Genomic DNA, 55,439 nt, shown 5'->3' on the forward strand with positions numbered 1-55,439 from the left:
CCCTGCGTGCTGCTCGAATACGCCGGCGAACTGCGGGCGATGCAGGAGAACTGGCCGAAGATCAAGTTCCACGCGCTGCGCGAGCACGCGGGGCTGGTGTTCCAGAAGCAGCTCGAGGGTTGAGACGGGCGGCGCGGCAGCTTCCGCGCCGCCCTGGTGGCCTACCTGGATGCCGGCGACGGCGCCGCGCCGCCTTCGGCCTACGAACTGGGCGTCGAGATCTTCGGGCGCTACGAAGGTCCTGACGACATGGCGGGCCGGCACCGGCAGCACGCCGCCGAGGTCTGGGCCGGCAAGCGGCCGGGTCTCGATGCCGGCGTCAGAGCCGGCCGTCGCCGCCCCGGCGGCGATCGCCGTCGAAGAACCGCTGCCGGCGCCGCTGCGGCCGCATCCTGGCCCGGTGCTCGTCGACAGCGGGCCGCTGCTGGCGCTGATGAACCGTCACGACGCCTGGCATGTCCGGACGCGGGACGGGCTGGTCGCCAACCGGCAGGCCCGGCTGAAGATCCGCCATCTGTTGTCGGTGGACACCGACTTCGACGTCTACCGCGACCGCAGCGGGCGCGCGCTGATCAACCTCCTGGTGGTTTAGCGGCGCTCGCCATTGCGCCATGCCGCGCCGGTGGGCGGGCGCGCCAGCATCGCCTGGGGGCGTGCACCGGCCGGCATTGGCTGCACGGCCGTGGCCGGCGTCGGTCAGGCGCCTGCGGCCGATCCGGGCGGACCAGCCCGCCGTGCGCGGCGCGATCGGAAAGTCCGTTCGATCGTGTAGTACGACAGCGCCGCGCAGGTGATCGCGGCGCCGCCGGCCGCGAGGAACGTGATGCTCCAGTGCAGGCCCTCGTTGCGCATCCAGTAGACGAATGGGTAGTGCCACAGATAGATGCCGTAGGACATGCGTCCCAGCCAGGTCAGCGGCCCGGACGCAAAGACCTTCAGGTGTTGCGCTCCGAGGATGATCAGTGCGGCAGACAGCTCCGCGGCGAGCGCGATCTCCATCAGGCTGTCGCGCCCGTACCAGTGCGCGGAGTGCACGCACCAGGCGAAGATCGCCCAGCCGGCGAGCGCCGCCGTGCCGCCGAACTGCGGCTTCCAGAGGGCGCACACGGCCCCGAGTACCAGGCCCGACAGGCGGGTGTCGAAACGGTAGTAGGTCTGCAGCCAGTCGCCTTCTCCGAGCACGTTCCAGCGCCATGCCGTCGCCGCGACGAACAGCAGTGCCAGGCTGGCGATCCGAAGGCGCGGGGCGAGCTTCAGGATGCCGACGAGCAGCAGCGGCCACACGAGATAAAAGTGCTCCTCGGCCGCCAGGCTCCAGGTGTGCTGGAGGACCACCGGCACGCGCCAGAAGGCCCGTCCGTAGTCCGAAAGGTAGAGCGTCGTGACGATCGCGTCTCTGACGTGGTTGACCCGGTTCCCGAACACCGTTTCGGCCACGAGCAGGTAGGTGCCGACGAAGAGCAGCAGCGCCGGATACAGGCGGCGCAGGCGACGAAGGTAGAACGAGCCGATGGAGATCGAACCGCGATGCCGGTGCTCTTCGGCCAGGATCCGGGTGATCAGGTACCCGGACAGGACGAAGAAGAGATCGACGCCGAGGAAACCGCCGTTGAACCCCGGCACGCGGGCGTGGAAGGCCAGCACCACCAGCACCGCAATGGCACGTACTCCATCGAGCGCCGGAACGTATTGCATGCCCTTGCCTGTTGGTCGTGCCGGCATTCTGCAGGGATGCCACCGCAGTGCCTTCTGGTCCGGGGGCCCGGCCGCGAGGTTCTACCGCTTCGAGAGGGATGCGGTCCCGGCTGCTGGCGGCGGGGACGACCCCGGGTGACCCGTCGCCCGCGAGCCCGCCCTATCGCCGTCGCGGCCAGGCCCGCCGCTCGCCGGATAATCGCTGCCGTGATCGCCGCGCGCCGCTTCCATCTCTACCTGGACCTGATCCGCTGGGACCGCCCGGCCGGCTGGCTGCTGCTGCTGTGGCCGACGCTGGCCGCGCTGTGGATCGCCGCCGACGGCTTCCCCGGTCTGCACCTGATCGCCGTCTTCACGCTGGGCACGGTGCTGATGCGCAGCGCCGGCTGCTGCATCAACGACGTCGCCGACCGCGAGTTCGACCGCCACGTCAAGCGCACGGCGCAGCGTCCGATCACCAGCGGCGCGCTCGGTGTGCCCGACGCGCTGGGCGTCGGCGCGGCGCTGGCCTTCGTCTCGTTCCTGCTGGTGCTGACGACCAACCCGCCGACGATCCTGCTGTCGTTCTTCGGCCTGGCGGTGACGCTGGTCTACCCCTACGCCAAACGTTTCGTCTCCATGCCGCAGGCGGTGCTGGGCGTGGCCTTCAGCTTCGGCATCCCGATGGCCTTCGCCGCGGCGCAGGGCGGTCAGGAGTGGACCTTCGCCGCGGTGCCGCCGCAGGCCTGGTGGCTGCTGGTCGGCAACCTGTTCTGGGTGCTGGCCTACGACACCGAGTACGCGATGGTCGACCGCGACGACGACCTGAAGATCGGCATCAAGACCTCGGCGATCACGCTCGGCCGCTTCGACGTCGCCGGCATCATGGCCTTCTACGGCCTGTTCCTCGCGATCTGGGCCGTCGTCGGCGTGTCGCTCGGCCTGGGCGCGTGGTTCCTGCTCGGCATCGCCGCCGCCGCGGCGCAGGCGCTGTGGCACTGGTCGCTGATCCGCGACCGCGGCCGCGAAGGCTGCTTCCGCGCCTTCCGCGTCAACCACTGGGTGGGTTTGGCGGTCTTCGCCGGGGTCGTCGTCGACCTGGCGATGCGCTGAGCGGGCCGGCCCGCCGCGCACCGCCGGCGTCAGACCAGGCGCGCCGAGCGCACGATCGCTTCGACCTCGGGCAGCCCGCGCGGGAAGAAACCCAGGCGTGGCGCCGCGAAGGCCAGCGCGAACAGTTCGCCGTTCTTCACCGCGAACCAGGTGACCCCGCGCACGACCACCTCGTCGCCCTTGCGCACGCTGGTGTACTCGAAGCGCACGCCGGGTTGTCCGGCGAAGCTCGCGGGCTCCATCTTGTCGAGCGTGAAGCTCGAGCCGTCGCGCGAGACCATCGACTCGAACAGCCCGACGATGTCCTGGGGCGCCATACCGGCGGTGTAGGCCAGGGGCTTGGCGCCGTCCTTGTTGCGCGGCGTCGGTGCCAGCAGGTCGCCGCTCTTGAGGCCGACGTAGAAGCGAAGCGTGTCCAGCGCGAAGCCGTCGCGCGTCCAGACCGGGTGCTGATTGCCCTCGGCGGAGCTGTCGAAACGGTTCCAGGCTCTGCCCGCCGTCACGGCGAGGCGGTTCTTGATCACGGTCTCGCCGGGAGCCACCTCGACGAATGCCGGGCCCGCGCAGCCGGCCAGCAGCGCGCCGAGCGCGAGGATCGCGCCTCGGCGCGTGGCGATGGGAGTCATGACGGGAGTTCCTCCAGGGTCTGTCGGATGAAGGCGGCGTCGGGTGCCTCGGGTGCACGCTCCAGGTAACGCTGCAGCGCCTGGCGTGCGGCATCGTGGCGTTCCTGCGTACGGTGCAGCGTGCCGAGCGATCGATGCGCGACGGCCGGCTCGCGACCGCTGCGCACCGACTGCTCGAGATCCGCCAGCGCCAGGTCGAGGTCGCCGTCGCGGTTGCGCAGGCGGCGCGCTTCGCCGCGGAAGTACAGCAGTTCGGGGTCTCCCGGTTCGCTCGCCAAGCGGCGGTCGAGCAGCACGATCGACTCGTCGAAGCGCCGGCGCCGCAGCTCGTCCTCGAGCAACGAGAAGCGCCAGGGCGCGATCAGCGCGCGGAACTCGGCTTCGCGTGTTTCGCCGCGGGAGTCCTGCTGCGTCAGCGCTTGCAGCGCGGCACGGCGCTCGTCGTTGGCCGGGTGGGTGGCGAACAGCGCGTTCTGGGCCGGATCCTCGACGCCGGCGGCCTTCAGTTCGGCCAGCAGGTTGCCCCAGATCTTCGACGCCTCGCCGGTCTCGTAACCGGCGCGGCGCATCAGCTCGACGCCGATGCGGTCGGCCTCGCGTTCGTGCTCCCGCGAGAACGCATAGGCGCCGCCCACCGTCGCCAGTGCGCCGACGGCACCGACGAGGCCGAAGACCGCCAGAAAAGTGCCGAGCGCGCTGCGCGACTTGGCATCACGCAGCTGGGCCACGGAGTGACGTTCGAGGTAGTGGCCGATCTCGTGTCCCAGCACGGCGGCGAGCTGGGCCTCGTTGTCCACGCGCAGCAGCAGACCACTCCAGATCTGCATCATCCCGTTGGGCGCCATGCTGGCGTTGAACATCGGCACACGCAGCGCGTAGACGCGCATGTCCGCCGCGTGTTCACCCGCCAGCCGGCCGACGACACCCTCCAGATAGGCCTGCAGTCCGTCGTCACGCATGCGCAGCGGGCTGCGGCGCACGCGCGTCTCCTCGCGGTCCAGCAGCGCCCACAGCCCGCCTTCGTCTGACGCCGGGTCGGGGCGCCCCAGGCGGTTGGGCGGCATCCAGTCGGCCGCAAGCGCGGCGCCGGACAGCAGCATGCAGTGGGCGCAACCCCACTTCAGCCAGGCGCGGCGCTTCATGGCGCAACGGGCAGGTTCCCCAGCAGCTCCGCGACCGTCTCGGTGGCCGAATCGATCTCGCGCAGATCGCCGGTCATGCGCACCAAGGGGTTGAACCAGACCACCTGTCCGCTCTCCAGGTCGACCAGCGAGGCGTAGCCGACCTGCGCTCCAGGCATCAGCGCGAAGCCGAACAGCGCCAGACCGATCATCGCGGCCTTGCGCTCCGCACTGGCATAACTGTCGCGCACGAAGACGAAGAGTCCGTAGCGTTGGCCGCCCTGCTGGGCGATCGGCCGCACCGAGTCACCGAGCGACCAGTCGAGCTTGTCGTGTTTGGTCGGCAGCGGCAGGGTGCGCTGTCCGGCATGGTGCACCCAGATCGCCGACGCCACCGCGTTCTGGAGGCCGATCGGCTCGGCGAACTCGTCGGCCTGGCGCTCGTCGAAGAAGTCGGCGGCCAGGCCCAGCGTGCGGGTGCGCTGCGCCAGGGCCGCCTTCATGTGCTCCCGGGCCGCCATCGTCCAGTCGGCGCGCGGTTCGGACACACCGCCGGCGCTCAGCGAGAACAGCTCGATGTCGGGAGGCATGACGGCGACGCGGTCCTGGGCCTTCAGGCCGGCGAAGCCCGGCGCGACGTGGCGGGTGTCGAAGGCGCGGGCTGGCGGCGCCGCTTTCGTTGCCGTCTTCTTCGCTGTCGGCGCCGGCGGCGCCGAAGACGACGGCTCGGCAGCCGATGCCGCCGCGGCCAAGAGACATGCCATCACGCAGGCGATCGCTCTGCGTCCGCTGGCTGCTGGATTCATGATCCCCCCGTCGAGCCTGTCGAGCGGCCCGTAACCGCGAGTTATAGCCCGCTCGGGTGCCCGTGCCTTGCGGCAGAGCAGCCCCTTGTCCGGGGGGGCTCAGCCGCCGAACTCGTCCCCCAGCTCCCGCGCGCGCTCTCGCGCCCGGCCGATCGCGCGCACGACGGCCGCGCCGACGCCGTCGGCTTCCATCGACGTGATCGCCGCGTAGGTCGTGCCGCCCTTGGACGTGACCTGGGCGCGCAGCTCGGCCGGCGGCAGCGGCGAGGCCTCGGCCAGCGCCGTCGCGCCGTCGAAGGTGGCCAGCGCCAGCGCACGCGCCTGGGCCTCGGGCAGGCCCATCTCGACGCCGGCCTTCATCATCGCCTCGAGCACGTAGAAGACGTAGGCCGGGCCCGAGCCCGACAGCGCCGTCACCGCGTCGAGGTCGGCTTCGCGTTCGACCCAGACGGTGCGCCCGGTCGGCGCCAGCAGCGCCTCGACGGCGCCGCGTTCGTCCGGCGTCACCGCGTCGCGTGCGTAGAGCCCGGCGACGCCGCGGCCGATCAGCGCCGGGGTGTTGGGCATCGCGCGCACGACACGCTGGCTGCCGCTGGCGCGCGCGATCGCGTCGCTGCGCACCCCGGCCATCACGCTGAGCTGCAGCGCGCCGCCGACGTGCGCCGCGCAGGGCGCCGCCGCGTCGCGGAACAGCTGCGGCTTGACCGCCCAGACGACGATGCCGGCCGAAGCCAGCGCCGGCCCGGCCTCGGCCAGCGGCGCGAGGCCGAACTCGCGCTGCAGCCGCTCGCGTTGCGCCGCAAAAGGCTCGACGACGAGGATGGACGCCGGCGCACGGCCGCTCTTCAGCAGCCCGCCGATCAAGGCGCCGGCCATGTTGCCGCCGCCGATGAAGGCGATGTTCGAGGGGTTCATTCGGTCAGTTTAGCCATCGTCGCCTGCTAGCCGCAGAGCCGGGGGGCGGTCAGCGAGCCGGCTTCGATGCCCGGCGAACGCGAGCAAGCTTCCCGCCACGGATCCGGCTTCGCCGGTCCGTCGGCGGACGGCCTTGCAGGCCGCGCCGGGGCAGTGCCCCGGCCGCTCGGCGGGCGCAGCCGGTCCACTGGACCGTCCGCGTCCAGCCGAGCCCCCTCGGGGGTAGCGAGCGAACGCGAGCTTGGGGGCTCCAGCTCTTCAGGCCTTGAGGAACTCGGCCTTGCCGCCGAGCCAACGTTGGACGTGGGCCTTGGCTGCCGCAGGCTGCTCGCGCAGCAGCTTCGGCGCCAGCTCGCGCGCGCGTTCCAGCAGCGCGTCGTCTTCGGCCAGGTCGGCGAAACGCAGCAGCGCGTCGCCGCTCTGGCGCGAGCCCATGAACTCGCCGGGGCCGCGGATGTCGAGGTCGCGGCGCGCGATCTCGAAGCCGTCGGTGGTCTCGGCCATCGCGCGCAGCCGCGCCTTGCCGGTGGGCGACAGCGGCGCCGTGTAGAGCAGCACGCAGACGCTGGCCACCGCGCCGCGGCCGACACGCCCGCGCAGCTGGTGCAGCTGCGCCAGGCCGAAACGTTCGGCGTGCTCGATGACCATCAGGCTGGCGTTGGGCACGTCGACGCCGACCTCGATGACGGTGGTGGCCACCAGCAGCTGCATGCGCCCGGCCGAGAACTCGGCCATGGTCGCGGCCTTGTCGGCGGCGGCCATGCGGCCGTGCAGCAGGCCGACCGACACGCCGGGCAGCGCCTCGCTCAGCTGGGCATGCGTGGCCGTCGCGTTCTGCAGGTCGATGTGCTCGCTCTCCTCGACCAGCGGGCAGACCCAGTAGACCTGGCGCCCGCGTGCGACCTCGTCGCGGATCTTCTCGACGACCATCTCGCGCTTGTCGTCGGCGAAGACCTTGGTGACGACCGGCGTGCGTCCGGGCGGCAGCTCGTCGATGGTGCTGACCGCCAGGTCGGCGAAGTAGGTCATCGCCAGCGTGCGCGGGATCGGCGTCGCGCTCATCATCAAGAGGTGCGGCTCCAGCGCCTGCAGCTCCAGCTTGCGCCGCAGCGCCAGGCGCTGGGCGACGCCGAAACGGTGCTGCTCGTCGACGACGGCCAGCCCCAGGCGCGCGAAGACCACGTCCTCCTGGATCACCGCGTGCGTGCCGACGACCAGCGCCGCCTGGCCCGAGGCGATCTTCGCCAGCATCGCCTGGCGCTGCTTGCCCTTGCGGCTGCCGGTCAGCCAGGCGACCTCCAGCCCCAGCGGCAGCAGCCAGTCGACGAGCTTCTTGAAGTGCTGCTCGGCGAGGATCTCGGTCGGCGCCATCAGCGCGCACTGCCAGCCCGAGCCGATCGCGGTGGCCGCGGCCAGCGCCGCGACGACGGTCTTGCCCGAGCCGACGTCGCCTTGCAGCAGCCGGTGCATCGGCTGCGCCAGCGCCAGGTCGGCGGCTATCTCGGCGACGACACGCTCCTGCGCCGCGGTCAGCGTGAACGGCAGCACCGTGCGCAGCCGTGCCGCCAGCGTGCTGTCGCGCAGCGCCGGTGCGGCCAGGCGCGAACGCTCCAGCCGCGCCTGCAGCTGCGACAGCTGCTGCGCCAGCAGCTCGTCGAACTTCAGCCGCTGCCAGGCCGGGTGGCTGTGGTCCTCCAGCGCGCCCATCGCGATGCCCGGCGGCGGGTGGTGCAGCAGGCGCAGCGCCTCGCGCAGCGGCGGCAGCCCCGGTGGCACGACGCCGGGCGGCAGCACCTCGTCCAGCGGCGCGCGCGACAGGCCGGCGGCCACCGCCTTGCGCAGATAGGCCTGCGGCAGCTGCGCGCTGGCCGGGTAGACCGGCGTCAGCGAGGCCGCCAGCGGCGTGTGCTCGTCGACGCGCTTGACCGTCGGGTGCACCATCTCGCGGCCGAGGAACCCGACGCGCACCTCGCCACGCACGCGCACCCGGCTGCCGACGGCCAGCTGCTTCTGCGTCGACGGGTAGAAGTGCAGGAAACGCAGCGTCAGCTCGCCGCTGTCGTCGGCCAGGCGCACGACGAGCTGGCGGCGCGAGCGGATCTCGATCTGGCACTGGCGCACCACGCCCTCGACCTGCGCCGTGTCGCCGTCGTGCAGCGCGGCGACGGGCTCGATGCGCGTCTCGTCCTCGTAGCGCATCGGCAGGTGCAGCGCGAGGTCGATGTCGCGCAGCAGGCCCAGGCGTTCCATCGCGCGCTGCGGGGCCGATTTCGTGCTCTGGCGTGCGGTTTCCGGCATGGCGCGAGATTGTCGCCGCCGAGGGCATGGAACAATCGCCCCCGTCGCGACTCCAGGCCGGTACAGCCTGCACGATGACTTCCTACTCCCTCTCCGATTTCGACTTCCCGCTCCCGCCCGAGCTGATCGCCCAGCACCCGGCCCCCGAACGCAGCGCCTCGCGCCTGCTCGACGGCCGCGGCGCGCTGCCGGTGGACCGCGTGTTCCGCGAACTGCCGCAGCTGCTGGCCCCGGGCGACCTGCTGGTCTTCAACGACACCCGCGTCATCAAGGCCCGGCTGCACGGCGAAAAGCCCACCGGCGGCAGCGTCGAGGCGCTGGTCGAGCGTGTGCTCGGCGGCCACGAGGTTCTGGCGCATCTGCGCGCCAGCAAGTCGCCGCGCCCGGGCACGACGGTGCGTTTCGCCGACGCCTTCGACGCCGAGGTCCTGGGCCGCGACGGCGTCGACGGCTCGCTGTTCCACCTGCGCTTGCCCGACGACCCCTTCGTGCTGCTGGAGCGCCACGGCCACGTGCCGCTGCCGCCGTACATCACGCACGAGGACGCCGCCGAGGACGTCGAGCGCTACCAGACGGTGTTCGCCGCGCGCCCCGGCGCGGTGGCCGCGCCGACCGCGTCGCTGCACTTCGACGCCGGCGTGCTGGCGGCGCTGGACGCGCGCGGCGTCAAGCGCGCCGCGGTCACGCTGCACGTCGGCGCCGGCACCTTCCAGCCGGTGCGTGCCGAGAACCTCGACGAGCACCGCATGCACCGCGAGCGCTGGGAAGTCGACGCCGCCACCGTCGAGGCGATCCGCGAGACGCGTGCGCGCGGCGGGCGCATCGTCGCCGCCGGCACGACGACGCTGCGGGCGCTGGAGTCGGCGGCGATCGGTGGCGCGCTCGAAGCCGGCGCCGGCGATACCGACCTCTTCATCCGCCCGGGCTTCGAGTTCCGCGTCGTCGACCTGCTGGTCACCAACTTCCACCTGCCCAAGAGCACGCTGCTGATGCTGGTCAGCGCGTTCACGGGCTTCGAGCACATGCACGCGCTGTACCGCCACGCCGTCGAGGCGCGCTACCGCTTCTTCAGCTACGGCGACGCGATGCTGCTCGAGCGCCGCGCCTGAACTTTCCCCATCCCATGCTGCGATACGAACTGCTGAAGACCGAGGGCCATGCGCGCCGCGGTCGTTTGACGCTGAACCACGGCGTCGTCGAGACGCCGATCTTCATGCCGGTGGGCACCTACGGCACCGTCAAGGGCGTGCTGCCGCGCTCGCTGGAGGAAGCCGGCGCCCAGATCATCCTCGGCAACACCTTCCACCTGTGGATGCGCCCGGGGCTGGACGTGCTGCAGAGCTTCGGCGGCCTGCACCGCTTCGAAGGCTGGAACAAGCCCATCCTCACCGACAGCGGCGGCTTCCAGGTCTGGAGCCTGGGCGAGATGCGCAAGATCAGCGAGGAGGGCGTCAAGTTCGCCTCGCCGGTCAACGGCGACAAGCTGTTCCTGACGCCCGAAGTCAGCATGCAGATCCAGACGGTGCTCAATTCGGACATCGTCATGCAGTTCGACGAGTGCACGCCGTACGAGACCAAGGGCCAGCTGACGACCGAGGCCCAGGCGCGTGCGTCGATGGAGCTGAGCCGGCGCTGGGCCAAACGCTGCATCGCCGAGTTCACGCGGCTGGAGAACCCGCACGCGCTGTTCGGCATCGTCCAGGGCGGCATGTTCGAGCACCTGCGCCAGGAGTCGCTGGACGCGCTGGTCGAGATGGACCTGCCGGGCTATGCGATCGGCGGCGTCAGCGTCGGCGAGCCCAAGGACGAGATGCTGCGCATCATGGCGCACACGCCGCACCGGCTGCCGGCACACAAGCCGCGCTACCTGATGGGCGTCGGCACGCCCGAGGACCTGGTCGAGGGCGTCGCCTGCGGCGTCGACATGTTCGACTGCGTGATGCCGACGCGCAACGCGCGCAACGGCCACCTGTTCACGCGTTTCGGCGACCTGAAGATCCGCAACGCCAAACATCGTGCGTCCGAGCGGCCGGTCGACGAGACCTGCAGCTGCTACTGCTGCCGCAACTTCAGCCGTGCCTACCTGCACCACCTCGACCGCTGCGGCGAGATGCTGGGCCCGATGCTGGCCAGCATCCACAACATCCACTACTACCTGAACCTGATGCGCGAGGTGCGCGAGGCGCTGGATGAAGGCCGCTTCGAGGCCTTCCGCCTGCAGTTCAAGGCCGACCGGGCGCGCGGGATCGGCTGACGCAAGCCGCCCGCCGCGCAACGGGTCAGGGGTCACGGGCCAGGGGTCAGGTCTCGCAAGACCTGACCCCGTCTTTTGGCGCCAGTGGCCCGGGGTCAGGTCTCGTAAGACCTGACCCCGTCTTCTCGCAAGACCTGACCCCGTCTTCTGCGACCTGCCCCGTCTTGCGGCGCCAGGCCCGCGTCAGGGCCGGCCGAGCGCCACGCCCCAGCTCAGTTCGACCAGCGGCGCCGACAGTTCGCCGCGCAGCGAGCGGATGTAACCGGCGCCCAGCTGCAGCCGGCCGTGGCGGCCGAGGTCGGTGCCGACCCAGAGCTTGGGCTGCACGATGGCGCCGCCCTGGCTGTCGACACCGCCGCCGCCGGCCGCACCGGCCAGCGCCTCGGCGCCGACGCGCCAGCCGCCGCCCATCGGCCAGCGTGCACCCAGCCCGACCAGGCCGACCGAGTACGCGCCGGCCCCGCCGGTCACCGCGCCGTAGGCCTGGCCGCTGACGTACCAGCGTTCGTCGATCGCACGGCTGATCTTCAGGCCGATGGTCTCCAGCCGGCGGCGGCTGCCGTCGCGGCGCTGGGCGTCGTAGCTCTGCGCGGCGAGCGCGAACTCGGTCTCGACCGCCGGTGCGCCGGCGTCGGGCGCGCCGAAGCTGCGGCCCAGCGACAGCATCGCGTAGTGGCTGTCCAGATCGCCGCCGCTGAAGGCGTGCACACGCCCGCCTTCGAGTTCCAGGCTCCAGGGCCCGGCGACCTGCCAGCGCGCCAGCAGTGCGGCCTTGCCGATGATGCCTCCGCCGGTCGGCACGGCGCCGCCGCCGCCCAGGCCCAGCATCGTGCGGCCGCCGACACGCAGGCCGGGCAGCGGCGTCGGCCACAGCGCCGCGAGGCCGGCGCCGAACTCGGCATAACCGTCGCCGTCGCCCTGCACCGCGGCACCGGCTTCGGCCGTCGCGATCCAGACCGGGCCCAGGTCGTGTTCGGCGCGCAGGCTGACGACGCCCAGCGAATCGGCGCCCGGCGCCTGTTCGGCATAAGAGCCACCGCCGAACACCAGGCGGTCGACACGCAGCCAGGAAGCCTCGCCACCGCGCCAGGCGACGCCCGGCGTGCCGTGTCCGATACGGTCGTCCACGCTCAGCACCAGCCCCAGCTGGGAGCTGCGGATGTCGCCGTTCGGGAAACGCAGCTGCGAGGCCGAGACACCCAGCGCCCAGCCGTCGAAACCGTAGAGCAGGTCGGCATGCGGGCGCAGCATCAGGCCGCCGCCCACCGGCGCGCCGGCGCCGCCGCCACCGCCGACGTACAGGCCGCCGACGGCCTGCCAGCGCGCGCCGAAGCGCCAGAGCTTCTGCGCCTCGGCGCCCCAGGTGAACAGGCCGCCGCGCTGGCCGGTGGCCGCGCCGTACAGCGCCGGGCCGGCGCGCCAGCCGGGCGCGAACTCGACGAGGTAGGCAATCTGCGCCAGCCCCATGTGTTCGCCGCCGGGCAGCTCGGTGCGTTCGAAACCGGCGATCAGCGCCGCGGGCGTCGTCTGCGCGGTCTGCGCATTCGCCATCGACGCCGCGAGCGCCAGCGCGCCGGCGACGAGGTGCATCCTCCCGGTGCTCGTCATGTCGGCCTCAGGCGTGGGTCGACTTCTCGAGCGCGTGCTGGCCCTGGCCTTCGCCCAGCGTGCGCGCCAGCAGCGGCAGGCACGGCGCCAGCGCCTCGTGCAGCGTGTGCGGCGGGTTGGCGACGAAGACGCTGGAGCCCAGCATGCCGAAACCGCGCGCGTCGGCGCTGGCCACCGTCAGCCGGGCGTTCAGCCAGCCTTTCTTGGCGTGCTTGTCGGCCGTGGCCTTCAGCCGCTGCGGCAGCTGGCGCGACTCCAGCAGCTGCAGCTGCGGCAGCCAGATGATCACGACGGCGTCGGCAAAACGTTCCAGCGCCTCGCGCAAGGCGGCCAGCGTGCGCGTGTAGTCGGTCTTGATCTCGTACGGCGGGTCGATCAGCACGACGCCGCGGCGGGTGGTCGGCGGCAGCTGCGACTTCAGCGACTCGAAGCCGTCCTTCATCGCCACCTGCACGTTCGGCGCGTCGGCCATGAACGAGGCCAGGATGCGGTGGTCGGTCGGGTGCAGCTCGAACAGGCGCAGCTGGTCCTGCGGGCGCAGCAACTGCAGGGCGATGGCCGGCGAGCCCGGGTACTGCTTCAGGGCGCCGTCGCCGTTGAAGGCGCGCACCTGGGCGACGTAGTCGGCCAGTGCCGGCGGCAGGTCGGCGGCGTCGTAGAGGCGTTCGATGCCGGCGGCGTATTCGGCCTTCTGGCGCGCGTAGCGGCTCTCGAGCGAATAACCGCCGGCGCCAGCGTGCGTGTCGACGACGCGGAAGCCCTTCTCCTTCTGCGCCATGTGGCGCAGCACGGAGACGAGCACGAGGTGTTTGAGCACGTCGGCATGGTTGCCGGCGTGGAACGCGTGTCGGTAGGCGAGCATGGGGCCGGACTGTGCCATGCCCGGCCTGCAAGGAATGCTGCGCCGCAGTAATCTCGGCGGATGAGCACTCTCTTCGACCCCATCCGCTACGGCGACATCGACGCCGGCTCGCGCATCGTCATGGCCCCGCTGACCCGCAACCGCGCCAGCGCCGGCCAGGTTCCGAACGACCTGATGGTCGAGTACTACCGCCAGCGCGCCAACCCGGCCACCGGCGCCGGCCTGATCGTCACCGAGGCGGCGCAGATCTGCCCCGAAGGCCAGGGCTACCTGGACACGCCCGGGATCTACTCGCCCGAGCAGGTCGCCGGCTGGCGCCGCATCGCCGAGGCGATCCACGCCGAAGGCGGCCGCGCCGTGATCCAGCTCTGGCACGTCGGCCGCATCTCGCACGTCTCGCTGCAGCCCGGCGGTGTGGCGCCGGTGTCGTCCACCGCGCGCGTGGCCCAGTCCAAGACCTTCACCGCCGACGGCTTCGTCGACTGCTCGGCGCCGCGCGCGCTGCGCACCGACGAGATCCCGGGCGTCGTCGCGGCCTACGTGCACGCCGCGCGCTGCGCCATCGAGGCCGGCTTCGACGGTGTCGAGGTGCACGCCGCCAACGGCTACCTGATCGAGCAGTTCCTGCGCGACAGCATCAACGACCGCACCGACGCCTACGGCGGCTCGGCGGAGAACCGCGTGCGCCTGTTCGCCGAGGTGCTGACGGCGGTGGCCGGCGCGATCGGCGGCGGCCGCACCGGCGTGCGCATCTCGCCGGTGACGCCGGTCAACGACGCGGCGCAGGACAGCGACGCGCAGTCGCTGTACGCGCTGGCGCTGGACAAGGTCGCCCCCCTGGGCCTGGCCTTCGTGCACGTCGTCGAAGGCCAGACCGGCGGCGCGCGCGACGTCGCGCCCTTCGACTACGCCGCGCTGCGCCGCCATTTCAGCGGCCCGTGGATCGTCAACAACGGCTACGACCGGGCGATGGCGCTGCAAGCCGTGGCCTCGGGGGCGGCCGACGCGGTGGCCTTCGGCCGCCCGTTCATCGCCAACCCCGACCTCGGCCTGCGCCTGCAGCGCGGCGCGGCGCTGAACGCGCTGAACGTGCCCAAGCTCTACGGCGGCGGCGCCGAGGGCTACACCGACTACCCGACGCTGGACGCCGCCTGATCGCGGCCCCGCGACGCGGCGCTCCGGCGCCGCGTCGCGGTTCCCGCCGGGGACGGCGGGTTCAGGCCCGCACCCGGGCGCGGAAGAGTTCGCGGATGCTCACTTCGCGCGGCCCCGGCACCAGCTCGAAGTCTTGCCCGGCGGCGATCGTGCCCGGCTCGATGACCGCCAGGTAGCTGCCGCAGAAGCCCGACTGCGCCATCAGCTTGGACGCCTGCGGGAAACCCATCACCGCGTTGAACTTGAAGCAGGGGAACCGCGGCTCGCTGACGGCCAGCACGCAGCCCGGGAAGACGAGGCGGTCGCCGACGTGCAGGCCGTCCTCGAGCACGCCTTCGAGCGTCAGGTTCTCGCCGAGTGCGCCCGGCGGCAGCGTGTCGTCCCAGCCCGAGACCCGCGCCTGGGCGCGCACCGTGCGCCAGAAGGCGTAGTGCTCGCTCGGGTAGGCGTAGACCGCCTTGCTCAGGCCGCCGTGCACCGAGAGGTCGGCCTGTTCGTCGCCGGCCAGCCCCAGCGGCTGGACCGCCACCTCGCCGTTGACCGGGCGCTTGTCGATGGCCGTCAGCACCTTGCGCTGGCCGATCAGGCGTTCATGCGCCGCCGCGACGTTGACGCTGAGCAGCTTCATCGGGAATACACCGCTGCCGCCACCGCGGGCGGCATTGAACTATTCGGAATTTGCATGGGGCTGTCCGTCGAGCAAGGTACGACGCGATTACATTGCTTGCGCGAATTCTCATCTGCCCGGGAGGGCCCGGGATGGGCGGCATCCGGTGAACTTCTCCGCGAGGGGGAGCTGACCAGATTCCGCCTTTTTTGACTGTCCGAACCGAACTGGAGTGTCCATGAACCGTCCCGCGTTGGAAGGCCTGCAGCTGAACGTGCCCGAGTACGTCAAGCATGCCCGCCTGGTGGCCTGGGTGGCCGAGATCGCCGCGCTGACCGAAGCCGCCGACGTGCACTGGTGCGACGGCTCCGAAGCCGAGTACGACGCGCTGTGCGCACGCCTGGTCGACGCCGGCACGATGCAGCGCCTGAACCCGGCCAAGCGCCCGAACAGCTACCTCGCCAAGAGCGACCCGAGCGACGTCGCGCGCGTCGAGGACCGCACCTTCATCTGCAGCGAGAAGAAGGAAGACGCCGGCCCGACGAACAACTGGATGGCCCCGGCCGAGATGCGCGTGCTGCTGCAGACCGGCGAGAAGGCGCTGTTCAAGGGCGCGATGAAGGGCCGCACGCTCTACGTCATTCCGTTCTCGATGGGCCCGCTGGGCTCGCACATCGCCCACATCGGCGTCGAGTTGAGCGACAGCGCCTACGTCGCGACCAACATGCGCCTGATGACGCGCATGGGCAAGGCCGTCTACGACGTGCTCGGCAGCGACGGCGAGTTCGTGCCCTGCGTGCACACCGTCGGCGCGCCGCTGGAGCCGGGCCAGAAGGACGTCGCCTGGCCGTGCAACAAGGTCAAGTACATCGTGCACTACCCCGAGACGCACGAGATCTGGAGCTACGGCTCGGGCTACGGCGGCAACGCGCTGCTGGGCAAGAAGTGCTTCGCGCTGCGCATCGCCTCGACGATGGGCCGCGAACAAGGCTGGCTGGCCGAGCACATGACGGTGCTGGGCGTCACCAGCCCCGAAGGCCGCAAGTACCACATCGCCGCCGCCTTCCCGAGCGCCTGCGGCAAGACCAACTTCGCGATGCTCGTGCCGCCGGCCGGCTACGACGGCTGGAAGGTCACGACCATCGGTGACGACATCGCCTGGATCAAGCCGGGTGCCGACGGCCGCCTCTACGCGATCAACCCCGAGGCCGGCTACTTCGGCGTCGCCCCGGGCACGAACTACAAGACGAATCCGAACTGCATGGATTCGATCAAGGGCGACACCATCTTCACCAACGTCGCGCTGACCGACGACGGCGACGTCTGGTGGGAAGGCATGACCGACGAGCCGCCGGCGCACCTGATCGACTGGCAGGGCAAGAACTGGACGCCGGCCATCGCCAAGGAAACCGGCGCCAAGGCCGCGCACCCGAACGCGCGCTTCACGGTGTCGTCGATCCACAACCCGGTGCTCGACCCCGACTACGACAACGCCGCCGGCGTGCCGATCGACGCCTTCGTCTTCGGCGGCCGCCGCTCGACGACGGTGCCGCTGGTCACCGAGGCGCGCAACTGGACCGAAGGCGTCTACATGGCCGCCACGATGGGTTCGGAGACGACCGCCGCCGCCGCCGGTGCGCAAGGCGTCGTGCGCCGCGATCCGTTCGCGATGCTGCCGTTCTGCGGCTACAACATGGCCGAGTACTTCCAGCACTGGCTGGACACCGGCGCCAAGCTGCAGGCCCAGGGCGCCAAGCTGCCGCGCATCTACTGCGTCAACTGGTTCCGCAAGGGCGCCGACGGCAAGTTCGTCTGGCCGGGCTACGGCGACAACATGCGCGTGCTGGAGTGGATGCTCAAGCGTGCCGACGGCACGGCCGGCGACGGCGTCGAGAACGTCTTCGGCGTCAGCCCGCGCTACGAGGACCTGCGCTGGGACGGCCTGGCCTTCACGAAGGAGCAGTTCGCCAGCGTCATCGGCATCGACCCCGAAGCCTGGAAGCAGGAGCTCAAGCTGCACGCCGAGCTGTTCAACCAGCTCGCCGCCGGCCTGCCGGCCGAGCTGCCGGCGACGATGGCGCGCCTCGAGGAGCGCCTCTCGGCCTGATCCCCTGCCGCGGCCGTGCCCGTCACGGCCCGTGCGAGACTGCAACGCCCGGCTTCGGCCGGGCGTTTTGTTTTGCTGCACGCGCCACGATGAAGATCCAGCTGCTGTCGGACCTGCACCTCGAAAGCGAACACTTCGACCCCGAGCCCGCGCCCGGCGCCGAGCTGCTGGTGCTGGCCGGCGACGTCGACGCCACCTGGACGGCCTACGAACGTTTCGCCGGCTGGCCGGTGCCGGTGCTCGTCGTCGCCGGCAACCACGAGTTCGACGGCCGCGAGCTCGACGAGGCCTGGCCGGCGCTGGCCGAGACCTGTGCGCGCCACGGGCTGAAGCTGCTGGAGCGCGAGACCGTCGTCGTCGGGGCCGCCGACGGACGCCGCATCCGTTTCGCCGGGACGGTGCGCTGGAACGACTTCGACCTCTTCGGCGCCGCCGAGCGTGAGCGCGCCCAGCGCGCCGCGGCCTATTTCATGCGCCTGATGGACGCGCGCCGCGGCGGCCGGCCGTTCGACGTCGAGGCGGTGCGCGCCGAGGCGCTGGCCTGCCGCGCCTGGCTCGAGGCCACGCTGGCCGAGCCGCCGCGCGGCCGCTGGGACGCCACCGTCGTCGTCACCCACTTCGGCCCCAGCCTGAGGAGCACCGACCCGCGCTACGGCCGCCAGCCCGGCACGGCCAGCTTCTGCAACGCCGACGACGACCTGATCCCGCGCGCCGATCTCTGGCTGCACGGCCACCTGCACTGCCGCCACGACTACCGCGTCGAGCGCGCCGGGGCCCGTCCGACGCGTGTCGTCTGCCAGGCGCGCGGGCTGCAGAAGAAGGCCGAGCACGAGGGGCTCGACCCCTTCAAGCCGATCGAGGTCTGATCGAGTTCCGAGTGCCGCGCTGGGGGGAATCGCGCCGTGGCGGCGGTGCGGTGCCACACTCGATGCACCAGAACTAGGAGACCCCGCGCATGAAGATCCTCGCCGCAGTCGACGGCAGCCAGTTCACCAAGCGCATGCTGGCCTATCTCGCCGCCCACGACGACTGGTTCGGTGGCCAGCACCAGTACACGATCGTCAACGCCGTCGGCGCCGTGCCCCCGCGTGCCGCCGCGGTGCTCGACAAGGCGGTGCTGAAGTCGCACTACGAGGACGAGGCCGAGAAGGTCTTCAAGCCGATCCGCGCCTTCTTCGCCAAGCAGGGCATCAAGGCCGACTTCGTCTACAAGGTCGGCCCGGCGGCCGACGTCGTCGTCGCGCTGGCGGAGAAGGGCGACTACGACCTCGTCGTGCTCGGCTCGCACGGCCACGGCAGCCTGGCCAACCTCGTGCTCGGCTCGGTGGCGACCAAGGTGCTGGCGCGCTGCAAGACGCCGGCGCTGCTGATCCGCTGATTCAGCCGGCGGCGCGCGGGCGCAGCCCGTTCATGCAGACCGCGAGCACCCACTCGACGATCTGCTCGTCGCTGTAGCGGCCGCCGGCCTTCAGATAGGCCGGCACCGGGTCGCAGGCGCGCGCGAAGATCGTGTACAGCGCCACCTCGGGCGGCAGCGCCGGGTCGATGTCGCCGTCGGCCTGGGCCTGCACGATCCACTCGCCCAGGCGGTCGCTGACTTCCATCAGCAGGTCCACGTAGGCCTTGTTGGCCAGCAGCTCGGCGCGCAGCGTCGAGTTCTGCGACGGCAGCGACGGCATCTCGCCGGCGATCTGCAGGTGCAGCGCCCAGCGTGTCACCGAGGCCAGCCGGTCGATGGCGCGTTCGGCATCCTGGCTCTCGACGATGCTGTGCGTCTGCTCGAGCAGGCGCACCATCGCCGCGGCGGCCAGGGCCTCCTTGGACGGGAAGTGCTTGTACAGGCTCGCCTTGGCGATGCCGACGTCGGCCGCCACCTCGTCGACCGTCATCAGGTCGAAGCCTTTTTCGGCCAGCAGCCGGTTGACCGAGGCGACGATCGCGTCTTCGCGAACCCTCAGCACCTGTTCGCGAAACGACAGTCTTGCCATGCGGAAATTCTATCGGCGCCGTGCAGCCGGCGCGGACGGCCGGGTTTCAGGTGGCAGGACGAGGCGCCGGCGCCGCCGCCGGCGAGGGCCGGGCCCTCGCCTCGGCCTCGGCCTGCAGCACGGCCTCGAGGCCGAAGCAGGTGCCGAGGTCGGCCGCGTCCTGTTCGTCGGGAGACGCCGCGGCCGCACGGCGCGTCAGGCGGTGCCACCAACCGGTCGTGCGCTGCGTGTTCATGTCGGGTCTCCTCTTGTCGCTGTGTGTAACCAGCATCGGCCCTGCGCGCCCGGCGTGGAGCCCGGGTTGTCCCGTGTTCGTGACGCCGCGTGACGGAGTGCACGCACCGGCACGCGCCTCGTGCCGGCGTCACTACAATCCGCGCCCCTTCGGCGAACGGCATCCCCCCCATGAACCCAGCATCCGGCTTCGCCGCGATCGACTTCGGCACCTCCAACTCGGGCATCGCGTTGCCGGCGCACGACGGCGTGCGCCTGGTCGAGCTCGAACCCGGCCATCCGACGATGCCGACGGCGGTCTTCTACCGGCTCGACGAGGCGCACCCTGCCGCCGAGCCGACGCGGCTGTACGGCCGCGCCGCGATGGCGGCCTACGTCGAGGGCCACGACGGCCGCCTGATGCGCTCGATGAAGAGCCTGCTCGGCTCGTCGCTGCTGGAACAGGCCACCGATCTCGGCGGTGGCCACTCGGTGCGTTATGTCGACGTCGTCGTCGGCTACCTGCGGCACCTGAAGCGCGCGGCCGAAGCCGCCGCCGGCGCGCCGCTGTCGCGCGTGGTGCTGGGCCGGCCGGTGTTTTTCGTCGACGACGACGCCGAGCGCGACGCCCAGGCGGCGGCGGCGCTGGAGGCCGCCGCGCGTGCCGCCGGCTTCGGCGACGTCACCTTCCAGTACGAGCCGATCGCCGCCGCGCTGGACCACGAGCGCCACGTCGACGCCGAGGAGCTGGTGCTCGTCGCCGACATCGGCGGCGGCACCTCGGACTTCTCGATCGTGCGTGTCGGCCCCGAGCGCCGCGGCCGCGCCGACCGGCGCGACGACATCCTCGCCAACCACGGCGTGCACGTCGCCGGCACCGACTTCGACCGCCGCGTCGAGCTGGAGACGCTGATGCCGCTGCTGGGCTACCGCAGCCTGGGGCCGTCCGAAGGCGGCCGCGCGCCGCGCGAGGTGCCGAGCCGGGTCTACTTCGACCTCGCCACCTGGCACCTGATCAACACCGTCTACAACGCCGGCCGCGTCGCCGAGCTGCGCCGGCTGAAGAGCTGGTACGCCGACGCGGCGCACCACCGCCGTCTGATGTCGGTCGTCGAGCACCGCCTGGGCCACGCGCTGGCCGCCGAGGCCGAGCGCGCGAAGATCGAGGTCGCCGGGGCGGGCTCGGCCCAACTCGACCTGTCGCTCGTCGAGTCCGGCCTGGCGGCGACGGTGGAGTCGGCGGCCGTCGCCGCGGCCATCGAGGACGACCTGGAGCGCATCGTCGAAGGCTCGCGCGAGACGCTGCGCCGCGCCGGCGTTGCCGCCGAGGCCGTCGGCACGCTGTACTTCACCGGCGGCTCGACCGGGCTGGATGCGCTGGTCGAGCGCATCGCCGCCGGCTTCCCGGCGGCGCGCCGCGTGCGCGGCGACCGTTTCGCGAGCGTCGCGCAGGGCCTGGGCCTGCACGCGCGCACGGTGTTCGGCTAGGCGTCTGCGCGGCTTCTGCCGCGCAGACGCCTAGCCTGCGGCATTACGCACAGCTCCCCCGAGCCCCCTCCGCGAGGGTGCTCCAGCGCGTCCGAGGGCTCCCTCCAGCCTCCCTCCGCGAGGGAGGCTCCGGTCAGTTCGACGAGCGGTCCTGCGCCTCTCGGGCCGCGCCGTGCACCCGCATGCAACGCCAGTTCAGCGCCAACGCCGCTGCGGGATCGGTTCTGCCGCGCGGACGGCTAGGACGCGCGGCGCGGCTTGGCGCCCTGGCGCTGCGCGCCGGCGCGTTTGGCCGCGGGGCGCTTGGCGGCCGGCCGGGTGTTGGGCTTGGCATTGGCCTTGGGCTCGTCGCGCGGCAGCGGGCGCGAGACGTCGGCGATCAGCATCAGCGCGCGCACCAGGTCCTGCACCGCCTCGGCCAGGTCCTCGGCCGGCTCCAGCGTCTCGATGACGGCGACCAGCGCGTCGGCGTCCTCCAGGTCGGCGGGATCGAAGTGGCGGTACAGCAGCGCCAGCGGCTCGACCAGCTCCGGGTCCTCGATCGCCATCAGTGCCGGGAACAGGTCCATCGCCGCGGCGAAGCCGGCCACCCAGGGCAGCACGGCCTCGGACGGCGGCGCGTCCTCGTCGAGCTCGAAGATCCAGGGGTCGAACCAGTCGCGTTCGGCCACCGCGGTCTCGATCTCGGCGTGGCGACGGCGCACCAGCGCGTGCAGCTCGGCCGCGGGATAGGCCGCGGGCAGCGCCCGGCCCTCCAGGTCGGTCACCCAGCGCAGCCACTGCGTCGGCGGCACGGTCTGCGGCTGCAGCACGACGCCGGCGAGAAAACCGTCGAGCGCGACCGCGTCCAGCGGCTCCAGCGGCTCGGGCACGCGGTCGAGAAGGCTCTGCAGCCGGGTGATGTCGGCGTCGGTCAGCGGATTGGTGTTCATCGGCAGAGGGGACGTCCCCGTGCGTGGGGATGGTCGGTCAAGCGGCAGGCCGGTAGATTGCGCGGCCAGGGGAAGTGGCAATTGTGGTGCAAGCGCACCCGCCCCTCCCGCCGGTCCCAACGACGTCCTTTTCGAAGGACTTGCGGGGCCCGCCGTCACCGGCGGGCCTTTTTTTTGCTCGCCTGCCGGCGGCCTGCGGCCGCCGGCGTCGTCCGGCAGGCCGCCGCACTAGACTGGCGGGTCAGCTTCCGCCTCACCCGTCTTCCCGTTCAGGAGCCGTTTCCCATGGGCGCACCCGTTGCCTACACCGCCACCGCCGACATCGGTCACTGGATCGCCGGCCAGCCCACGCCCGGCACCGGGGCGCGCTCGCAGCCGGTCTACAACCCCGCCACCGGCGCCGTCGCGCGCCGCGTGCGTCTCGCCGAGCCGGCCGACGTCGACGCGGCGGTCGCCGCCGCCGTCGCCGCCCAGCCGGCCTGGGGCAACACGCCGCCGATCCGCCGTGCGCGCGTGATGAACAGGTTCCTCGCGCTGCTCAACGAGCACCGCGACACGCTGGCGGCGATGATCACCGCCGAACACGGCAAGGTCTTCACCGACGCCCAGGGCGAGGTCGCGCGCGGCATCGACATCGTCGAGTTCGCCTGCGGCATCCCGCAGCTGCTCAAGGGCGACTACACCGACCAGGTCTCCACCGGCATCGACAACTGGACGATGCGCCAGCCGCTGGGCGTGGTCGCCGGCATCACGCCGTTCAACTTCCCGGCGATGGTGCCGTGCTGGATGTTCCCGGTGGCGCTGGCCTGCGGCAACGCGTTCATCCTCAAGCCCAGCGAACGCGACCCCAGCGCCAGCCTGTTCATGGCCCGGCTGCTGAAGGACGCCGGCCTGCCCGACGGCGTGTTCTCGGTCGTGCAGGGCGACAAGGTCGCGGTCGACGCGCTGCTCGTGCACCCGGACGTCAAGGCCGTGTCCTTCGTCGGCTCGACGCCGATCGCGCAGTACATCTACGAGACCGGTGCCCACCACGGCAAGCGTGTGCAGGCGCTGGGCGGCGCCAAGAACCACATGGTCGTGATGCCCGACGCCGACCTGGAGCAGGCCGTCGACGCGCTGATCGGCGCCGGCTACGGCTCGGCCGGCGAGCGCTGCATGGCGATCTCGGTGGCGGTGCTGGTCGGCGACATCGCCGAGCGCATCGTGCCCAAGCTGGCCGAACGTGCGCGCACGCTGAAGATCAAGAACGGCATGGAGCTCGACGCCGAGATGGGCCCGATCGTCACGCGCGAGGCGCGCGACCGCATCGAGGGCTACGTCGCCACCGGCGTCGCCGAAGGCGCGACGCTGGTCGTCGACGGCCGCGGCTTCAAGGCGGCGGGTTTCGAGGACGGCTTCTGGACCGGCGGCACGCTGTTCGACCACGTCACGCCTTCGATGCGCATCTACCGCGAGGAGATCTTCGGCCCGGTGCTGGCCTGCGTGCGCGTGAAGGACTTCGCCGAGGCGCTGGCGCTGGTCAACGCGCACGAGTACGGCAACGGCGTCGCCTGCTTCACCAGCGACGGTGGCGTGGCGCGCGAGTTCGCGCGTGGTGTCGAGGCCGGCATGGTCGGCATCAACGTGCCGATCCCGGTGCCGATGGCCTGGCACGGCTTCGGCGGCTGGAAGCGCAGCCTGTTCGGCGACCTGCACGCCTACGGCGAGGAAGGCGTGCGCTTCTACACCCGCCAGAAGAGCGTCATGCAGCGCTGGCCGGCGAGCATCGGCAAGGGCGCCGAGTTCGTCATGCCGACGGCCAAGTGAACGACGACGACGGTCCCCAGGGCCTGGACGCGCGCCTGGCCGAGGTCGCGCGGCTGCGCGAGGCCGGCGATCTGGCCGCCGCGCGCGACGCCGCGCGGGCCGTCTTCGCCGCCGCCGCGGCCGCCGGCGCCGACGACATCGCGCTGGAGGCCGGCCTGGCCTGCTACGCGCTGGACCTGCGCCTGGGCGACCACGTCGGCATGCTCGACGACGGCGCGCTGCTGCGCCCGCGCCTGGCGGCCAGCGACCGCCGCCGCGAGCTCGGCGACCTGCTGCGCCGCATGGTGCTGTCGGCCTGCGAGCTGGCGCGTTTCGACCTCGCGCTGACGCTGGCGCACGACAGCTGCGAAGCCGCGCGCGACCAGGCCGACGACCGCGAACTGGCGCTGTCGCTGGCCGCGCTGGGCGCGTGTTTCGAGCGCATGGGCGACGCCTGGCAGGGCGAGCGGCTGATGTCCGAGGCGCTGGAGGTCGCGCTGCGCGTCGACGAGCCCTACGTGCGCATGGTCGTGCTGAACAACCTGTGCGCGGTCTGCATCGGCCGCTTCTACCGCATGCGCGGCGTCGACGACGCCGACGCGCAGGCCGCGGTCGAACGCGCCGTCGTGCACGCCCGCGCGGCGCAGGCGCTGCTGCCGCAGCTGCCCGACCCGCTGTTCGGCGTCTTCGTCGACGGCAACCTCGGCGAGGCGCTGCTGCATGCCGGCCGCCTCGACGAGGCCGAGCCGCTGCTGCACGACGCGCTGGCGCGCAGCCGGGCTCAGGGTTTTCACGCGCAGACCTGGCGCATCACCTGCTCGATCGCCGAGGCGGAGATCAAGCACGGGCTGCTGCACGAGGCGCTGGCACGGCTCGACGCGATCGGCCCGGCGGCCATCGCCGCCCGCCAGCACGCGACGCTGATCCGCCTGCACCAGACCATCTACCGCGCCGCACGCGAGCTGGGCGACACCTACCGCGCGCTGCGTGCGCTGGAGGCCCACGAGCGCCTGGAGCGCGAGCGTGCGACGCGCCAGCTGCGCGCCCAGTCCGAACTCTTCGTCACGCGCGCCGAGACCGACCGCGTGCGCCAGGAGGCGCTGGCCGCGCGTGAACACGCCCAGCGTTTCCGCGACGAGGCCCGGCGCGACGCGCTGACCGGCCTGGCCAACCGCCGCGACCTGCAGGAGCAGCTGCCGGCGCGGCTGGTGGCCGCGGCGGCACAGCAGCGGCCGGTGTCGCTGGCCGTCATCGACCTGGACCATTTCAAGCGCATCAACGACCGCCATGGCCATGCGCTCGGCGACCGCGTGCTGGTGTCGATCGCACGGCTGCTGCGCGAGGGGCTGCGCCACAGCGACGTGCTGGCGCGTGTCGGCGGCGAGGAGTTTGTCGTCGTGCTGTTCGACACCGCGCCGGACCTGGCCCTCGAGGTGCTGGAACGGCTGCGCCACCGCGTCGAGGGCCACGCCTGGAGCGCCTACGCCGAAGGCCTGGCGGTGACCTTGTCGATCGGCGTCGCGCACGCGCCCGGCTACGAGCTGGTGCCGCTGTTCGAGCGTGCCGACCGCGCGCTCTATCGCGCCAAGGCCGAAGGGCGCAACAAGCTGGTCCTCGCCGAACCGGGTGAACTGCGCTAAGGTGCCGCAGTGGGTGCCTTGCTGGCGTCTACTGCCGCCAAAGCCCGATGATCTGCCCGCATCTCGCCTGCATGCAGTTTGATCTGGAGAGGTTTTGTTTCCATTTCGGCGCTGCAGCATCCGACAACCTGCCGAAAGACCTGCCATGAGCACCACCACCGCGCGCCCGCAGACCCTGGCCGAGGAGATCGCCAACGCGATCAGCCACGGCATCGGGTTCCTGCTCGCGGTGGCCTCGCTGCCGATCCTGGTGCTGTTCTCGTCCGGCCACGGCGGCGCCACCCACGTCGTCGGCGCCTGCGTGTTCTCGGTGACGATGATGCTGCTGTACCTGGCCTCGGCCGTGTACCACGCGCTGCCGCAGGGGCGCGTGAAGCGCTGGTTCCAGCGTGTCGACCACGCGGCGATCTTCCTGTTCATCGCCGGCAGCTACACGCCGTTCGCGCTGGGCCCGCTGCGTGGGGCCTGGGGCTGGTCGCTGCTGGCGGCGGTGTGGTCGATCGCCATCGTCGGCATCGTCGCCAAGGCCCTCGACCGGCTGGCGCACCCGATGTGGTCCACCGGGCTGTACGTCGGCATGGGCTGGCTGGTCGTCGTCGCGATCGGCCCGCTGGTCGAGAACATGGCCGCCGGCGGGCTGGTGCTGCTGGTCGCCGGGGGCCTGGCCTACACCGGCGGCGCGGTGTTCTACCTGCTGGACAGCCGGATGCGCTTCGCGCACTTCGTCTGGCACCTGTTCGTCATCGCCGGCAGCGTCTGCCACTTCTTCGCGGCGCTGCTGCACGTGGCCTGAGCGCGGCGCCCGGCGCCGCCCCCGTTCACCGGCCGGCGTAGCCGCGCAGCAGCGCGAGCAGTTCGCCGGCCGCGTCGCGGGTCTGCGGCCCGCGGTGGCGCAGCCACGGCAGCACCAGGAACTCCGCCTGGTCGGCCACCGAACCCCAGTGCCGCGGCCCCGGCACGCGCGAGCGCAGGTCCTCGTAGCGCGAGCGCAGGCCGGGCAGGCGGCCGCTGAGCCCGCTCGCCGGGTCGTCGCCGTGGCCGAGCGCCTGCAGCAGATCCAGCTCGACGAGCCCGGCGGCGGCCCAGAACTCGGGCTGCTCGGCCATGCGGCTTTCGAGCGCCTGCCGCAGCTCGGCCACCGCGGCCGGGTCGGGCCCGGGTCAGTCGCCGTCGGCGGCGTGCAGCGCGATCTCGGCGGCCAGCCGGTTGGCGCCGGGGTAGAAGATCGCCGGGTCGCGCTGCTCGCGCGCCAGCGCTTCGGCGGCGCCGTAGGCCTCGTGCATCGCCTTCAGCGCCGCGAGCTCGGCGGCCGTGTCGGCGGCCACGCGCTCGAGCATCACGCGCCGCTTGTGCACCGAGCCGACCAGCGACAGGCGCTCGATGGTGCGGTGCAGCCCCAGCAGCCGCTCCAGCTGCGCCGCGGCGTCGTCGAGCGTCGCACGTGCCGCCGCCAGCGTCGTGGCCAGAGCGTCGGACGGCGCCGTGCCGCCACGGCTGCCGCGGCGCGGCCGTGGTGCGGCCGTGCCGGCGTCGCGGCTCGCCTGCTCGACCTCGCTCCAGGCCTGCCGCGCGCGCAGGTTGGCCAGCTGCTCAGCCACGCGCAGCGAGGCGCTGCCGTCGTTGGCCGCGAGGGCCCGCTCGTACCAGCCGATGGCGCGCCCGCGTTCGCCGTTGTCGGCCCAGGCCAGCCCGAAGGCCTCGGCGATCGCGCCCATGCCGCCCCACAGCGGCTGGAAACGCGCCTCCAGCTGCAGCAGGCGCTCGCTGCGCGCGCCGCGCCGTTCGGGTGCGCCATGGCGGGCGTCGATCGTGATCTCCTCCAGCGCCAGCGCCAGGCCCACCGGGGAGGCGATGTCCTCGCCCGCGGCCTCGGCCGCGCGCGGCGCCGCCTGGGCGTCGCCGGTGCGCGGGCGGAAGGTCCAGTCCGGGTCGCCGTAACACTGGTAGGCGGCCCAGGTGTTGCCGCCGGCCTGCCAGGCCGCCAGCCGGGCCTGGGCGACGGCCTCGACGAAGGGCTCGCCGGCCAGCAGCGCGCGGTACAGCGTGGTCGCGAAGTCCATCGCCGGCTCGTCCTCCACCGCCCAGCCGGCGGCGATGACGCAGCGCACGCCGATGCCGATCAGCGCCTCGGCCACGGTGGCGGCGAAGCGCGCGCGGTCGAACGACGGCACCGTCAGCAGCTCCCGCGCATCGCGGGCGGCGAGGTGGCAGCAATTGACGAAGACCAGCTCGGGCACGGTGCGCATGGCGTCGATCTCGGCCGCGCCGAGCACGGTGCCGCCGGACAGCACGACGCCGCCGGCCGCGCCGGGCTCGCCATGGCCGGCGATGTGCACGATGCGGTAGCGCCGCTCCAGTAGCGCGTTGACGATCGGCAGCGCCTCGTGGCCGCCTTGCTCGTTCGCGATCAGCGCGTTGACGCGTTCGGCGCCGACGCCGCCGACGCCGCGCAACAGCGCGTCGACCGCCGCCGCCTCCTGCCGCGCGCCGGCCAGCCGGGCGTAGTTCTTCGGCGCGCACGAGGGCTCGCCGACGATCAGCACGGCGTCGTCGGCGCTGGCGTCGGCGACGTGCTCGCGCCAGGACGGGGTGCGCAGCTTGCGCAGCAGCCGGCTGCGGATCGCCCAGGGCCGCGGGTCGGCACCCGGGTGCGGGCTCGCGGGCGTGTCCAGCAGCTCCCACGGGATGCCGGCGGTCGCCTCGTCGACCTCGAGCAGCATGTTCGTCGTGCCGCCGAGGAAGGGCTCGAGCTCGACCGGCACCAGCAGCTGGTAGAGCGTGCGCCCGAGCCGCGGGTCGTCGTTGTCGTCGCGCGCGGCGCAGGCCACGATCTCGGCGATCAGCGTGCGCTGCGTCTTGCGCGCGCGCACCTCGCTGCGGGCGCGCCGCGAGTCGAGCGTGAAGTCGATGAAGTCCGGCCCCGGGGTCGTGACGCGGATGAAGTCGTAGTCGGTGCCGCGGTAGGCGTCCAGCGAGCGGCGCAGCGCGCCCAGCCCGCTCTCGACCGTCGGGTCCAGCTCGAGCGTGCCGGGCGCCGCGGTGGCCTGCACGCGCAGCCCCTTCCAGGCCTCGACGGCGCGTTCGAGGAAGAGCTCGACCAGCGTCAGGTGCAGCACCGTCGGCCAGCCCTGGCGCGCCAGCAGCGTGTTGGCGTCGCGCACGCCCTGCGTGATGGCGCGCGCGGCGCTGCCCGGCGAAACGCCCAGCCCGCCGCTGCCCAGCAGCGTCGCGGCGAGCTCGTAGCCGGCCAGCGTGCCGCGCGTGCCCTCGACCAGGCGCTGCGTCCAGGCGAGCACGCCGCGGCGCACGCTGTCGGCCAGCTCGTCGGCCGACAGCCCGCCCTCGGGCCCGAGGCCGACGATGACGACGGCCTGCGGACGCGGCACCAGCGAGCCGCCGTCGGGCGGCGGCGACGGGTTCAGGAAGACCTGGTGGCTGCCCAGTCCGCTGGGGTAGAGCCCGAGCGCCAGCGCCTGGCTCAGCGCGCCGCCGACCAGCGCGTCGACCGCGCGCTCGGTGCCTTCGAGCCGCAGCGAGTCGTAGTGGCCCACCAGCAGCGGCTGGCGCACGAAGCTCAGGTTGCCGTTGTGCACCGTGACTCGCAGCGCCGGCGGGCCGCGGCGGGCCGGTGCCGCGTCGCGCGCGGGCAGCAGGAAGACCGAGCCGGCGCTGCCGGCCGGCAGCGCGTCGGCGGCCGTGCCGCGTGCCGGGCGGCTGCGCACGTGCTGCGGCACCGCGGCCGCCGCCGCAGCGCGGGTCGGTGTCGCCAGCGGCTTCAGGCGCAGCGTCTCGCCGCGTTCGAGCAGCTCGACATAGGCCTCGAAGGCGTCGGCACGCGAGGGCAGGGCGCCGTGTTCGCAGTCCAGCGACCAGGTGCGCACGCCGGGCAGCAGCGCCGAGGCCAGCGGCACGCGGCCGTCGCCGCCGTCGACGGCGTCGAGGTAGACGAGCCCGTGTTCGCTCCACTCGTAGCCGTCGGGCGTGAACTTCGCGTGGCCGGCGACGAGCAGCAGCCGGTCGGCGAAGGCCGGCAGCGTGTCGCGCACCTGCTCGTCCAGCCGCCGGCGCAGCGCGACGGCGCGGTCGAGCACCTTCTGCGGCGGCACGCCCCATTCGTAGGCCGGCACGCGCTCGTCGAGGCCGTCGGACGGCTGGTGCCACCAGTTGAAGCGCCGCGCGGCCTCCAGGTCGCGGTCGGCGATCGTCTTCCAGGCCGCCGCGTCGCCGAGGCCGTCGGCGCCGGCGGCCAGGCCGGCCTGCAGCTGCAGGAAGCCGGGGAAGCCGGCCATCAGCGTGCGCGCCTGGTGGTCGCGCAGCGGCAGGCCGAAGGCGGCCATCGCGTTGCCGAAGGTGTCGTCGCCCGAGAGCACCTGCATCGGCGACCACGAGCCGCCGTTGGGCGTGCCCAGCATCAGCAGCCGGGCGCCGGGGCGGGCCATCAGGCGCTGCCAGACCTCGGGGCACTCCAGCTGCATCGTGCGCGCCAGCAGGCCGCCCATCGAGTGCGCGAGCAGCCGCACCGGCTGTCCGCTGGCGGCGCGTGCGTCCAGCGCGTCGGCCACCGCGGCGCCCAGGCGGCGGGCCTCGTCCTCGAGCGGGCGGCGCCAGTCGTAGCCGAACGGGATCACCTGGTGGCTGCTCTCCAGGTGGCGCACGAGATCGCCGTAGACCTCGCCCACCGGGCCGTCGGGCTCGACGGGGTCGGGCGTGTCGAGCTCGTACTTCAGCAGCGGCAGCCCGCCCAGGAAACGCGGCCCGAGCCAGATGCGGTGGCCGCCAACCTTCAGGTTGCTGCCCAGGATGCCGGGCAGCACGAAGACCGCCGGCCGTTCGGCTGCGGGCCGGCCGCCGGCGGCGGCCGCGGCGCCGCGCACGCCGCCGGCGTCCTGCCCGCCCCAGGACAGCGGCCCGATCGGCCCGAAGCCGTCCGGCCGCGCCTCGGTCAGCCCCTGCACCACGGCGTCGGCGGTGCGCGTGTTGCGGAAGTAGTCGAAGTGCGTGACCTTGCCGCCGCGGTCGAGCAGGAAGCTCGCGCCGCCGGCGCGCGGCGTGCCGCCGTACATCGAGCGTGTCTGCACGACGATGTCGTTGTCGGTCCAGTAGAAGGCGTCGGCAAGCAGCGTCTTGACCCAGCTGCCCAGCGAGTCGCCTTCCAGGTCGCCGGCGACGACGCGCAGCTCGCCGGGGATCGTCGCGTCCGACAGGTTGAGCCACTGCACCAGCGGGTTGTCGGGCGTCATCGCCGCCAGGCCGGGCAGCTGCAGCCAGTCCTCGCGCCGCCGCGCGACCTCGCCGAGGAAGTCCACCAGCGTCGGCGCGACCGGGATGCGGGCCAGCTCCAGCGCCCACTTCAGCACCGAGACGTAGGCGTCGAGGCGGCGCGACGCGAGCAGCGTGCCGCGCGCCGGGCAGGCCACGCGCACGACGCGCTCGACGCTCACCTGGCGCTGGCCCAGCGCGTCGGCCAGCGCCTGCAGCTCGGGGCGCAGCACGCGCCCGGCATCGCCCCAGCCGCCGGCCAGGGCCTCCAGGCGGTCGAAGTCGGCGAGCGCGGCGGCCGGGTCGGCGGCCACGCGTGCCAGCACCTCGGCCACCAGACCGCCGCGCGAGTGCGTCACCAGGTGCAGCCGCAGCGGCTGGCCCGGCGCCAGCGCCTGCACCAGCGTCAGCGCGTTGCGCACCGGGCTCTCGCCGAGCGTCGGGTGGTCCAGCGCGTAGACCCGGCCGGCGTAGTGCGAGAACAGGCGCTGCACGGCCTGCGGGTGTTCCTTCCACAGCTTGGAGAAGGTGCTCTCGGTGTCGACGAAGGTGCCGTGGGCGAGCACGAGCAGCGGCCCGCCGTCCTCGCGCGCGCCGACGCTCGCCGGCCCGCAGGCCGGCCGGCCCTTGAGCGCCGGCAGCGCGCCGGGCCCGAGCGCATAGACGGCGTTGCCGGCCTGGCCGTCGACGCGCGCGGCGATCGCCGCCACCGCGGCGTCGGCCAGCGGCGCGCGCACGAGGTCGGTGAGGATCTCGACCGCGCCGACCAGCACCTCGCCGAGAAAGCCGGCGCCGCGGGTCGGCGCCGCCTGCTCCAGCCCGCTCCAGTGCAGCGCCGGCGGCACCTCGACCTCGGCGGGCGCCGCCGGCGCGGCGCCGCCGCGTGTCGCCGCCGGGCGGGACAGGCCGGCCTGCGCGAGCAGCAGGTCGCGCGCGTTCTCCGGGTGCAGCACCAGCACCGGGCCGCCGGCCAGGTGCAGCGCCACGGCGTCCTCGCCGACCCGGGCCACGAGGCGCTGCCGGTCGGCGCCCGCGCGCACCGCGGCGACACGCACCGAGTCGCGCACCCGCCCGGGCAGTGGCGTGGCGGCGGCGAAGGCGCCGGCCGGGCCGGCGGCCCCGCGCTGCAGGCGGCCGGGAACGATGAAGGTGATGCTGCGGTCCACGGTGCCCATCTCGCGCCTCTCGTCGTCTCGTCGATGTCGCGGACGAGCATCCGGGAAAGGCTGTGGGCGGACAAGGCGCCGCCGCCGCCAGCCTAGGGGCGGCGTTCGACGACCAGCGGCACGATCAGCAGCCGCGCGCGCACCCGCTCGGCCGCGGCCTGGGCCTCGGCGCGCGTGGCGTAGGGGCCGGCCTGCACGCGGAACGCGACGACGTCGTCGAAGACCGCGACGGCGAGCTCGCCGGCGGCGTCGAGCACCTGGCGGCGCAGCGTCGCGGCGCCCTCGGCCTGGCGGAAGGCGCCGAGCTGCAGCCAGAAGCCCGGCGCGGCGTCGGCCGTCGTGCCGTTCGTGCGGGCGGCCGCGTCGCGCGCCGGCGGGCGCTCGGCGCTGGCGGCCACCAGCGCCATCAGCGGGTCGTCGGCGTCCGGCGGCGCGGCTGCCAGCGCCGGTTCCGGCGCCGGCACGCTCTCGGGCGGCGGCGCGCCGCGGCGCCACAGCCCGGCGCGGATCTCGTCGTGCGTCAGGCGGCGCACCTCGACCGGCGCCACGCCGGCCAGCAGCCCCAGGCGCAGCGCCGCGGTGTAGCTCAGGTCGATGATGCGCCCGGCGACGAAGGGGCCGCGGTCGTTGACGCGCACCACGACCTCGCGGCCGTTGGCCGGGTTGCGCACGACGGCGTAGCTCGGCAGCGGCAGCGTCTTGTGCGCCGCCGTCATCGCGTACATGTCGTAGGGCTCGCCGCTGGAGGTGGACTTGCCGTGGAAGGCGGTGCCGTACCACGAGGCCAGGCCGCGTTCGCTGTACGGCAGGTCGGCGTCCATCGGCACGTAGCGCTTGCCGAACACCTCGTAGGGCTTGTTCGGGCCGCCGCGGCGCAGCGGCTCGACACGCGGCAGCGCGTCGGGTGTCGAGGCCAGGTCGCCGGGCGGCCGGGCCGGCAGGCCGTCACGGCCGGGTTTGGTCGCGCACGCGGCGACCAGCGCGGCGGCGGCGACGACGGCGAGGCGGCAGAGGCGGCGGGTGGCGGACATCGGCGTGCCGCACTGTAGCGGCCGCCGCAGGGCACGCAAGCGTGGCCCCCGCCCCCCGACCGCGCGGGCCGCTGACCTGGCTGCGGGCCGCTGCGGCCGCGGCGGGCCTAGACTCGCGCCCGGCCACGAGCCGAGACCACACGAGAGCAACCCCCGATGAGTTCGATCTTCCGCTGGCGCGAAGTGCGCCCCGCCCCCGGTGCCGTCGTCGCCCCCGACGAGCGCCTGCCCTGGCCGCAGACCGCGGCGATGGGCGTGCAGCACGTCATCGCGATGTTCGGCGCCACGGTGCTGGCGCCGATCCTGATGGGCTTCGATCCCAACCTCGCGATCCTGATGAGCGGCATCGGCACGCTCGTCTTCTTCCTGATCACCGGCGGCAAGGTGCCGAGCTACCTCGGCTCGAGCTTCGCCTTCATCGGTGTCGTCATCGCCGCCACCGGCTACGCCGGGCAGGGCGCCAACGGCAACCTGGGCGTGGCGCTCGGCGGCATCATCGCCTGCGGCGTGCTCTACACGCTGATCGGCCTGATCGTGATGGCCGTCGGCACGCGCTGGATCGAGGCGCTGATGCCGCCGGTCGTCACGGGCTCGGTGGTCGCCGTCATCGGCCTGAACCTGGCGGGCGTGCCGATCAAGAACATGGCGCCGACCTCGTTCGACGCCTGGATGCAGGGCGTGACCTTCGTCTGCGTGGCTGGCGTCGCGGTCTTCACGCGCGGCTTCACGCAGCGGCTGCTGATCCTCGTCGGCCTGATCGTCGCGAGCATCGTCTACGCCGTGCTGACCAACGGCATGGGCCTGGGCAAGCCGATCGACCTGTCGGGCGTGGCCAACGCCGCGTGGTTCGGCGCGCCGTCGTTCACCTCGCCGGTGTTCGACGCCAGCGCGATGCTGCTGATCGCCCCGGTGGCGATCATCCTCGTCGCCGAGAACCTGGGCCACCTGAAGGCCGTCGGCGCGATGACCGGCCGCGACATGAACCCGCTGATGGGCCGCGCCTTCGTCGGCGACGGCGTCGCGACGATGATCTCCGGCTCGGCCGGCGGCACCGGCGTGACGACCTATGCCGAGAACATCGGCGTCATGGCGGCGACCAAGATCTACTCGACCGCGATGTTCGTCTGCGCGGCGCTGATCGCGCTGCTGCTGGGCTTCTCGCCGAAGTTCGGCGCGCTGATCCAGGCCATCCCGCTGGCGGTGATGGGCGGCGTGTCGATCGTCGTCTTCGGCCTGATCGCGGTGGCCGGCGCCAAGATCTGGGTCGACAACAAGGTCGACTTCTCGGACAACCGCAACCTCGTCGTCGCCGCGATCACGCTGGTGCTGGGCACCGGCGACTACACGCTGAAGTTCGGCGGCTTCACGCTCGGCGGCATCGGAACCGCGACCTTCGGCGCCATCCTGCTGTGGGCGCTGCTGGGCAAGAAGGAAGCGCACGGCTGAGTCTCGCCGTCGCCAGTCCGGGGTCAGGTCTCGCGAGACCTGACCCCGTCTTCACGTCTTCAGGAAACGACAACGGCTGCCCGATGGGCAGCCGTTTCATTTTTGGGGCTTTCGGGCGCTGAGAAGCCCGGTGTTGGCGCGACCGGCAAGAATCGAACTTGCGACGCGGCCTTCGGAGGGCCGCATGATATCCACTTCACCACGGTCGCCAGGTGAGCCGGCATTCTAGCCTGGGCCGTCGAGTCCCGGCGCGGCGGCGGCCCGGCCCCGACTGTGGTTGATCACCAGCGAACCCGGCCGGCCGGCCGATGCGACGAATACCGATGAGCGACCACGCCGATCCCACCGCGCCCGAGGGCCCCGCCAAGACCCCGCGCAGCATGACGCAGACCGTCGTGCTGGCCTTTCTGGTGCCGCTGACGCTGCTGCTGCTCGTCGCCGGCTACTTCGGCGCCCAGCCGCGCATGGATGCCGCCGGCGACGCCTTCCAGGAGCAGGCGATCGCGCTGCGGCTGCAGCCGGTGGGCCGCGTCGCGCTGGCCGACGCCGCTCCAGCCGGCGGCGGCGAGCCGCGCAGCGGCGAGCAGGTCTACCAGGCGGTCTGCAGCGCCTGCCATGCCGCCGGCACGCTGGGCGCGCCCAAGTTCGGCGACAAGGCGGCCTGGGCGCCGCGCATCGCGCTGGGCTACGACACGCTGCTGAACTCGGCGCTGAAGGGCAAGAACGCGATGCCGGCGCAGGGCGGCGGCGTGACGTCCGACGAAGAGATCGGACGTGCCGTGGTCTACCTGGCCAACGCCGGCGGCGGCAAGTTCGCCGAGCCGCCGTCGGCCGCCGCGGCGAACTGACGCCGCCGGTCCGCTGCCTGACGGCCGCCTCCGGGCGGCCGTCGCCGTTTCAGGCCGGCTGCGGCGTCAGCACGTAGCCGAAACGCCCCGGCATCTCGGCGAAGGCCAGCTCCTGCGGCTGCCAGCGCCCGGCCTCCACCGCCTCGGCGGCGTGGCCCATGTCCAGCGTGTGCACGAGGCCGAAGCCGAGCGGGGTGTCGAGGAACAGCCGGCCGTGTTCGTCCAGCCAGGCGCCGCGCGGCTCGGCCGCCGCGCCGGTGTGGGCCTGAACCCCGAAGCCGGGGTCGACGCGCCAGACGAAGGGCGCGGCCTCCAGCTCGACGTAGACACGCTGCGGCCCGTTCTGGAAGAACCAGGCGCCGGCCTCGTCGGGCAGGTAGTTGCGGTGGATGAACTCGCGCAGCTTGTCGTGCACGATGCGGCTGCCCTTGACCTGCGGGAACGGCCCGGCGGCCTGCACACGCTCGTCGCGCATGTACCAGTCGCCGCGCGCGTCCAGCGCCAGCCAGCCCCAGCAGTGCGGCACGTTCGGCCACTTGCGCAGCGCGGCTTCGACGATCGCGTCCATCGGCCGATGCTGCCTCAGGCGGCGCGAGCCAGCCAGCCGACGACCGCGTCGGCGAAAGGGCGCACGTCGCCCGGAAAGCCGCCGTGCGGGAAGCCGACGTGGCCGCCCTCGGCCGGCTGCCACAGCGTCACGTGCCGGCCGACCTCCGCCGCCCCGGGCAGCGAGTCGCCGGGCACGAAGGGATCGTTGCGGGCGTTGAACACCAGCGTCGGCACACGCACCGCGTGCAGATGCGGCCTGGACGAGGCGCGGCGCCAGTAGTCGTCGGCGCCGGCGAAGCCGTGCAGCGGCGCGGTGAACACGTCGTCGAACTCCCACAGCGTCGTCGCGCGCAGCAGGCGCTCGCGGTCGAACAGCCCCGGGTGCTGCTGCCACTTGGCCAGCGCCCGCGGCTTCATCGTCTGCAGGAAGCGGCGGGCGTAGACGGCGCGGTTGAAGCCGCGGTCGATGGCCCGGCCGGCGGCCGTCAGGTCCACCGGCGCCGACACCGCGGCGACGGCGCTGACGGTGGCCGCGGCGGCGTCGCCGTGCTCCTCGGTCCAGCGCAGCAGCGCGTTGCCGCCCAGCGAGACGCCGGCGGCCAGCAGCGGCCGGTTCTCTCGCGCCCGCAGCCGCTCGAGGATCCAGCCGATCTCCTCGAAGTCGCCCGAGTGGTAGGCGCGCGGCGCGAGGTTGAGCTCGCCCGAGCAGCCGCGGAAGTGCGGCACCGTGAAGGCCCAGCCGGCAGCGCGTGCGGCGAGCGCGAAGGCGATCGCGTAGCGGCTCGTCGACGAGCTCTCCAGCCCGTGGAACAGCACCAGGCGCGGCGCGCCGGGCGTGGCGGCGTCGAGGTGGTCGAGGTCGACGAAGTCCTCGTCGGGCGTGGTCCAGCGCTCGCGCCGGTACGGCGGCGTCTCGCGTTGCCAGGGGCGCGAGAACAGCGACGGCCAGATCGTCTGGAGATGGCCGCCGGGCAGCCAGCGCGGGGCGCGGTAGTCGTGCATCGCGGCGCGGGCTCCGGGCCCGCTCAGTGCAGCGTCGTCGGCGCCGGTTCGGGCGGCGGCCGCTCGTCGGGGCCGGCGGCGGTGGCGTGGTGCACCACGATGCGCCAGCCCAGCGGCGTCTTCAGGTAGACGTTGGTCGCCAGCATGCGCAGCTCGCTGCGGCCGCGAGCGGAGTCGACGAGGATGCGTTCGACCAGGTGGTGCACCGCGACCTCGGCGCGCTGCAGCCGGTGCACCGCGTCGTAGGACACCGCGATGCCGCCGTCGGCGAGCAGGGTCTCGTAGCTGGCGCGCACGGCGGCGGTGCCGACGACGCGCCCGCCGCCCGGATGCACGCAGAGCACGTCCTCGTCGTCGGCCCACAGCGCCATCATGCGGCCGACGTCGCCGCCGGCCATCGCCTCGTAGAACGCGGCCTCGGCGTCCTCGGGCGTCAGCGCGATCGTCGGCGCCGCGGGCGGCTTCGGGCGCGCCATCGCCGCCTCAGCGGAAGACCACGCTCTTGTGGCCGTTGAGCAGCACGCGGCGCTCGACGTGCCAGCGCACCGCGCGGGCCAGCACGCGGCACTCGATGTCGCGGCCGACGGCGGTGAAGTCCTCGGCCGACAGCGTGTGGTCCACGCGCTCGACGTCCTGCTCGATGATCGGGCCTTCGTCGAGGTCGGCGGTGACGTAGTGCGCGGTCGCGCCGATCAGCTTGACGCCGCGCGCATGGGCCTGGAAGTACGGCCGCGCGCCCTTGAAGCTGGGCAGGAAGCTGTGGTGGATGTTGATCGCCCGGCCGCGCAGCACCTCGCAGAACTCGGGGCTGAGGATCTGCATGTAGCGCGCCAGCACGACGAGGTCGATGCGCTCGCGGTCGATGATCGCCTCGACCTCGCGCTCCTGGGCGCGCTTGGTCTCGGCGCTGCTGCCGCCGACCAGCGGCAGGTGCACGAACGGGATGCCGTAGCTGTCGGCCAGGCCGGCGAAGGTCGTGTGGTTGGAGACGATCGCCGGGATCTCCACCGGCAGCTGGCCGCTCTTCCAGCGGAACAGCAGGTCGTTCAGGCAGTGGCCGTGCTGGCTGACCATCAGCAGCAGCCGCGGGCGGCGCGAGACGGCGTGGAAACGCACGTCCATCTGGTGCTGCTCGCGGGTGTGGGCGAACAGCCGGTCCAGCGTCTGCACGTCGGCCAGCTGTTGCGGCGCCTCGAAGTGCACGCGCATGAAGAACAGGCCCGTCGCGTCGTCGCCGTCGAGGTCGCCGAACTGCTGCGAGTCGATGATGTTGCAGCCCGCCTGGTACAGCAGCCCCGAGACGGCGAAGACGATGCCTTTGGTGTCCCGGCACGAGAGCGTGAGGACGAACTGGTTTTCCGCAGCCATCCCGGCATTGTAGGGACCGCCGCGCGGCGTTCTTTCGCGGCATCCGTCACGGCGCCCGGCGGGGAAGTCCCTCAGCTCCGGGTGCATTCGTTCGATATCCCTCCGGATGTGCCCCGCTGCGTCCGCCCCCCTGCCGAGCCGCCGATGAAGCTGCGATCGATCTCGCGTGGCTTCTCCGCCGCGGTCCTGCTGACGCTGCTGGCCAACATCCTCGTCTTCTGGGGGCTCGTCTTCCCGGCCAACGAGGCGATGCGCCGCGCCACCGACGACCGCGACCGCGCGCTCGGCTTCGTGCAGCAGATCGAGAACGAGAACACGCTGCTGGCCGAGCTGGTGCAGGGGTTCACCGCGCGCACCGACCGCCAGGGCGACCTGCGCTACTTCAACACCTACTACGAGATCCTCGCCGTGCGCGACGGGCGCTCGCCGGCGCCCGAGGGCGTCGACCCGATGCTCTACTGGCGCGAACGCATGCGCGTGCGCGACGTCGCCGCGGCGCGCACCGGGCCCAGCGTGCCGATGCTCGAGCGCATGTCGCGGCTGGGTTTCGTGTCCGAGGAACTGGCCGCGGCCGGCCGCATGCTGGCCGCGGCGCAGTACATGCAGGAGCTGGAGAAGATCGCGATGGCCGCGACCCAGGGCCTGTTCGACACCGCCGCCGGCGACTTCGTCGACGACGGCCATCCCGACCTGCCCTATGCCTTCGAGCTCGTGCGCTCGCGCGAGTACGAGGACCGCCGGCTGATGCTGGCCGAGGCCGTCAGCGAGCTGCGCGCCCAGGTGCGCGCGCGCACCGACGCGGCGATCGCCTCGTCGCGCGAGCAACTCGCCGCCGGCATCCAGGCGGCCGTCGTCACCAATGCGGCGCTGGCGGCGCTGTTCTACGCCGTCGTGCTGGTGCTGCGTCGGCGCGTGCTGCAGCCCATCGGCACGCTCAGCGCCGTCGCGCGCCAGATCGCGCGCGGCGAGTACGGCGAGCGCACCCGGCGCCACGAGCGCGGCGTCGAGGAGCTCGCCGGGCTGGGCGATGCGCTGGACGCGATGGCCAACCGCTTCCAGGCCGACATCGCCGCGCGCGAGCAGGCCGGCCGCGAGCTGCAGCTCGCGCGCGAGGAGGCCGACGAGGCCAACGAGGCCAAGTCGCGTTTCGTGCGCAACATGAGCCACGAGATGCGCACGCCGATGAACACCATCGTGCTCGGCCTCACCCACCTGTCGCTGCAGACCGACCTGAGCGGCGAGCAGCGCGACTTCGTCGACAAGGCCCAGGCGGCCTCGCGCATGATGCTGGCGCTGATCAACGACGTGCTCGACTTCTCCAAGATCGAGGCCGGGCGCATGACGATCGAGTCGGCGCGCTTCTCGCTCGAGGAGGTGGTCGGCCAGGCCGTCGAGCTCGTGCGCCAGCCGGCGCAGCACAAGGAGCTGGAGCTGCTGTGCGACTGGGCCGACCCGTCGCTGCTCGTCGACCGCGGCACGCTGCGCGGCGACGCGCTGCGGCTGCAGCAGGTGCTGACCAACCTGCTGTCCAACGCCGTGAAGTTCACCTCCCGTGGCCAGGTCCGCCTGACCGTCGACAGCGCGACGAGCGGCGACGACGCCGTCGTCGATCTGCTGCTCGTCGTCGAGGACACCGGCATCGGCATGAGCGCCGAGCAGATCGGCCACCTGTTCCGCGAGTTCGCCCAGGCCGACGTCTCGATCACGCGCCACTACGGCGGCACCGGCCTCGGGCTGGCGATCACGCGGCGCCTGGTCGAGCTGATGGGCGGCACGATCGCGGTGCGCAGCGAACCGGGTGTCGGCAGCCGCTTCGAGGTGCGGCTGACGCTGCCGCGCGAGCGTGCAGCCGAGGCCCCCGCGGCCTCGCCGGAAGCGGCGGCGGCGCGTGTGCTCGTCGTCGACGACCAGCCCGACACGCGCCTCGTGCTGCTGGGCCAGCTGCACACGCTGGGCGTGGGCTCGGCGGGGCGCCTGGCCGGGGCCGGCGATGCGACCCAGGCGCTGGCGCTGGTGCAGGCGGCGGCGCGCGAGGGACGGCCCTTCGATTTCGTGCTGCTGGACTGGATGCTGCCCGACGCCGACGGCGCCGCGGTGCTGTCGCGGCTGCACGAGCTCGACCCGCGCACCCGCATCGCCGTCGTCTCGGCCTACGGCACCGACGAGGTGCGCCAGTGCGCCCGGGGCCTGGGTGCGACCGACTTCATCGCCAAGCCGGTGCTGCCGGCCGATCTGCGGCGGCTGTTCCGCCCGGCCGAGGCGGCGCCGCCTGCGCCTGCCGCCGCCGGCGCGGGGCTGGGCGGCCTGCGCGTGCTGCTCGTCGAGGACCATCCGCTGAACCAGGAACTCGCCGCCGCGCTGCTGCGCCGCCGCGGCGCCGTGGTCACGATCGCCGACAACGGCCTGGTGGCGCTGGAGACGCTCGCCGCGCGTGGCGCCGACGCCTTCGACGTCGTGCTGATGGACGTGCAGATGCCGGTGCTCGACGGCCTCGAGGCGACGCGCCGCCTGCGCCGCGACCCGCGTTTCGACCGCCTGCCGGTGGTCGCGATGACGGCGCACGCACTCGACGAGGAGCGCCGGCGCTGCCTGTCCGCCGGCATGCAGGACCACATCGCCAAGCCGCTGGACGTGGCCGTGCTCGAGGTGGCGCTGGCGCCGTACCGGCGCGCGCCGGCGCCCACCGACGCGGCACCGTCGCCGCCGCCGGTCGTCGCCGCTCCGCTGCCGTCGCTGCCGTCGCTGGACACCTCGCGGGCGCTGCAGCAGTTCGACGGCAACGTCGCGTTGTTCAGGCGCACGCTGGCCGGCTTCGCCGCCGAGTACGGCGACGGTCTGCACGCCTGGGCCGCCTGGCTTGCCGACGGCCGCTGGCCCGAGCTGCGCCGCGCCGCGCACACGCTGCAGGGGCTGGCCGGGACGATCGGCGCCGTGGCCCTGCGCGAGCACGCGCTGGCGCTCGAGCGCGCCGCCGCGGCGCAGGCCGGCCCGCAGGCCGAGGCGGCGCTGCTGCCGCTGGGCGACACGCTGGCGCAGGTGGTGGCCGAGATCGACGCCGCGCTGGCCGCCCCGCCGCCGTGGCTGGTCAGCGCCCCGGCGCCGCTGCGCGACGGTGCCGAGGTCGCGCCCGAACAGGCGCTGCGCCGCCTGCGCGAGCTGCTCGAGGCCGCCGACAGCGAGGCGCTCGAATGCTGGCGCACCCAGCAGCGCGCGCTGCGCGCGGCGCTCGCGCCGCCGGTGATGCGCCGGCTGACGCAGGCCATGGCGGCGCTGGACTTCGACGCCGCGCTGGACGCGCTGCCGCCGCCATGACGGCGTGGCGCAACCCGCCGCTGGCGGCGCTGCTGGCGGTCCTGCTGGCCTGGGCCGGCCTGGCCGTGCCGGGGCTGCTGACGCCGCTGCAGGCGGCGAGCTTTCCGGCGCTGGCGCTGCTGCTGGCCGTGCTCGCGTCGGCCTGGGAACGCTGGCCGGTGCACCGCCGCGTGCTCGGGCGCGTGGCGCTGGCGGCGCTCGTGCTGCAGGTGCTCGCGAGCGCGCTGGCCGCCCCGGACGCCCCCGAGGGCGCTGCGACCTGGGCGCTGCGGCTGACGCTGCTGCCGGCACTGGTGCTGCTGCTGCGCGCCTGGCCGGCCGCGAGCCTGCCGCAGCGCGATCCGCTGCCGGCCCCGGTGCCCGCGCCTGCGCCGGCCGCCGACACCGGCTCCCGGGCGCCGGCGGACTTCCTCGCCACGCTCGGGCACGAGGTGCGCACGCCGATGAACGCCATCGTCGGCCAGACCCGGCTGGCGCTGGAGGCCGAGCTGGCGCCGGCGCAACGCCGCCGTCTCGAGGAGGTCGCACGGGCCTCGCAGCAGTTGCTGGACCTCTTCGGCGCGATGACCGCGCTGGCGGCGCTGGACGGCGGCCGCCTGCAGCTGGCCTGCGCACCGCTGCGTGTCGAGGATCTCGTGGCCGAGGCCTTTGCCGCGGCGCGCGTGCTGGCGCGCGGCAAGCCGGTGGAGCTGCACTGCCGCTTCGAGGCTCCGGCGCTGCTGGGCGCCGCCGGCTGGCGCCTGGGCGACGCGGCGCAGCTCGGCCGCGTGCTCGGCCAGTTGCTGGGCAACGCGGTGAAGTTCACCGACGCCGGCCACGTGCGGCTGGCCGTCGGGCTGGACGGCGAGCGCCTGCGTTTCACCGTCACCGACACCGGCGTCGGCCTGGATGCGGCGCAGCTGGCGGCGTTGTTCGAGCCGCTCGCGCAGGCCGACGGCTCGGCCACGCGCCGCCACGGCGGCCTGGGGCTGGGGCTGGCGCTTGCGCGGCGGTTGGCCGAGCGCATGGGCGGCCGGCTGGACGCGCGCAGCACGCCGGGCCGCGGTTCGTGCTTCGAGCTGCAGGTGCCGCTGCCGCCGGCGCCGGCCTCGCCCGGCGAGGCGGCCGTCGAGGCCGGCGGCCCGCTGCTCGTCGTGCAGGCCCACGACGAGGCGCGTGCCGCTCTGGTGCAGATGCTGCACGCGCTGATGCCGCAGGCGCGCGTCGACGAGGCCGTCTCCGGACGCCAGGCCCTGGCCTGCGTGCGGCGGGCCGCGTCCGCCGACGGCGACTACGGCCTGCTCGTCGTCGACTGGGTGCTGCCCGACATGGACGGTGCCGAACTGCTGCGCCATCTGCGCAGCGCCGGCGCCCGGCCGCGGCGCACCGTGCTGCTGGTGCCCTTCGACGGCCCGGCGGTGCAGCAGGCCGCTGGCGGGCTGGGCGTGGGTGCGCTGCTGCCCAAGCCGGTGCTGCCGTCGGACCTGCGCCGCCTGCTGGCCGGCGCGGCGCCGGCTGCCGAGCCGGCGTCGGGCGACGGCCGGCCCGCGGGGCTGGAACTGCTGCAGCAGCTCGGCGAGCTTCTGGACGACAACGACGCCCGGGCCGTCTCGATGTGGGAGTCGCATGCCTCGGACTTCATCGGGCTGCTGCCCGCCGCCGAGGCCGAGCAGCTCAGCGGCGCGATGTCGCGATTCGAGTTCGACGCGGCACTGGCGGCGCTGCGCCGCACCGCGCCCCGGAAAGGCCCCGATGAACGTTGACGCCCCGGCGCCCGGCGCCGATCCGCCGCTGCGCCGCCCGGTCGTGCTCGTCGTCGACGACACGCCGGCCAACCTGACGCTGCTGGCCCAGGTGCTGAACCGGGACTACCAGGTGAAGATCGCGATCAACGGCCGGCGCGCGCTGGAGATCGCCGGGCGCAGCCCGCCGGACGTCATCGTGCTCGACGTCATGATGCCCGAGCTCGACGGCTACGAGGTCTGCCGCCGGCTCAAGGCCGACCCGCTGCTGGCTGACGTGCCGGTGCTGTTCCTGACGGCGCTGACCCGGCCCGAGGACGAGACGCAGGGTTTCCGTGTCGGTGGCGCCGACTTCATCCACAAGCCCTTCAATCCCGAGACGGTGCTCGCGCGCGTGGCCACGCAGCTCAAGCTGAAGGTCGCGCGCGACGTGCTGCGCGACCGCAACGCGCACCTGGGACAGGCGCTGGAGCGCCGCTGCCGCGAGGCCGAGCGGCTGCGCGAGACGACGCTGTTCCTGATGCTCGGCCTGGCCGAGTTCCGCGACAACGAGACCGCCAACCACATCAAGCGCACCGAGGAGTACGTGCGCACGCTGGCCAGCTGGTACGCCGCACGGCCCGGCGCGCCGGCCGACCTGAGCGCCGCGGCGATCGACGAGCTGGCCAAGGCCGCGCCGCTGCACGACATCGGCAAGGTCGCCATCCGCGACGCGATCCTGCTCAAGGACGGCCCGCTCGGCGCCGATGAATGGGCCAGCATGAAGACCCACACGGTGCGCGGCGCCGAGCTGCTGCAGAAGGCGATCGACCGGCTCGGCCACGATGCCGGGCCGATGCTGGTCTACGCCAAGCAGATCGCCCGCCACCACCACGAACGCTGGGACGGCAGCGGCTATCCCGACGGCCTGGCCGGCGAGGACATCCCGCTGGCGGCGCGGCTGATGGCGGTGGCCGACGTCTACGACGCGCTGACCACGGCGCGCCCGTACAAGCCGGCCTGGGACCACCGGGCGGCGATGGACTGCATCGTGCAGGGCGCCGGCCGCCACTTCGACCCGGTGCTCGTCGAGGGCCTGCGCGCCTGCGAGGCCGCCTTCGTCGAGATCGCCACCGAACTCCGCGATGCCGGCGACGACGGCAGCTCCCCGCCGCCGGCGCCCTGAGGCGGCGGCCACCCGACACGATGAAGAACAACAAGCCCTTGCGGGCGCTCGCCGCCGCCGCCGTCGCCGCCACCGTCAGCCTGCCCGCCGCGGCGCTGGACCTGTCCTGGTCGGGCTTCGGCACGCTGGGCTGGGCGCAGTCCAACCGCGGCTGGGCCGTCGAGCGCAGCATCGACCGCGGCGGCAGCGCCGAACGCGACACGCTGGTCGGCCTGCAGCTTGACGCGCGCCTGGCCGAGCGCTGGAGCGCGACGCTGCAGCTCAAGGCCGCCGAGTCGCTGGAGCGAGACCACCGCTGGGACGTGACGCCGGCCTGGGCCTTCCTCGCCTGGCGGCCGGACGACGACTGGCTGCTGCGCGCCGGCCGCATGCGGCTGCCGCTGTACCTGTACTCCGAGATCCTCGACGTCGGCGCCACCCAGGACATGGTGCGGCTGCCCACCGAGATGTACTCGATCGCGCCGTCCAACGAGTTCGACGGCCTGTCGGCGACCCGGACCTGGACGCTCGGCGACGACGAGCTCTCGCTGGACGCCTATGGCGGCCGCGCCCGCACCACGGCGCGCTTCTGGGCGCGCGACGGCCTGGCGCCGGCCAAGCCCGCGGGGGCCAACTTCGTCGAGGTCGAGGTGCACGCGGTCGGCGCCGCGCTGACGCTGCGCCAGCCCGACACGCTGTGGCGTGCCGGCATGCACCACGTGCGCACCGCGCAGACCGACGGCTCCCGCATCCCGGTGACGCTGCCCTGGGTCGAGCTGGCGCCCGGTGTCGGCTTCTACAAGACCGACGACTCGATCCCCTACGGCCCGCCGGTCGAGGCGGTGTCGACGATCACCAACCTGATCTTCACGCTCGGCGTCGAGCACCGTTTTGCGGCGCACTGGCGGGTTGCGGCCGAGTACGCGCGCGACATCCAGCACGACACCGAGCTGGGCTCCAACACCTCGGGCGGCTACGTGGCGCTGTTCCGCGAGTTCGGCGCGCTGACGCCGTACCTCGCCTGGTCGCAGCTGCGCTCGACGCGCGGCACGCGCGACTGGTATCGCCGCCTGACCGCCCACCCGCTGCCCGAGAGCCTCCCCGGGGCCGGGCCGATCAACGCCGCGCAGCGCCTGACGGCCGAGACGATCTGGGCCGCCGACCAGCGCTCGGTCGCGCTCGGCGCGTCCTGGACTCCGGCGCCCGGTCACAAGCTCAAGGCGGAGTGGAAGCGCACCGCGATCGGCCAGATGAGCCGCCTGGTCGACACGCCGGCGGACGCCGGGACGATCCACGACACGCACGTGGACGTCTGGTCGATCAACTACGGCTTCGCCTTCTGAGGGCGCGTCGGATGCGTCGCCGCCGCCTCCTCCTCGTCGCCGGGCTGCTGCCGGCCTGCAGCGCCTGGGCCGGACCGCCCGTCGACATCGTCGTCATCGCCCACCCGGGCATCGTGCGCGTGGACCTGCCGACGCTGCAGCGGCTGTACACCGGGCGCGCCGTCGAGGTCGGCGGCACGGCGGCCAACGTCGTCAACGCGCCGCCGGGCACGCCGTCGCGCGAGCGTTTCCTGTCGCAGGTGGTGCAGCTCGACGACGGCCGCTACATCGCCTACTGGACGGTGCGCCGCCATGTCGGCAAGGGCGTGCCGCCGCGCGAGCTGCGCAGCAGCGCGGAGATCATCGCCTACGTGCAGGCGACGCCCGGCGCGATCGGCTACATCCCGGTGTCCGAGCTGCGGCCCGGCCTGAACGTCGTGCTGCGGCCCTGATCAGGCCGCCGGCAGCGTCACGGTGAAGCTCGAGCCCCGGCCGGGTTCGCTGTCGACCTCGATGCGCCCGCCCATCAGCACGACCAGGTCCTGCGTCAGCGCCAGGCCGATGCCGGTGCCTTCGACGCGGCCGCGCACCGCACGGCCGCGGTAGAAGGGCTCGAACAGGCGCTCGCGCTCGTCGCGCGCGATGCCGATGCCGGTGTCGTGCACCGCCAGCGGCTGCCAGCGGCCTTGCGGGGCCGCGATCTCCAGCTCGACGCGGCCGCCGGCGCGGTTGTACTTGATCGCGTTGGTCAGCAGGTTCAGCAGCACCTGACGCAGCCGCGTGCCGTCGGCGCGCACGCGCGCACCGGGGGCGGAGTCGGCCAGCGCCAGCGTCACCTGGGCGCGTTCGGCGCTGCCGGCGACCATCGCCAGCGCCTCCTCGGCCAGCGGCCGCAGCGGCACCGCGGCCAGGCGCAGCTCGATGCCGCCGGACTCGATGCGCGTCAGGTCGAGCAGGTCGCCGATCATCTGCAGCAGGTGCTCGCCGGCTTCGCGGATCAGCTTGATCCGGCGCTGCTGGCTTTCGCTCGGCGGCTCGACCGGATCGCTCTCGAGCAGCTGGGCGAAGCCGAGCACCGCGTTCAGCGGCGTGCGCAGCTCGTGGCTCATGCGCGACAGGAACTCGGTCTTGGCGCGGTTGGCGGCCGCGGCGACCGCGGCGTCCTGGCGCGCCTGCTCCAGCTCGCGGCGTTCGGTGGCGTCTTCGAGGTAGCCGTGCCAGACGGTCGAGCCGTCGGCCTGGCGGCTCGGCGTCGCCTCGCCGCGCACCCAGCGCAACTGGCCGGCGCGGCGCACGCGGAACTCGGCGCGCCAGGGCTCGAGGGTGCGTGCCGAGGCGCGGATCGCCGCGCGCAGCGGGCCGCGGTCTTCGGGCTCGACGCAGTCCAGCAGCGCCCGCCCGTCACGCGCCAGTTCGGCCGGCTCGATGCCGAACAGCGCCCGGCAGCGTTCGCTGGCGTAGGGGAAGGTGATCCGGCGCTCGGGGTCGGCGTGGATCTGCACCAGCGTGCCCGGCACGTGGCGCGCGATGCGCGCCAGCCCTTCCAGCGCCTGCTGCGCCGTGTCGGCCAGCTCGCGCAGCTCGGTGATGTCGGTCTGCGTGCCCAGCATGCGCCGCGGGCGGCCGTCGGCGCTGCGCTCGACGATGCGGCCGCGCTCGCGCACCCAGCGCCAGCGGCCCGCGGCGTCGCGGATGCGGTAGCAGTGTTCGTAGACGTCGACCTCGCCGCGCGCGTGGCGCAGATAGGCCTCGTGGTTGGCGGCCAGGTCGTCGGGGTGGATCAACCGGTCCCAGTCGGCCTGGGTGGGGCCGATGTCCCCGGGGCGGTAGCCCAGCATCGCCAGGCCTTCTTCGACGTCGCTGAGCCGGTCGGTGTCCAGGTCCCAGCCCCAGACGAAGGTGCCGGTGCCGGCCAGCGCGGCGTGGAACAGCGCGTGGCGCGCATCGCCGTCGTCGCCCGGTTCGGGCGGGGGCGTCGGGGCAGCCTGCTCCGGCGAGGGGGGCGGCTGCGTGCCCACCTCGCCGTGCCTCCTCAGTGGCCGGAAGCGTGCACGCCCGGCGCCAGCTTGTAGACCGTGCCGCAGTACGGGCAACGGCCTTCGCCGGTGGTCGCGACGTCGATGAAGACGCGCGGGTGGTTGCTCCACAGCGGCATCTTCGGGTTCGGGCAGAACACGACGCCCGGCCCGGCGAGGTCGGCCGCCTGGACCTCGACAGTGGCTTTGGGTTCGTTCATGTCAGTTCAGACCTGGGTGAGCCATTCGGCGTATTTCGGGTTGCGGCCGTTGACGATGTCGAAGAAGGCCGCCTGGATCTTCTCCGTGACCGGGCCCCGCGCGCCAGCCCCGATCTGGATGCGGTCGAGCTCGCGGATCGGCGTGACTTCGGCGGCGGTGCCGGTGAAGAAGGCCTCGTCGGCGACGTAGACCTCGTCGCGCGTGATGCGCTTCTCGACGACGTCGATGCCCAGGTCGCGGCAGATCGCGAAGATCGTGTTGCGCGTGATGCCGTTGAGCGCGCCGGCCGACAGGTCGGGCGTGTAGACGGTGCCGCCGCGCACGACGAACAGGTTCTCGCCGGCCCCTTCGGAGACGAAACCCGAGGCGTCGAGCAGCAGCGCCTCGTCGTAGCCGTCGTCGGTGGCCTCCATGTTGGCCAGGATCGAGTTCGTGTAGTTGCTCACCGCCTTGGCCTGCGTCATCGTGATGTTGACGTGGTGGCGGGTGTAGCTGCTGGTCTTGACGCGGATGCCGCGGCGCAGGCCTTCCTCGCCGAGGTAGGCGCCCCAGGGCCAGGCGGCGATCATCAGGTGCACGGTGTTGCCCTTGGGGCTGACGCCGAGCTTCTCGGAACCCAGCCAGGTCAGCGGGCGCAGGTAGCAGCTCTCCAGCTTGTTGGCGCGCACGACCTCGCGCTGCGCGTCCATCACCTCCTGCAGCGAGAAGGGGATCTTCATGCGCAGGATCTTGGCGCTGTTGAACAGGCGCTCGGTGTGCTCCTGCAGGCGGAAGATCGCCGTGCCCTGGGCGGTGTTGTAGGCGCGCACGCCCTCGAAAGCGCCGCAGCCGTAGTGCAGCGTGTGCGTCAGGACGTGGATCTTGGCGTCGCGCCAGTCGACCAGCGCGCCGTCCATCCAGATCTTGCCGTCGCGGTCGGACATCGACATGGTGGTTCCTCGGGAATTGAGAGCGGTTCTAGAGACGGACGATTCTAGGCGGCGGGGTGCGTGCCGGCATCGGGGCCTGCGGTGGCGCGCAGCAGCTGCCAGCGGCCGACGCGGCCGCCGGTGAAGGCCACGTGCACCGCGTCGCCGCCGGCGTCGCGCCAGGCGAAGGTCTCGGGGTCGTCGCCGACCTTCTCGCCGATGCTGCCGGTGAGTTTCATCACCTGCAGCATCGACAGGCCGGGTTCGAGCTTCGCATGCAGCGCCACGGCGCTGGCCACGCTGGCCCGCGGGCGCTTGGCCGCCTGCTGCATCGCGCGCAGCGCGCGGCTGAACTGCAGCAGCAGCCAGAACACGGTGACGGTGATGCCGAGCACGACACCTTGCCAGCCCCAGCCGACATAGCCGGCGGCGATGGCGGCGGCGGCCAGCGCCCAGCCGATCCAGGCGTTCATCGTCCTTCTCCCGATTCGGATTCGCGCCGGCCGACGCGGCCGCTGCGCAGCGCGTCGGCCCAGTCGCCGCGGCCCCGGGCCTCGGCGCGGCGGGCGGCGCTCTCGTGGTCGTAGTCGACGGCGCGCAGCGTCGCCGTCCAGCCCGTGGGGCCGAGCTCCAGCCAGGCGTAGCGCGCCTGCGGCGTGCCGGTCTCGGCGACGTGCGGTGCCGGCTGGTCGTGGTCGAAGGCCGGCAGGCCGACGCTGCCGGGGTTGAGCACCGTCGTCGTGCCGACGCGGCGCTGGCGCGGCAGGTGGCTGTGGCCGCAGAGCAGCCAGGCCGGCGCCGCGGCCGGCAGGCGCTGGGCGATCTCGGCCTCGTCGGCCTCGTGCAGGCCGTCGGCGCGCACGCTGTGCAGCAGGTATTCCAGGTCGCTGCGGCCGCTGCCGTGCACGGCGAGCACGTCGGCATGCGGCGCCATTGTCGGCGGCAGCGCCGCCAGCCAGGCGAGTTCGGCCTCGCCCAGCGCGTCGTGGGCGAAACGGTCGCTGGCGCCCAGGTGGTCGTGCGGCAGCGTCAGCAGCTGGCGCTCGTGGTTGCCGGCGATCGTCGGCCAGCCCAGCGCCATCAGCCGGCGCGCCGTTTCCAGCGGCCACAGCGGGCCGGACACGATGTCGCCCAGGTTCAGCCAGCCGTCGACTGCGCCGGCGTCGGCGATCACCGCCTCGAGCGCCGGGAGGTTGCCGTGGATGTCGGAGACGACGGCCCAGCGCATCGTCACAGCCCGCGCACGATGTCGATCGCCTGCTCGATGCGCTCGACGGCGTGCACCGTCAGGCCTTCGATCGGCTTCTTCGGCGCGTTGGCCTTGGGCACGACGGCGACCGAGAAGCCGAGTTTGGCGGCTTCCTTCAGCCGTTCCTGGCCACGCGGCGCCGGGCGCACCTCGCCGGCGAGACCGACTTCGCCGAAGGCGACGAAGCCGCGCGGCAGCGGCCTGCCGCGCAGCGAACTGGTGATCGCGAGCAGCACCGCCAGGTCGGCCGCCGGCTCGCCGATGCGCACGCCGCCGACGGCGTTGACGAACACGTCCTGGTCCATGCACGAGACGCCGGCGTGGCGGTGCAGCACCGCCAGCAGCATCGCCAGGCGGTCGCGGTCCAGGCCCACCGACAGCCGCCGCGGGCTGGCGCCACCGCTGTCGACCAGCGCCTGGATCTCGACCAGCAGCGGGCGTGTGCCTTCCAGCGTGACGAGCACGCAGGAGCCCGACACCGGCTCGCCGTGCGCGGACAGGAAGATCGCGCTCGGGTTGCTGACGCCGCGCAGCCCCTTCTCGGTCATCGCGAAGACGCCGATCTCGTTGACGGCGCCGAAGCGGTTCTTGATCGCGCGCACCAGGCGGAAGCTGGAATGCGTGTCGCCCTCGAAGTACAGCACCGTGTCGACGATGTGCTCCAGCACCCGCGGCCCGGCCAGCGCGCCTTCCTTGGTGACGTGGCCGACGAGCACCATCGCGCAGCCGCCGGTCTTGGCGACACGCGTCAGCTGCGCCGCGCATTCGCGCACCTGGGCCACCGAGCCCGGTGCCGACGTCAGCTGGTCGGAATAGAGCGTCTGGATCGAGTCGATGACGCAGAAGGCCGGTTGTTCGGCGTCCAGCGTCGCCAGGATCTTCTCCAGCGAGATCTCGGCGACGACACGCACCTTGGCGCCCGACAGGCCGAGCCGGCGCGCGCGCAGCGCGACCTGGGCGCCCGATTCCTCGCCGGTGACGTAGAGCACCGGCATCTGCGCCGACAGCGCGTCCAGCGCCTGCAGCAGCAGCGTGCTCTTGCCGATGCCGGGGTCGCCGCCGATCAGCGTCACGCCGCCGGCGACGATGCCGCCGCCGAGCACGCGGTCGAGCTCCTCCTGGCCGGTCGGCGTGCGCGCCACGTCGGCGGCGTCGATGTCGGCCAGCGTCGCCACCGGCTGGCTCCTGGCCAGCGCCTGGAAGCGGTTGTTCTTCGTCGCCGGCTCGGCCAGGCCCTCGTCGAGCGAGTTCCAGGCGCCGCAGGCCGGGCACTTGCCCAGCCACTTGGGGCTGGTGCCGCCGCACTCGCGGCAGGTGTAGATCGTTTTCGCCACGGGGGTGATGCTGTCAGAAGTCGCGCACGCGGCCGCGTCCGGCCTTGACCTGGGCGTCGCGGGCCTTGCCCTGCAGCCGGCGCTGCTTGGACGACCAGGTCGGTTTCGTCGCCCGGCGTTCGGTGGGCACCTCGGCCGCGGCGTCGACCAGCGCCTGCAGCCGCGCCAGCGCGTCGGCCTGGTTGCGCGGCAGGCTGCGGTGGGTCTGGGCCTTGATGACGACGACGCCGTCGGCGCCGATGCGCTGGTCGGGTGTCGCCAGCAGGCGCTCCTTGATCGGATCGGGCAGCGACGAGGCGCGGATGTCGAAACGCAGGTGCACCGCGTTCGAGACCTTGTTGACGTTCTGCCCGCCGGCGCCCTGGGCGCGGATCGCCGCGAACTCGACTTCGCGCCGGTCGATGCGCGGCGCGCCGGCCATCAGTCTTCGGCGACGCGCATCGTCACGCGCGGCGCGACGGCGCACATCAGCTCGTAGCCGATCGTGCCGGCGGCACGTGCCACCTCGTCGATCGGCAGCACGCTGCCGCCCGGGCCGCGACCCCAGAGCGTGACTTCGCTGCCGATGCCGGCGTCGGGCAGCTCGCTCAGGTCGACCTCGAGCATGTCCATCGACACCCGGCCGATGGTGCGCGTGCGACGGCCGTTCACCAGCGCCGGCGTGCCGGTGGGGCACAGGCGCGGGTAGCCGTCGGCGTAGCCGCAGGCGACGATGCCCACGCGCATCGGCCCCGGCGCGGTGAAGCTGCTGCCGTAGCCGACGGTGTCGCCGGCGGCCAGGGTCTGCGTGGCGATGATGCGCGAGCGCAGCGTCATCGTCGGCTGCAGGTCCCAGTGCGCGATGTCGTGTTCGGGGAAGTCCGGCGCGCTGCCGTACAGCAGGATGCCGGCGCGCACCCAGTCGTTCTTCACGCCGTGGCGCAGCAGCGCGGCGCTGTTGGACAGGCAGCGTTCGCCGGGCAGGTCCTGCGTCGCGGCCTCGAAGGCCGCGATCTGGTGGGCGATGCCGCGCGGGCCGTCGGCGTCGGAGAAGTGCGTGATCGCCGAGATCTCGTCGACCTGCGGCAGCGCGCCCAGGCGCGCCCAGGCGCCGCGGAAGGCCGCCGGCGTGAAGCCCAGGCGGTTCATGCCGCTGTTCATCTTCAGGAACACGCGGTGCGGGCGATGTGTCTTGTGCGCTGCCAGCCAGTCGATCTGCTCGTCGCAGTGCACCGCGTGCCACAGGTCCAGGCGCGAACAGAGTTCCAGGTCACGCGGTTCGAACACGCCCTCGAGCAGCAGGATCGGCCCGCGCCAGCCCAGCGTGCGCAGGCGCTCGGCTTCGTCCAGGTCCAGCAGCGCGAAGCCGTCGGCGCCGCGCAAACCGTCGTACGCACGCTCGATGCCGTGGCCGTAGGCGTTGGCCTTGACGACCGCCCAGACGCGCGCGTCGGGGGCCTGGGCGCGGGCGCGCTGCAGGTTGTGGGCAAGGGCGGGGACGTGGACGAGGGCTTCGATCGGGCGCGGCATGGCCGGGCCATTTTGCCAGCCGACTCGTGGGTTTCGCCCTTCGGAACGGCGTTGGCCGCGTGCTATAAACCGCCTGCCCGAAAGGATGGAGAGACAGGACTGGCGCCCGGAACCGGCGTTCCCGGCTGCGCGCGCGACAGATGAAAAAAGGTTTCTCGACCATCATGTCGGCGCAGTTCTGCAGTTCGCTGGCCGACAACGGGCTCACCGTCGCCGCGATCGAACTCCTGCGCAGCAGCCAGGCGCCCAGCTGGCACGTGCCGGTTCTCGCGGTCGTCTTCGCGCTCTTCTACGTCGTGCTCGCGCCCTTCCTCGGCGCCTTCGCCGACGCGATCCCGAAGGGCCGCGTGATGCTGATCTCCAACGGCATCAAGATCGTCGGCTGCCTGCTGATGCTCTTCGGCGGCCACCCGCTGCTGGCCTACTCGATCGTCGGCCTGGGCGCGGCGGCCTACTCGCCGGCCAAGTACGGCATCCTCACCGAACTGCTGCCGCCGTCGCAGCTGGTCAAGGCCAACGGCTGGATCGAGGGCCTGACGATCGCCAGCGTCATCCTCGGCACCGTGCTCGGCGGCCAGCTCGTCGGGCCGCACATCGCGCCGGTGCTGCTGGGCCTGGACCTGCCGTTCGTGGACACCGGCGTCGACATGCCGGCCGAGGCCGCGATCTGCGTGCTGCTCTTCGTCTACGCGCTGGCGGCGCTGTTCAACCTCTACATCCCGCGCACCGACGCGCCGCTGCAGCCGCTGCCGTCCAACCCGCTGTGGCTGGTGCGCGACTTCTCGCGCTGCAACGCCCGCCTGTGGTCGGACAAGCTGGGCCAGATCTCGCTGGCGACGACGACGATGTTCTGGGGCGTCGGCGGCAACCTGCGCATCATCGTCTTCCCCTGGGCCGCGGCGGCGCTGGGCTACTCGACGACGCAGGCCTCGTCGCTGGCCGGCGTGGTGTCGATCGGCGTGGCCGCCGGGGCCGTCGTCGCGTCGATGCGCATGCGGCTGGACCGCGCCACCGCGGTGATCCCGCTGGGCGTGCTGATGGGCGTGCTGCTGATGGGGCTCAACCTGATCCGCGACCTCTACGTCGCGATCCCGTTCCTGCTGCTGCTGGGCGCCGCCGGCGGCTACCTCGTCGTGCCGATGAACGCGCTGCTGCAGCACCGCGGCCACAACCTGATGGGCGCCGGGCGCTCGATCGCGGTGCAGAACTTCAACGAGCAGGCCTGCATCCTGGCGCTGGGCGCCTTCTACGCCGGCATGACGCGGTTCGAGCTCTCGGCCTTCGCCGCGATCACGGTCTTCGGCCTGGTCGTCGCCGGCATCATGGAGACGATCCGGCGCTGGCATCGGCGCAACCTGCTGCAGCACCGCGACGAGGTCGAGCGCCTGCTCGTGATCGCCCGCACCGATGGCCATTGACGTCGCCGCGCCGCGCGCCGGCAGCCCCGGCGCGGCGGCGCCGGCGCTGGCCTTGCTGGCCAACGCCTTCGTCTGGGGCGTCTCGTGGTGGCCGCTGCGCGAACTGCAGGCGCTGGGCCTGCACCCGCTGTGGGCCACCGTGTTCGTCTACGGCAGCGTCGTGCTGGCCATCAGCGCCTGGCGGCCGTCGGCCTGGCGCGAGCTGCTGCGCACGCCGGTGCTGTGGGTGCTGGTGGCCGCCGCCGGCACGACCAACGCCACCTTCAACTGGGGCGTGACCGTCGGCGACGTCGTGCGCGTCGTGCTGCTGTTCTATCTGATGCCGCTGTGGACGGTGCTGCTGGCGCGGCTGCTGCTCGGCGAGCGTCTGACACGCGCGGCGGCGTTTCGCGTCGCGATGGCGCTGGTCGGCGCGGCCGTCGTGCTCTGGCCCGAGGGCGGCGGCCTGCCGCTGCCGCGCACGCTGCCCGAGTGGCTGGGCATCGCCGGCGGCTTCAGCTTCGCGCTGAACAACGTGATGCTGCGCCGCGAGGCGCACCGGCCGCAGTCGGCGCGCGCACTGGCGATGTTCCTCGGTGGCGTCGTCGTCGCCGGGCCGCTGGCGGCGATGCTGGCCCTGAACGGCGTCGTGCCGCCGCCGCCGGCCCCGGCACCGGGCTGGATCGCCGGTGCGCTGCTGCTGGCCGTGTGTTTCCTCGGCGGCAACCTGGCGCTGCAGTACGGCGCGGCGCGCCTGCCGGCCAACGCGACGGCGGTGGTCATGATCACCGAGGTGCTGTTCGCCTCGGCCTCGGCGGTGCTGCTGGGCGCGGCGGCGATCACGCTGCCGCTGGTCATCGGGGGCACGCTGATCGTCGGCGCGGCGCTGCTGGCCGCGCGCTGACGTCTCAGTGGCTGGCCGGTGCCGCGGCGCGCGGCGGCCGCGACACCAGCCGGCTCAGCTCGTCGTCGTCCAGCGGCTTGCCCAGGTAGGCGTCGGCCCCGGCGAGCGCGCCGCGCACGCGGTCGACCTCGCCGTGCTGGGCCGAGACCAGCACCAGCACCGCGTCGCCTGCGCCCGGGCTGGGCTGGCGGCGCAGCCGGCGGCACAGCGCCAGGCCGTCGAGCTCGCTGGCCTCGCCGAGCTCGACATCGACGAAGACGAACTCGAAACGCTGGCGCGCCAGCCGTTCGAGGGCCTGGCCGCTGGTGCGCGCCGCGACGCTGGGCAGGCCCAGGCGCTGCAGCCGGCCGGCGAGGTGGCGTGTCGCGGCTTCGCAGTCGTCGACGATCAGCGCCTGCGGCAGCGCCGGCATGTCGGCCGCCGCCGCCGCGCCGCGCAGCGCGACGATGGCGTCGAGCTCACGCAGCAGCAGCAGCGCGTCCAGCGGCCGCGGCATCCAGGCGGCTGCACCTTCGGGGGCGTGGCGGCCGACGAAAACCGC

Annotated in this window: 50 protein-coding genes and 1 tRNA gene (2 of these 51 running past the window's edge); 22 read left to right on the forward strand and 29 right to left on the reverse strand. The window is 73.1% G+C overall.

Features of this window, described 5'->3' with window-relative positions; all coding sequences use genetic code 11:
- Positions 1 to 123: the final stretch of a peptide chain release factor 3 gene (locus LOC65_RS08500; protein WP_009856265.1), read on the forward strand. It extends 1,518 nt beyond the left edge of the window; only the last 123 of its 1,641 coding nucleotides appear in the window; the start codon falls outside the window, past its left edge; the stop codon is at positions 121 to 123.
- Positions 124 to 310: 187 nt separating this feature from the next.
- Complete coding sequence (locus LOC65_RS08505) at positions 311 to 592, forward strand: hypothetical protein (protein ID WP_230247201.1); 282 nt, start codon at positions 311 to 313, stop codon at positions 590 to 592.
- A 104-nt stretch (positions 593 to 696) separates the two neighbouring features.
- Here LOC65_RS08505 and LOC65_RS08510 read toward each other — a convergent pair whose 3' ends face one another.
- Positions 697 to 1,695 carry an acyltransferase gene (locus tag LOC65_RS08510; RefSeq protein WP_230247202.1) on the reverse strand — a complete coding sequence of 333 codons (999 nt, stop codon included), beginning with the start codon at positions 1,693 to 1,695 and terminating at the stop codon, positions 697 to 699.
- A gap of 207 nt (positions 1,696 to 1,902) precedes the next feature.
- Between LOC65_RS08510 and ubiA the strand changes: the two genes are divergently transcribed.
- Positions 1,903 to 2,787, forward strand: coding sequence for a 4-hydroxybenzoate octaprenyltransferase (gene ubiA, locus LOC65_RS08515; RefSeq protein WP_009856268.1), 885 nt, complete (start codon positions 1,903 to 1,905; stop codon positions 2,785 to 2,787).
- A gap of 29 nt (positions 2,788 to 2,816) precedes the next feature.
- On the opposite strand, the gene LOC65_RS08520 is transcribed toward ubiA, so the two are convergent.
- The 5 genes from LOC65_RS08520 to recG all read right to left on the reverse strand — a co-directional run bounded on the left by LOC65_RS08520 (position 2,817) and on the right by recG (position 8,553).
- Complete coding sequence (locus LOC65_RS08520) at positions 2,817 to 3,413, reverse strand: hypothetical protein (protein WP_009856269.1); 597 nt, start codon at positions 3,411 to 3,413, stop codon at positions 2,817 to 2,819.
- On the reverse strand, positions 3,410 to 4,555 hold the full coding sequence (locus tag LOC65_RS08525; protein ID WP_050801736.1) for a M48 family metalloprotease: 1,146 nt from the start codon (positions 4,553 to 4,555) through the stop codon (positions 3,410 to 3,412). The genes LOC65_RS08520 and LOC65_RS08525 overlap by 4 nt, the downstream gene beginning before the upstream one ends.
- The gene (locus tag LOC65_RS08530) at positions 4,552 to 5,298 is read right to left on the reverse strand and encodes a hypothetical protein (protein WP_230247203.1); all 747 of its coding nucleotides are present in this window, start codon (positions 5,296 to 5,298) and stop codon (positions 4,552 to 4,554) included. Before LOC65_RS08530 ends, LOC65_RS08525 begins: the two co-directional genes overlap by 4 nt.
- Positions 5,299 to 5,439: 141 nt before the next feature.
- Positions 5,440 to 6,255, reverse strand: a complete 816-nt coding sequence (gene proC, locus LOC65_RS08535) for a pyrroline-5-carboxylate reductase (RefSeq protein ID WP_009856273.1) — start codon at positions 6,253 to 6,255, stop codon at positions 5,440 to 5,442.
- A 258-nt stretch (positions 6,256 to 6,513) separates the two neighbouring features.
- Complete coding sequence (recG, locus tag LOC65_RS08540; protein ID WP_230247204.1) at positions 6,514 to 8,553, reverse strand: ATP-dependent DNA helicase RecG; 2,040 nt, start codon at positions 8,551 to 8,553, stop codon at positions 6,514 to 6,516.
- Positions 8,554 to 8,627: 74 nt separating this feature from the next.
- On the opposite strand from recG, the gene queA reads away from it, so the two are divergent.
- Positions 8,628 to 9,662, forward strand: a complete 1,035-nt coding sequence (gene queA / locus LOC65_RS08545; RefSeq protein WP_230247205.1) for a tRNA preQ1(34) S-adenosylmethionine ribosyltransferase-isomerase QueA — start codon at positions 8,628 to 8,630, stop codon at positions 9,660 to 9,662.
- A gap of 14 nt (positions 9,663 to 9,676) precedes the next feature.
- Complete coding sequence (gene tgt / locus LOC65_RS08550; RefSeq protein ID WP_230247206.1) at positions 9,677 to 10,807, forward strand: tRNA guanosine(34) transglycosylase Tgt; 1,131 nt, start codon at positions 9,677 to 9,679, stop codon at positions 10,805 to 10,807.
- A 183-nt stretch (positions 10,808 to 10,990) separates the two neighbouring features.
- Here the strand turns inward: tgt and LOC65_RS08555 are convergent, their stop codons facing one another.
- Both LOC65_RS08555 and LOC65_RS08560 read right to left on the reverse strand, forming a co-directional pair.
- Positions 10,991 to 12,415 carry a hypothetical protein gene (locus tag LOC65_RS08555; protein ID WP_230247207.1) on the reverse strand — a complete coding sequence of 475 codons (1,425 nt, stop codon included), beginning with the start codon at positions 12,413 to 12,415 and terminating at the stop codon, positions 10,991 to 10,993.
- A 7-nt stretch (positions 12,416 to 12,422) separates the two neighbouring features.
- Positions 12,423 to 13,277, reverse strand: coding sequence for a 23S rRNA (adenine(2030)-N(6))-methyltransferase RlmJ (locus tag LOC65_RS08560; protein ID WP_029718421.1), 855 nt, complete (start codon positions 13,275 to 13,277; stop codon positions 12,423 to 12,425).
- 60 nt (positions 13,278 to 13,337) lie between these two features.
- Here LOC65_RS08560 and LOC65_RS08565 point away from each other — a divergent pair, with 60 nt between their 5' ends.
- Positions 13,338 to 14,432 (forward strand): alkene reductase, encoded by a 1,095-nt coding sequence (locus LOC65_RS08565; RefSeq protein WP_230247208.1) that lies wholly within the window; start codon positions 13,338 to 13,340, stop codon positions 14,430 to 14,432.
- 61 nt (positions 14,433 to 14,493) lie between these two features.
- Here LOC65_RS08565 and LOC65_RS08570 read toward each other — a convergent pair whose 3' ends face one another.
- The gene (locus tag LOC65_RS08570) at positions 14,494 to 15,060 is read right to left on the reverse strand and encodes an MOSC domain-containing protein (protein WP_230247209.1); all 567 of its coding nucleotides are present in this window, start codon (positions 15,058 to 15,060) and stop codon (positions 14,494 to 14,496) included.
- Positions 15,061 to 15,277: 217 nt separating this feature from the next.
- On the opposite strand from LOC65_RS08570, the gene LOC65_RS08575 reads away from it, so the two are divergent.
- The 3 genes from LOC65_RS08575 (at position 15,278) to LOC65_RS08585 (ending at position 18,524) form a co-directional block, all read left to right on the forward strand.
- The gene (locus tag LOC65_RS08575; protein WP_230247210.1) at positions 15,278 to 17,146 is read left to right on the forward strand and encodes a phosphoenolpyruvate carboxykinase (GTP); all 1,869 of its coding nucleotides are present in this window, start codon (positions 15,278 to 15,280) and stop codon (positions 17,144 to 17,146) included.
- A gap of 89 nt (positions 17,147 to 17,235) precedes the next feature.
- Positions 17,236 to 18,012, forward strand: coding sequence for a metallophosphoesterase (locus tag LOC65_RS08580; protein WP_230247211.1), 777 nt, complete (start codon positions 17,236 to 17,238; stop codon positions 18,010 to 18,012).
- An 89-nt stretch (positions 18,013 to 18,101) separates the two neighbouring features.
- Entirely contained in the window at positions 18,102 to 18,524 is a 423-nt protein-coding gene (locus LOC65_RS08585; RefSeq protein WP_009856283.1) for a universal stress protein, read from the forward strand.
- Between the two features lies 1 nt (position 18,525).
- Here LOC65_RS08585 and LOC65_RS08590 read toward each other — a convergent pair whose 3' ends face one another.
- Together LOC65_RS08590 and LOC65_RS08595 are read right to left on the reverse strand one after the other, a co-directional pair.
- Complete coding sequence (locus LOC65_RS08590; protein WP_009856284.1) at positions 18,526 to 19,134, reverse strand: TetR/AcrR family transcriptional regulator; 609 nt, start codon at positions 19,132 to 19,134, stop codon at positions 18,526 to 18,528.
- Between the two features lie 46 nt (positions 19,135 to 19,180).
- Positions 19,181 to 19,369, reverse strand: coding sequence for a hypothetical protein (locus tag LOC65_RS08595; protein WP_230247212.1), 189 nt, complete (start codon positions 19,367 to 19,369; stop codon positions 19,181 to 19,183).
- Between the two features lie 170 nt (positions 19,370 to 19,539).
- Here LOC65_RS08595 and LOC65_RS08600 point away from each other — a divergent pair, with 170 nt between their 5' ends.
- Entirely contained in the window at positions 19,540 to 20,835 is a 1,296-nt protein-coding gene (locus tag LOC65_RS08600) for an Hsp70 family protein (protein ID WP_230247213.1), read from the forward strand.
- A gap of 239 nt (positions 20,836 to 21,074) precedes the next feature.
- On the opposite strand, the gene LOC65_RS08605 is transcribed toward LOC65_RS08600, so the two are convergent.
- A complete protein-coding gene (locus LOC65_RS08605; RefSeq protein WP_009856287.1) occupies positions 21,075 to 21,767 on the reverse strand; it encodes a YecA family protein in 693 nt (230 codons plus the stop codon).
- A 285-nt stretch (positions 21,768 to 22,052) separates the two neighbouring features.
- Here LOC65_RS08605 and LOC65_RS08610 point away from each other — a divergent pair, with 285 nt between their 5' ends.
- The 3 genes from LOC65_RS08610 (at position 22,053) to LOC65_RS08620 (ending at position 25,985) form a co-directional block, all read left to right on the forward strand.
- On the forward strand, positions 22,053 to 23,573 hold the full coding sequence (locus LOC65_RS08610; RefSeq protein WP_230247214.1) for a CoA-acylating methylmalonate-semialdehyde dehydrogenase: 1,521 nt from the start codon (positions 22,053 to 22,055) through the stop codon (positions 23,571 to 23,573).
- Positions 23,570 to 25,192 (forward strand): diguanylate cyclase, encoded by a 1,623-nt coding sequence (locus tag LOC65_RS08615; RefSeq protein WP_009856289.1) that lies wholly within the window; start codon positions 23,570 to 23,572, stop codon positions 25,190 to 25,192. Before LOC65_RS08610 ends, LOC65_RS08615 begins: the two co-directional genes overlap by 4 nt.
- A 145-nt stretch (positions 25,193 to 25,337) precedes the next feature.
- Positions 25,338 to 25,985, forward strand: coding sequence for a hemolysin III family protein (locus tag LOC65_RS08620; RefSeq protein WP_230247215.1), 648 nt, complete (start codon positions 25,338 to 25,340; stop codon positions 25,983 to 25,985).
- A 25-nt stretch (positions 25,986 to 26,010) separates the two neighbouring features.
- Here the strand turns inward: LOC65_RS08620 and LOC65_RS08625 are convergent, their stop codons facing one another.
- The 3 genes from LOC65_RS08625 to LOC65_RS08635 all read right to left on the reverse strand — a co-directional run bounded on the left by LOC65_RS08625 (position 26,011) and on the right by LOC65_RS08635 (position 32,648).
- Entirely contained in the window at positions 26,011 to 26,331 is a 321-nt protein-coding gene (locus LOC65_RS08625; protein ID WP_230247216.1) for a hypothetical protein, read from the reverse strand.
- Positions 26,332 to 26,352: 21 nt separating this feature from the next.
- Positions 26,353 to 31,626: a CHAT domain-containing protein gene (locus tag LOC65_RS08630; RefSeq protein WP_230247217.1), complete on the reverse strand. Its 5,274-nt coding sequence runs from the start codon at positions 31,624 to 31,626 to the stop codon at positions 26,353 to 26,355.
- Between the two features lie 83 nt (positions 31,627 to 31,709).
- The gene (locus LOC65_RS08635; protein ID WP_230247218.1) at positions 31,710 to 32,648 is read right to left on the reverse strand and encodes a septal ring lytic transglycosylase RlpA family protein; all 939 of its coding nucleotides are present in this window, start codon (positions 32,646 to 32,648) and stop codon (positions 31,710 to 31,712) included.
- Positions 32,649 to 32,804: 156 nt separating this feature from the next.
- Between LOC65_RS08635 and LOC65_RS08640 the strand changes: the two genes are divergently transcribed.
- Complete coding sequence (locus tag LOC65_RS08640; RefSeq protein ID WP_230247219.1) at positions 32,805 to 34,094, forward strand: solute carrier family 23 protein; 1,290 nt, start codon at positions 32,805 to 32,807, stop codon at positions 34,092 to 34,094.
- A gap of 134 nt (positions 34,095 to 34,228) precedes the next feature.
- On the opposite strand, the gene LOC65_RS08645 is transcribed toward LOC65_RS08640, so the two are convergent.
- Positions 34,229 to 34,303: transfer RNA gene (locus LOC65_RS08645), tRNA-Arg, on the reverse strand.
- A gap of 114 nt (positions 34,304 to 34,417) precedes the next feature.
- Here LOC65_RS08645 and LOC65_RS08650 point away from each other — a divergent pair.
- Positions 34,418 to 34,942 (forward strand): cytochrome c5 family protein, encoded by a 525-nt coding sequence (locus LOC65_RS08650; protein WP_230247220.1) that lies wholly within the window; start codon positions 34,418 to 34,420, stop codon positions 34,940 to 34,942.
- 49 nt (positions 34,943 to 34,991) lie between these two features.
- Here LOC65_RS08650 and LOC65_RS08655 read toward each other — a convergent pair whose 3' ends face one another.
- From LOC65_RS08655 to purU, 4 genes are read right to left on the reverse strand one after another with little or no spacing between them, the layout of a single operon-like run.
- Positions 34,992 to 35,510 carry a DUF2946 family protein gene (locus tag LOC65_RS08655; protein WP_230247221.1) on the reverse strand — a complete coding sequence of 173 codons (519 nt, stop codon included), beginning with the start codon at positions 35,508 to 35,510 and terminating at the stop codon, positions 34,992 to 34,994.
- A 14-nt stretch (positions 35,511 to 35,524) separates the two neighbouring features.
- Positions 35,525 to 36,493, reverse strand: a complete 969-nt coding sequence (locus tag LOC65_RS08660; RefSeq protein WP_009858965.1) for a YheT family hydrolase — start codon at positions 36,491 to 36,493, stop codon at positions 35,525 to 35,527.
- A 23-nt stretch (positions 36,494 to 36,516) separates the two neighbouring features.
- Entirely contained in the window at positions 36,517 to 36,969 is a 453-nt protein-coding gene (locus LOC65_RS08665) for a nuclear transport factor 2 family protein (protein WP_009858966.1), read from the reverse strand.
- A 7-nt stretch (positions 36,970 to 36,976) separates the two neighbouring features.
- Entirely contained in the window at positions 36,977 to 37,861 is an 885-nt protein-coding gene (gene purU / locus LOC65_RS08670; RefSeq protein ID WP_009858967.1) for a formyltetrahydrofolate deformylase, read from the reverse strand.
- A gap of 144 nt (positions 37,862 to 38,005) precedes the next feature.
- Between purU and LOC65_RS08675 the strand changes: the two genes are divergently transcribed.
- The 5 genes from LOC65_RS08675 to LOC65_RS08695 are packed head-to-tail and all read left to right on the forward strand — an operon-like array spanning position 38,006 to position 45,812.
- A complete protein-coding gene (locus tag LOC65_RS08675; protein ID WP_230247222.1) occupies positions 38,006 to 41,173 on the forward strand; it encodes a response regulator in 3,168 nt (1,055 codons plus the stop codon).
- Entirely contained in the window at positions 41,170 to 42,915 is a 1,746-nt protein-coding gene (locus LOC65_RS08680) for an ATP-binding protein (RefSeq protein WP_164962463.1), read from the forward strand. The genes LOC65_RS08675 and LOC65_RS08680 overlap by 4 nt, the downstream gene beginning before the upstream one ends.
- Positions 42,905 to 44,059, forward strand: coding sequence for an HD-GYP domain-containing protein (locus LOC65_RS08685; RefSeq protein ID WP_164962464.1), 1,155 nt, complete (start codon positions 42,905 to 42,907; stop codon positions 44,057 to 44,059). Before LOC65_RS08680 ends, LOC65_RS08685 begins: the two co-directional genes overlap by 11 nt.
- Positions 44,060 to 44,079: 20 nt before the next feature.
- Positions 44,080 to 45,381 (forward strand): hypothetical protein, encoded by a 1,302-nt coding sequence (locus tag LOC65_RS08690; RefSeq protein WP_164962465.1) that lies wholly within the window; start codon positions 44,080 to 44,082, stop codon positions 45,379 to 45,381.
- Between the two features lie 11 nt (positions 45,382 to 45,392).
- A complete protein-coding gene (locus LOC65_RS08695) occupies positions 45,393 to 45,812 on the forward strand; it encodes a hypothetical protein (protein ID WP_164962466.1) in 420 nt (139 codons plus the stop codon).
- On the opposite strand, the gene LOC65_RS08700 is transcribed toward LOC65_RS08695, so the two are convergent.
- The 8 genes from LOC65_RS08700 to alr are packed head-to-tail and all read right to left on the reverse strand — an operon-like array spanning position 45,813 to position 52,597.
- Positions 45,813 to 47,378: a PAS domain-containing sensor histidine kinase gene (locus LOC65_RS08700; protein ID WP_009858973.1), complete on the reverse strand. Its 1,566-nt coding sequence runs from the start codon at positions 47,376 to 47,378 to the stop codon at positions 45,813 to 45,815.
- A 14-nt stretch (positions 47,379 to 47,392) separates the two neighbouring features.
- Positions 47,393 to 47,596 (reverse strand): zinc-finger domain-containing protein, encoded by a 204-nt coding sequence (locus LOC65_RS08705; protein ID WP_009858974.1) that lies wholly within the window; start codon positions 47,594 to 47,596, stop codon positions 47,393 to 47,395.
- Positions 47,597 to 47,602: 6 nt separating this feature from the next.
- On the reverse strand, positions 47,603 to 48,526 hold the full coding sequence (locus tag LOC65_RS08710; RefSeq protein WP_164962468.1) for a branched-chain amino acid transaminase: 924 nt from the start codon (positions 48,524 to 48,526) through the stop codon (positions 47,603 to 47,605).
- 44 nt (positions 48,527 to 48,570) lie between these two features.
- Positions 48,571 to 48,978: a hypothetical protein gene (locus tag LOC65_RS08715; protein ID WP_009858976.1), complete on the reverse strand. Its 408-nt coding sequence runs from the start codon at positions 48,976 to 48,978 to the stop codon at positions 48,571 to 48,573.
- Entirely contained in the window at positions 48,975 to 49,733 is a 759-nt protein-coding gene (locus tag LOC65_RS08720; protein WP_230247223.1) for a metallophosphoesterase, read from the reverse strand. Before LOC65_RS08720 ends, LOC65_RS08715 begins: the two co-directional genes overlap by 4 nt.
- Before the next feature lie 2 nt (positions 49,734 to 49,735).
- Positions 49,736 to 51,088, reverse strand: coding sequence for a DNA repair protein RadA (gene radA, locus LOC65_RS08725; RefSeq protein WP_009858978.1), 1,353 nt, complete (start codon positions 51,086 to 51,088; stop codon positions 49,736 to 49,738).
- 13 nt (positions 51,089 to 51,101) lie between these two features.
- Entirely contained in the window at positions 51,102 to 51,509 is a 408-nt protein-coding gene (gene arfB, locus LOC65_RS08730) for an alternative ribosome rescue aminoacyl-tRNA hydrolase ArfB (protein ID WP_009858979.1), read from the reverse strand.
- Positions 51,509 to 52,597 (reverse strand): alanine racemase, encoded by a 1,089-nt coding sequence (gene alr, locus LOC65_RS08735; RefSeq protein ID WP_009858980.1) that lies wholly within the window; start codon positions 52,595 to 52,597, stop codon positions 51,509 to 51,511. The genes arfB and alr overlap by 1 nt, the downstream gene beginning before the upstream one ends.
- A 140-nt stretch (positions 52,598 to 52,737) precedes the next feature.
- Here alr and lplT point away from each other — a divergent pair, with 140 nt between their 5' ends.
- Together lplT and LOC65_RS08745 are read left to right on the forward strand one after the other, a co-directional pair.
- Entirely contained in the window at positions 52,738 to 54,015 is a 1,278-nt protein-coding gene (lplT, locus tag LOC65_RS08740) for a lysophospholipid transporter LplT (RefSeq protein WP_029718422.1), read from the forward strand.
- The gene (locus LOC65_RS08745; protein ID WP_230247224.1) at positions 54,005 to 54,898 is read left to right on the forward strand and encodes a DMT family transporter; all 894 of its coding nucleotides are present in this window, start codon (positions 54,005 to 54,007) and stop codon (positions 54,896 to 54,898) included. Before lplT ends, LOC65_RS08745 begins: the two co-directional genes overlap by 11 nt.
- A gap of 4 nt (positions 54,899 to 54,902) precedes the next feature.
- Here the strand turns inward: LOC65_RS08745 and LOC65_RS08750 are convergent, their stop codons facing one another.
- A protein-coding gene (locus tag LOC65_RS08750; protein WP_230247225.1) for a two-component system response regulator crosses the window boundary here: on the reverse strand, positions 54,903 to 55,439 show its 3' portion. The gene runs 195 nt beyond the window's last position; only the last 537 of its 732 coding nucleotides appear in the window; its start codon lies beyond the right edge, outside the window; it ends in the stop codon at positions 54,903 to 54,905.

Source organism: Rubrivivax sp. JA1055 (genome assembly GCF_020966565.1).
Taxonomy (GTDB): Bacteria; Pseudomonadota; Gammaproteobacteria; order Burkholderiales; family Burkholderiaceae_C; genus Rubrivivax; species Rubrivivax benzoatilyticus.

Bases quoted from the DNA above. Each gene is read 5' to 3' on its own strand.
- LOC65_RS08505 (WP_230247201.1), top strand. From the start codon at position 311: ATGCCGGCGTCAGAGCCGGCCGTCGCCGCCCCGGCGGCGATCGCCGTC.
- LOC65_RS08510 (WP_230247202.1), bottom strand. From the start codon at position 1,695: ATGCAATACGTTCCGGCGCTCGATGGAGTACGTGCCATTGCGGTGCTG.
- LOC65_RS08520 (WP_009856269.1), bottom strand. From the start codon at position 3,413: ATGACTCCCATCGCCACGCGCCGAGGCGCGATCCTCGCGCTCGGCGCG.
- LOC65_RS08525 (WP_050801736.1), bottom strand. From the start codon at position 4,555: ATGAAGCGCCGCGCCTGGCTGAAGTGGGGTTGCGCCCACTGCATGCTG.
- LOC65_RS08530 (WP_230247203.1), bottom strand. From the start codon at position 5,298: ATGGCATGTCTCTTGGCCGCGGCGGCATCGGCTGCCGAGCCGTCGTCT.
- proC (WP_009856273.1), bottom strand. From the start codon at position 6,255: ATGAACCCCTCGAACATCGCCTTCATCGGCGGCGGCAACATGGCCGGC.
- recG (WP_230247204.1), bottom strand. From the start codon at position 8,553: ATGCCGGAAACCGCACGCCAGAGCACGAAATCGGCCCCGCAGCGCGCG.
- queA (WP_230247205.1), top strand. From the start codon at position 8,628: ATGACTTCCTACTCCCTCTCCGATTTCGACTTCCCGCTCCCGCCCGAG.
- tgt (WP_230247206.1), top strand. From the start codon at position 9,677: ATGCTGCGATACGAACTGCTGAAGACCGAGGGCCATGCGCGCCGCGGT.
- LOC65_RS08555 (WP_230247207.1), bottom strand. From the start codon at position 12,415: ATGACGAGCACCGGGAGGATGCACCTCGTCGCCGGCGCGCTGGCGCTC.
- LOC65_RS08560 (WP_029718421.1), bottom strand. From the start codon at position 13,277: ATGCTCGCCTACCGACACGCGTTCCACGCCGGCAACCATGCCGACGTG.
- LOC65_RS08565 (WP_230247208.1), top strand. From the start codon at position 13,338: ATGAGCACTCTCTTCGACCCCATCCGCTACGGCGACATCGACGCCGGC.
- LOC65_RS08570 (WP_230247209.1), bottom strand. From the start codon at position 15,060: ATGAAGCTGCTCAGCGTCAACGTCGCGGCGGCGCATGAACGCCTGATC.
- LOC65_RS08575 (WP_230247210.1), top strand. From the start codon at position 15,278: ATGAACCGTCCCGCGTTGGAAGGCCTGCAGCTGAACGTGCCCGAGTAC.
- LOC65_RS08580 (WP_230247211.1), top strand. From the start codon at position 17,236: ATGAAGATCCAGCTGCTGTCGGACCTGCACCTCGAAAGCGAACACTTC.
- LOC65_RS08585 (WP_009856283.1), top strand. From the start codon at position 18,102: ATGAAGATCCTCGCCGCAGTCGACGGCAGCCAGTTCACCAAGCGCATG.
- LOC65_RS08590 (WP_009856284.1), bottom strand. From the start codon at position 19,134: ATGGCAAGACTGTCGTTTCGCGAACAGGTGCTGAGGGTTCGCGAAGAC.
- LOC65_RS08595 (WP_230247212.1), bottom strand. From the start codon at position 19,369: ATGAACACGCAGCGCACGACCGGTTGGTGGCACCGCCTGACGCGCCGT.
- LOC65_RS08600 (WP_230247213.1), top strand. From the start codon at position 19,540: ATGAACCCAGCATCCGGCTTCGCCGCGATCGACTTCGGCACCTCCAAC.
- LOC65_RS08605 (WP_009856287.1), bottom strand. From the start codon at position 21,767: ATGAACACCAATCCGCTGACCGACGCCGACATCACCCGGCTGCAGAGC.
- LOC65_RS08610 (WP_230247214.1), top strand. From the start codon at position 22,053: ATGGGCGCACCCGTTGCCTACACCGCCACCGCCGACATCGGTCACTGG.
- LOC65_RS08620 (WP_230247215.1), top strand. From the start codon at position 25,338: ATGAGCACCACCACCGCGCGCCCGCAGACCCTGGCCGAGGAGATCGCC.
- LOC65_RS08630 (WP_230247217.1), bottom strand. From the start codon at position 31,626: ATGGGCACCGTGGACCGCAGCATCACCTTCATCGTTCCCGGCCGCCTG.
- LOC65_RS08635 (WP_230247218.1), bottom strand. From the start codon at position 32,648: ATGTCCGCCACCCGCCGCCTCTGCCGCCTCGCCGTCGTCGCCGCCGCC.
- LOC65_RS08640 (WP_230247219.1), top strand. From the start codon at position 32,805: ATGAGTTCGATCTTCCGCTGGCGCGAAGTGCGCCCCGCCCCCGGTGCC.
- LOC65_RS08650 (WP_230247220.1), top strand. From the start codon at position 34,418: ATGAGCGACCACGCCGATCCCACCGCGCCCGAGGGCCCCGCCAAGACC.
- LOC65_RS08655 (WP_230247221.1), bottom strand. From the start codon at position 35,510: ATGGACGCGATCGTCGAAGCCGCGCTGCGCAAGTGGCCGAACGTGCCG.
- LOC65_RS08660 (WP_009858965.1), bottom strand. From the start codon at position 36,493: ATGCACGACTACCGCGCCCCGCGCTGGCTGCCCGGCGGCCATCTCCAG.
- LOC65_RS08665 (WP_009858966.1), bottom strand. From the start codon at position 36,969: ATGGCGCGCCCGAAGCCGCCCGCGGCGCCGACGATCGCGCTGACGCCC.
- purU (WP_009858967.1), bottom strand. From the start codon at position 37,861: ATGGCTGCGGAAAACCAGTTCGTCCTCACGCTCTCGTGCCGGGACACC.
- LOC65_RS08675 (WP_230247222.1), top strand. From the start codon at position 38,006: ATGAAGCTGCGATCGATCTCGCGTGGCTTCTCCGCCGCGGTCCTGCTG.
- LOC65_RS08680 (WP_164962463.1), top strand. From the start codon at position 41,170: ATGACGGCGTGGCGCAACCCGCCGCTGGCGGCGCTGCTGGCGGTCCTG.
- LOC65_RS08685 (WP_164962464.1), top strand. From the start codon at position 42,905: ATGAACGTTGACGCCCCGGCGCCCGGCGCCGATCCGCCGCTGCGCCGC.
- LOC65_RS08690 (WP_164962465.1), top strand. From the start codon at position 44,080: ATGAAGAACAACAAGCCCTTGCGGGCGCTCGCCGCCGCCGCCGTCGCC.
- LOC65_RS08695 (WP_164962466.1), top strand. From the start codon at position 45,393: ATGCGTCGCCGCCGCCTCCTCCTCGTCGCCGGGCTGCTGCCGGCCTGC.
- LOC65_RS08705 (WP_009858974.1), bottom strand. From the start codon at position 47,596: ATGAACGAACCCAAAGCCACTGTCGAGGTCCAGGCGGCCGACCTCGCC.
- LOC65_RS08710 (WP_164962468.1), bottom strand. From the start codon at position 48,526: ATGTCGATGTCCGACCGCGACGGCAAGATCTGGATGGACGGCGCGCTG.
- LOC65_RS08715 (WP_009858976.1), bottom strand. From the start codon at position 48,978: ATGAACGCCTGGATCGGCTGGGCGCTGGCCGCCGCCGCCATCGCCGCC.
- LOC65_RS08720 (WP_230247223.1), bottom strand. From the start codon at position 49,733: ATGCGCTGGGCCGTCGTCTCCGACATCCACGGCAACCTCCCGGCGCTC.
- arfB (WP_009858979.1), bottom strand. From the start codon at position 51,509: ATGGCCGGCGCGCCGCGCATCGACCGGCGCGAAGTCGAGTTCGCGGCG.
- alr (WP_009858980.1), bottom strand. From the start codon at position 52,597: ATGCCGCGCCCGATCGAAGCCCTCGTCCACGTCCCCGCCCTTGCCCAC.
- lplT (WP_029718422.1), top strand. From the start codon at position 52,738: ATGAAAAAAGGTTTCTCGACCATCATGTCGGCGCAGTTCTGCAGTTCG.
- LOC65_RS08745 (WP_230247224.1), top strand. From the start codon at position 54,005: ATGGCCATTGACGTCGCCGCGCCGCGCGCCGGCAGCCCCGGCGCGGCG.